Raw genomic sequence first — 57671 nt, 5'->3', positions numbered from 1 at the left:
GGCCGCGCAGCGTCTTGTGCGTGGTCGAGGTCACGACATGTGCGTGTCCTACAGGCGAGGGGTGCAGGCCGGTCGCCACCAATCCGGCAATATGAGCCATATCGGCCAGCAGCCATGCGCCAACCTCGTCCGCGATTTCACGGAATCTGGCAAAGTCGATCTTTTGTGAGTAGGCGGACGCACCTGCGATGATCAGCCTGGGCTTTTCCGCCCGCGCCAATTCGGCGACCTGATCATAATCGATCAGCCCTGCATCGGTCAGGCCGTACTGCACGGGCCGGAACCATTTACCGGACTGCGCCGGTTTCGCACCGTGGGTCAGATGGCCACCTGCGTCCAGCGACATGCCAAGAATGGTATCGCCCGGGTTCAGCAGCGCTAGCTTGACGGCCCCGTTGGCTTGTGCGCCGGAATGGGGCTGAACGTTGGCATATTCACAGCCAAACAGCTTCTTGAGGCGTTCGATCGCCTCGACTTCGACCTCGTCAACATATTCGCAGCCGCCATAATAGCGGCGGCCCGGATAGCCTTCGGCGTATTTGTTGGTCAAGACCGAACCCTGCGCTTCGATCACGGCCTTCGAGACAATGTTCTCCGAGGCGATCAACTCGATCTGTTCCGCCTGGCGTTCACCCTCGCGCGAAATGGACGCAGCAATGACGGGATCTGCCTCAATCAGCGACGTTTTGAACATAGTCTCCTCCTTTTGCCCCGAATCCTCAGTACGAAACTTTGTTTCCTATAGGGGAAATAGCGCGCCTTAGGCAACAAAAATCTCTTATTCAAGAAGTTGCGTATATATTGGGAGGCATGTAACCTTTGATAAAACAGGGGGAATTCAATGGGCGACGAAAGCCGAAATGATGTTTCCGGACAGGAATTTCAGGATGAAGGAGAGGCTCTGGGCCGCTCCATCCGCGATGCGCGGCGCGCGAAAGGGTGGACTCTGGAAGAAGCCGGCCGCGCTGCGGGTATCGGGCGCTCGACGCTGTCCAAGATCGAAAACAACCAGACGAAGCCAAGCTTTGACATTGTACGGCGTCTGACACAGGCCCTGGATATGAGCACCCCGCAGTTGTTTCTTCAGTCGGGTCAATCCGGCATTTCAGGCCGCCGTGATTTCACTCCGAAGGGGGAGGGAGAATTCAAGGATACGCCCACTTACCTGCATGAACTGCTTTGCCCCGAACTGACCAGCAAGCGAATGCTGCCCTATATCGCGACAATCAAGGCGCGCGACCTGTCGGAGTTCGAGACGTGGATCCGACATTCCGGAGAAGAATTCATGTATGTGCTCAGCGGTGAACTCATCTTCGTTTCTGAACATTACCGCCCTTTGCCAATGAAGGCCGGTGACTCGCTTTATTATGACAGCGGAATGGGGCATGGGTGTATTTCGACCAGCGAAGAAGACGCCAAGGTGCTGTGGGTTTCGCTGGAATAGCCCCCAGGGTTCTGTGGTTTTCCAGAAAAGCGGGCATCGCCATGCGCACCCGTTTCAGCCGTCAGACAGGCTTCGGTGGCGAAACGCCGTCGGTGTCTGGCCGAATTCTGCCTTGAATGCCCGCGTCATAGCGCTGGCGTTTTCATATCCGCATCGACCGGCGATTTCGGCGATGGACTGCTCGGTATCTTCTGCCAGATTGCGTGCAAGGTTCAGTCTCATTCGGCGGTACAGCGCCTGCGGCGTGGTCTTGAGCTCCGCCTGAACGCGCATTTCGATCCGCTTTTGCGAACACCCGATCTTGCGGGCCAGTTCCCTGATCGAAAGAGGTGTTTCAAGGTTCGCCTGCATGACGGCCAGTGCGCGATTGACCAAAGTGTCTTCGGACTTCAGAGGCAAAGGGTAATGATCCTGCCCATTTCGGCTCATCAGAAGATGCCCGACTTCCATGGACAGAAGAGGGCCGTGATCCCTGCGGATAAGGGCCGAGGCCAGATCGAACGCGGCCATGGCCCCGGAACAGGTCAGCCTGTTGCCATCGATGACAAAACGTTCCTGCACCGCATCCACGGCCGGAAAGCTTTCTTCGAACCGGGAAAGTTCGTCCCAGTGAATGGTTGCCCGGTGCTCATCCAGCAAACCGGCCCGGGCCAGCAGCCAGCTGCCGGTATCCAACCCTGCCACTTGCCGGTGTTTTCGGGCCGCAGCCAGCACGATGCGTGTGGTCGATCGCGTGTCCAGCTTGCGATATCCATAAGACGGCATGACCACCAGAACGTCGCCTTGCTGGTCAGAGATTGAACCATTCGGTGTAACGACAAGGCCACTGGAACTTTGCACGGGGTCTCCGTCCATGGAACAGAAACGCCATGAATACAAAACCTGCCTCGACAGGTTGTTCGCAGCCCTGAGCGGTTCGACCATGTTTGCAAGGCAATGGTTCGAAAACCCGTTGAAGAGCAGGATGTTGTAGTGTCGCGTCAAAATTTTCGAATTTGGCATGATTTGATATCAACTCTGCATGTCGCGACCATGAGCGATGGCGTTTGGTTGGTCAACCACCGATCCAGGGAACACGCGCCATGCAGTTTGGTCTGACAGAAGAACAGGACATGATCGTCTCGACGGTCCGAAGCTTTGTTGAAAACGAAATCTACCCGCATGAAGACGCGGTCGAGCGCTCGGGAACCGTGCCTCCTGAGCTGGGCGAGCAGATCAAGCAGAAATGTATCGATCTGGGCTTTTATGCCTGCAACTTCCCCGAGGAAGTCGGCGGCGCAGGTCTGTCTCATCTGGATTTCACCTTGGTCGAGCGCGAGCTTGGCCGCGGGTCAATGGCGCTGACGCATTTCTTTGGGCGCCCGCAGAACATCCTTATGGCCTGCAACGACGAGCAGCGCGAACGGTATCTTCTGCCTGCCGTACGTGGCGACAAGATGGACGCTCTGGCGATGACCGAACCGGATGCGGGTTCGGATGTGCGTGGTATGAAATGCCAGGCGGTGCGCGATGGCGGTGACTGGGTTGTCAACGGATCGAAACATTTCATCTCGGGCGCGGAACATGCGGATTTCTTCATCGTTTTCATCGCGACCGGCGTGGACGAAACTCCCAAGGGCCCGAAGAAACGCATCACCACTTTCCTGGTGGATCGCGGTACTCCGGGGTTTGAAGTGCGCGAGGGCTACAACTCGGTCAGCCACAAGGGCTACAAGAACTATATCCTGTATTTCGACAACTGCCGTCTGCCTGACGCACAGATCCTGGGCGAGGTTGATGGCGGTTTTGCCGTGATGAACGAATGGCTTTACGCAACCCGCCTGACGGTTGCGGCGTTCTCGGTCGGTCGCGCGCGGCGCTGCTTTGACTATGCGCTGAACTATGCGGCCGTGCGCAAACAGTTCGGCCAGCCCATCGGCAAGTTTCAGGGCGTCGGCTTCCAGATCGCCGACATGATCACCGAGATCGATGCCGCCGATTGGCTGACACTCGCGGCCGCGTGGCGTCTGGATCAAAACCTGCCATCAAACCGCGAGATTGCCTCGGCCAAGCTCTATGCCTCGGAAACGCTGGCGCGGGTGACGGATACCACACTTCAGATATTCGGGGGTATGGGTTTAATGGACGATTTCCCGATTGAACGGTTCTGGCGCGATGCCCGGGTCGAGCGCATCTGGGACGGCACCAGCGAAATTCAGCGCCACATCATCAGCCGCGATCTTCTACGTCCCTTGGGCGCCTGACCATGAACAAAGACCTGACCCAGCTGCTGCGCCCGAAAACCATCGCCGTCATCGGTGGCGGCGCGTGGTGTCAGCAGGTTGTTCTGCAATCCGAACGCATGGGCTATGCCGGTCAAATCTGGCCGGTGCATCCCAAAGCGTCGGAAATTGCGGGTCACAGGGTTTTCGGCCACATCGAGGACCTGCCCGCAGCCCCGGATGCGGTTTTCATCGGTATCAACCGCCACGCCACCATCGAGGCCGTTCGTGTCCTGTCCAGTACGGGCGCAGGTGGGGCGGTGTGCTTTGCATCGGGCTTTTCCGAGGCCGTTGCCGAAGATGACACCGGCGGGGACTTGCAGGATCAACTGATTGCAGCAGCCGGTGACATGCCCATTCTTGGCCCGAACTGCTATGGGTTAATCAACGCGCTGGATGGGGCGCTGTTGTGGCCGGACCAGCACGGGGCCACCCCTGTGGGCAAGGGCGTGGCGATCCTGACGCAAAGCTCGAACATCTCGATCAACCTGACCATGCAGAAACGTGGGTTGCCGATTGCCTACATGATGGCATGCGGAAACATGGCCCAAACCAGCCAGGCCGAAATCGCCTCGGCCTTGATCGATGATCCGCGCGTAACCGCAGTGGGTCTGCATATCGAAGGGTTCAAGGACATCCGGGAATGGGAGGCGCTGGCCGCCAAGGCTTATTCAAAGGGCATCCCGCTGGTCGCCTTGAAAGTGGGTGCGTCGGAACAGGCACAGGCCGCGACGGTCTCGCACACTGCGTCTCTTGCAGGCAGCGATGCGGGCGCGCAGGCCCTTCTGGACCGGCTGGGCATTCCGCGTCTGTCCGCGTTGCCGGACTTTCTTGAGACGCTGAAACTGTTGCACTGCTATGGGCCGCTGCCGGGTGGCCGCATCGCTTCGATCAGTTGTTCAGGGGGTGAGGCGAGCCTGATCGCGGATATGGCGGTTGGTACGGGCCTGAGTTTTCCGCAGTTGAGCGATGACAAAAGGGCGCGCTTGCGTGACGCGCTTGGCCCTATGGTCGCGGTGAACAACCCGCTGGATTATCACACGTATATCTGGCGCGACGAAGAGGCGATGGCACAGGCCTGGTCGGGCATGACGGGTGACGACATCGACCTGACGTTCTCGATCGTCGACTATCCGACGACGGATCCGACCGACTGGAGTTGCGCGACCCGAGCTGCGTTGAAAGTGCGTGCTGAAACCGGCGCCCGGTTTGCGATTGTTGCGACGCTGCCTGAACTTCTGCCTGAAGACGTCGCGCAAGACCTGATGGCCGGTGGTGTTGTTCCATTCATGGGATTGCGCGAAGCGCTGGCGGCCACGCGCGCCGCGGGTCAGATTTCGCCACCGTCCGCACATCCTGTCTGGTTGCCTGGAAAGGCTGAGGCGACCCAAACCCTGACCGAAGGCGAATCGAAACGGGCGCTGGCCGAATGCGGCCTGCACGTTCCGCAAAGCCGCACGGTTTGCGGCCCGGCAGAGGCCCACTCGGCCGTGCAGGACATGGAAGCCCCCTTTGCCGTGAAAGGTGTTGGGCTTGCGCATAAATCCGAACACGGCGCTGTTCGGCTGGGCATCAAGGCCGAGGATGTGGCCGATGTCGCAGCCGAAATTGGCACAGATAGCATCCTGATCGAAGAGATGATCACCGGAACCGTTGCTGAATTGCTGGTCGGTGTCGTCCGTGACCCGGCGCATGGGTTTGTCCTGACATTGGGGGCGGGGGGCGTGCTGACCGAAATCCTGCGCGACACGGCGTCAGTGCTGGTGCCAAGCACGCCCGAGGACATCCGTGCCGCGCTTGGCAAATTGAAAATTGCCCCGCTTTTGGCAGGCTATCGCGGCCAACGGGCGGCTGATATGGATGCAATCATCGCCGCAGTAGACGCCGTTCAGGCCTATGTCATGCAAAATGCCGACACGCTTGGCGAGGTCGAGATTAACCCGCTCCTGTGCACGCTGGACAAGGCCGTTGCCGTGGATGCACTGATAAGAAAGGCCTGAGATATGGACCCGATCAAAACCCGCCGCGACGGAGCGATCCTTGAGGTGACGCTGGACCGGCCCAAGGCCAACGCCATCGATCTTGTCACCAGCCGCAGGATGGGTGAGGTATTCGGCGCGTTTCGCGACGATCCAGAACTGCGCGTGGCCATTCTGACGGGCGGCGGAGAGAAGTTCTTTTGCCCCGGCTGGGACCTGAAAGCAGCGGCCGACGGGGATGCGGTAGACGGGGACTATGGTGTCGGAGGGTTCGGCGGCTTGCAAGAGCTGCGCGACCTGAACAAGCCCGTGATCGCGGCCATCAACGGCATCGCCTGTGGCGGCGGGCTGGAGTTGGCCCTGTCAGCCGACATGATCCTTGCCGCCGATCACGCCACGTTCGCCCTGCCGGAAATCCGCTCGGGGACTGTCGCGGATGCGGCCAGCGTCAAACTGCCCAAGCGCATCCCTTACCACATCGCGATGGAGTTGCTGCTTACGGGCCGTTGGTTCGACGCCGAGGAAGCCAATCGCTGGGGGTTGGTGAACGAGATCGTCACCTCGGATCAACTGATGGACCGCGCCTGGGAACTGGCCCGGCTGTTGGCCTCGGGACCGCCCCTGGTTTATGCCGCGATCAAGGAAATCGTACGCGATGCTGAAGATGCCAAGTTTCAGGATGCCATGAACCGCATCACCAAGCGTCAGCTCAGAACCGTGGACGTTCTCTATGCCAGCGAAGATCAGCTGGAAGGCGCGCGCGCCTTTGCCGAGAAAAGAGATCCGGTCTGGAAAGGGAAATAGGCAGACGTTTCCCGTGATCGCAGAGCGTGAATTTACCATTTACTGATCCGCGCGGCACGTGCACAGTTAGGCATGCCGTATTTCGAACGAAAACCATATGTTAGTGCGTCTCGGGCGGTCAGCCCGATTGCTCCGCAGCCCGACGATCAACCGATTTCCGATATAGCGCGCCGCGTGCTCGAAACAGAGCGGGGCCCACGGCGACATCTGGATGGTCCGTTCAGGTGTCGCAAATCCTGCCATCCCGGCAGCACCGCCTCCATTCTATTGTCCTTTGAAGCACCCGAAGGCGCGGCCCCTGTTCAGATGCAGTTCGAACCGGGCGATCTGACCAATCCGAACGGCGACATTCTGCCGGCGAACCGCATCAGTGTGATCCCGCCACAAATCCAGCTTGAGCCGGGGGAAGCAACGGATGTTGCTGTTGCGGTGACTATACCCGACCTCTCCGAACCCGGTGAATATCACGGTCGGATCGCCTGTACCGGAACGGACCAGACCTCGGTTGTGGTGATTTTCGAGGTGGCGGGCGCTCAGACCTGACGGGTCACCAGATAGTCCATGAACTGCCCCAGAAACGCGCGCGGCCCGTCTTCTGTGCCCGCGAACACCCGCGCGAACTCATTACGGGCCGCGGCCAGCAGATCATTCGCTGCGTCCTGCGCATAGCGGATGCTGCCGTAATGGCTCATGCGCTCCAGCACCCAGGCGACATCTTGCGTCGACCGGGCATCGCGTGGGTTTGACAACATCTCGGCCAACCGTGCCTGTTCAGGCTCTTCCGCCTTCAGGCCAAGCTGGCCCAGCATCAGCGTGCGTTTGCCTTCATAGATGTCGCCGCCGATTTCCTTGCCGTAACTGTCCTGTGAGCCGACGAGATTCAAGACGTCGTCCTGAATCTGAAACGCTGCACCTAGGAAAAAGCCGAAGGCGTTGAAATCATCCAGATTCAGCGCGCCGGACGCGACATCATGTGGCCGCGCAATCAGGGCCCCGATGCGCATCGGGTGAATGAAACTATACCAGCAGGTCTTTTTCAGACACATCCTCAGATAATCTGATGCATCGACGTTCAAACGGTTGTCGCGGATCCAGCCAAGCTCCAGCGCCTGACCTTCGATGGATTGCTGCAACAGATGGTCGAACTCATCCACCACGCGCATACCGGTTTCCGGGCCCAACGGACCCAGGTTCTGACGCAGCAGACGCAGGGCAAGCGATTGCATCCCGTCGCCGGTATTGATCGCCAGGGGTACCCCAAGCCGCTTGTGCATACATTCGCGCCCGCGCCGGAAATCGCTTTGATCTTCGATGTCGTCGTGGATCAGAAAAGCGTTGTGCAGCAGCTCTAGAACCGCGGCCGAGACCCTTGCATTCTCGCTGTTTCCGCCGAAGGCTTCGCATGTTGCCAACAGCAGGGCGGGCCTCAGGCCCTTGCCCGAGGTTTCGATGTAATCGCGCATCGGACCATACAGATAGGCCTGAGGCTCACCCGTCGGCAACAGGCCCAAAAGCGTTTCGCGCGCCTGATCCCCGTAGAAGGTCAGGGTTTTCAGAAAATCCTGTTTCGCCGCAGGATCCAAATGCGCGGTTCCGGATTTCACAGGCTCAGCCCTTCTGGGTGATGATCACGCGACTTTTGTCTTCCCGCGCGCCGGATCGTTCCGGACCGCCGCCAAACGCAGAAAGCGGTTCGTCAGAAATTGGCAACGCCCCGGACAAGGCACCTGATTGACCACTGTCCCGACCCAGATCATACGCGACATCTTCCGCCAGCTCATCCCCCGGGATCGGCAGATCCGCGGTGGGCTCGTAATTCGCGATGAGGTCGAACAGCTCTTTCGGGGGGCAGATCATTCGAAGCGCTTCGGCAACGGCTGGCTCCTCGGTGATGCCGCCGGGTTTTGAATATTCCGCCGCCGGTTCCCCTATGGCGGCAAGAGGGCCATCACCGCCACGATCAACTCCTGCCGTGTCCTGACCCATTTTCAGCGCGGCTTCGACCGCAACCGCGAACCGATTGTCCCACGGAAGGCCAGCTTGATAGCGGGCATAATCATAGGCGCGCAGCGGTTTCAGGATGTCGGGTTCATGCAGGTCCCAGATCTGGCAGGGCTCGGCATCCGATCCACTGCGTTGAAGAATGGCGTTGACGGCCCGACGCGCGGCCTCGTTCGCCCCTTCCATCGTGGCAAGGTCGGTAAAAGTGCGGACGTAATCCGATGCCAGGAAGAAATTCGGGATGAGCGTGGCCGCATCCGGGCGCAAGCGCCAGCTGTTGATACGGTTGACCAACAAGGGTTCGACATTGCTTTGACGCTTGGGGTCGTTCGGGTCTTGAACGATATCAGGATCGAGGAACCAGTAGTTCATATCCTCGTCCCGCAGAATGGTCTGGCCATCCACGTTGATGCTGCGCTTGAGCTGTTCCCAAACCTCTTTTGCGATCTCTTCCCGGCTGCAATCGCGCGCGGTTTTTCCGTTCAGCCCCGGCTTGTCCCATTCGGAGATATCGATTGACAGCAGGCCTTTGGTCTTCCCTTCGGCCCAGTTTTCGAAGTTGATCCCCGGCCAGAACTGTTTTTGCGACACAGCCGTCAAAGCCCATGGGCTGTCGATGAAAATGACGTGGCCGTGGGTCAGCTCGACATCCTTGGTCAGATAGAACTGAATGCCGTTCATCCATTGCACGTCATCGGCCAGCAAAGGCAATTTGGCAAGTGCGGGGTCAACCGCCATCATTTCCGGGGTCACAAGCGGTGCCATGCGTTCAATCGGCATGGCGCTGATGAACCAATCCCCCGTGACCTGCTTTTCTTCGCCATCCTGTTCGACCGTTGCGCCGACGATCTTGCCGTTCCGGCACTCGATTCCGGTGACTTTGGAGTCAAAATTGTACACGACCCCCTTGCTAGTCAGGTAATCCAGCCACGGTTGAATCCAGACAAGATTGGTGGGCCCGTTCAGCAGCCTGTTGCAGTGGGGTTCGGGCGTGGCGATACCCAGCTGAAGCTGAACAGCAATGTCCCCCACTGTCTTCGTGCTTGCCGTCGTGGCCTTGGCGGCCACCAACGAACGGGTCAGGCCGATGGCAAGGAACTTCTGATAGGCTTCCGAACGGTCCTGCGCGCCGATGAAATCCCACCAACCGATCCGTTCATATTCGTCAAACCGGCGTTCCTTGCAGGACGTCGCGATCCGCCACATGCAGGCGACAAAATGTTCGACATCCTCATACGCGATCTGGTCCCTCGGCGAAAGCGCGAAGGCAATGGTCTTGAAGGCATCCGCAACATCCTTGAGCGTGCGGGGGAACCGTTCCGGGACAATGATGCCGGGCTTGTCGAACTGGCTGACCAGAACTTGCGTGGTCGGGACCAGATTGTCAAAGCATGTGCCCTTGTCGTAATACGGCGTGCGGGCCATCGTGTCGGTGATATGCCGATAAAAGTTCGGAAAGAACCTGAACCCATGTTCACCGGGCAGCCAGGGCCGTTTCACGCCGGGCGGATAATTGGCCCCATCCATCTCGGCCCATTTTTCCAGCGCCTTGATGTGTTTCGCTTTCGAGCCATGATCCCCTTCACCCTTCATCACGGGAATGCTGCGGGCCTTGCCGCCGGGGATCAGCTGGCGTTCGTGGACTTCTACCTCGAACCCGCGTTCAATCAGTTCGTGCGCGGCGCTCATGCCAGCCACGCCTCCCCCAAGAATGACAACCTTGTCAGGCATCGGAAATTCCTTTCGCGGAATAGACGTCAAAGCGCAGGGTTATGTCTGACAGGCTGGCTTCGCCAATGCCAAAACCCTGCACCCGATTCATCCAGCTGAAATGCGGATTCGAGGTCAGGTAACGCGGTGCAAGCCGTACCGGAGCCGAAGCGGGCAGATTGCCCTTGGACAATGCCGCATATCCGTCCGGGCCGAAGTCACACACACCCGTATCTTCGAACAGGATCGGAGCTTGTCCGATGGACGGTCTTATAAGTGCCTTTGCATGAAGCAGCCCCACACCATCCGGCCGAACGCGCATCCAGTCTCCTCCGATCGGTTCGATCACCCCTTTCAGATGCGGGCCTTCGACGGTGCCCCCTTCTTTGATGGCGAAATGCAGCCAAATCCCGTCCGGCGTCTCGCCCGAGGGGTGAAAGCTGCTTTCGAACGGCACCACAAATTTGGCGACATGTTCCAGTACCGGCGGCGCCACTGCGGTTTTTGCCGGTTCCGGTGCGGCAGGTTCAATTTCTTTTTCGGGCCCGGGGTCAAACTCGCGCCCTCCCGACGTCAGCACCGGACGCCAGGACAAGGTTTTTTCCTGTTTGACCGACGGAAGAATGGCTGCGAATTGTTGAAACCCTGTTTGCGGGTCCCGCAACAAGGGCCACCCGCGAATGGCACGCTCGGGGCCGCCATCTTCCGAACAGATCAGACGTAGCGTGTCATGCGACGACACGGATGGGCCGGCTTCCACCAACACCCGACTGAGACCGTCTGCGTTGATCGCCTCGGACCAACGCAGCGTCACGCCCCGATCTGAAAACTCGCGCACGACCCGATCTCCGGTCAACAGGTTATGGTGCGGACGGCCTTAGCTTCCTTGATCCTGAGATGGAACTTCTGCTGCACGCGGAAGACGTGCTCGCCCTCGGCAGAGGTTTGCAGATACTTCACGGCGATATCCGAGGGCACGACGATTTCAACCGGTGCACCCAGCAGGGACACAAGCACTGCCTTGTCCGGGGGCAGGGTGCTGGAACGCAGCAACGGCCCGTCCAGGAACGGGAGAATGCTGTCACGTGGCAGCACCATCGAATTCGGCAGCGGGGTCGTGACCGCACGGAACAGACCGTTGCCCATCACACAGGCATAGGGGCCCAGATAGCCATGCGTTTCCAGCGCGCTGATGCCCTCGACGACGGCCTCGAAAACATCGGTTCCGCTATAGTTCTTTTTGGACGTGGATTTGGTTTTGCCTTCGCCCGCTTCAAGCAATCCCGGATATTTGCCACCGCCGCTGATCGTATAGATCTGCGGCAATGAGTCGGGCGCGCCGCCGGCGTGTTTGGGGGCCTGTCCGGTGCCGGGTTGACCGTTGAAAACGATGTCATCCTCTACCCGTGCCACAACGGCGGCCGCTCGGCGGAACATGATCTGAGCCGCCGTCAGTTCCGGATCAGCCACCTGTGCGCCTTTCAGGTACACGTTCACCGATACGGTGGTAAGGCGCAGTGTATCATAATCGTTCACGTCAAGACGTTGCTTGGATGCACCAGATGAATTGTCCACCAGATCCAGCTTGTTCAGCGGGACGGATTGCGTGTCAGCGGGCAGCGGTCCGTACAGGGGCAGGAAACTGGCGGCCACCCGGGCGCGAAGCGCCTCATCATGGACGGCCTTTTTCACGGCGCTCCACTGATCTTCATTCCAATCCAATGCATCGGTCATTGCAAATCCCTCTCGGTGCTGCTGCCCAATTCGGCGGGGCAGTCAATCTTGTTCATTTTTCTTCTTTCAATCTGTCCAGCAGATCGCGGGCCCGCTGCTCCTGAACAACTCCACGGCAATCCCGTGCAAGCGAAAGCGCTTGTTCCGCCTCGCTGATTGCAGCGTCCAAGTCCCCCTTTGCGGCATAAGCCTTTGCTCGCACACGGTGATATTCAGGTTTGTTCAACGTCTCGCCGCGTTCCCAGCCGGGAATGCAGACGGTTTCCAGCCGGTCCAAAGCCTGATCAACATCTCCGTGATCAATCATCAACTCAGACAGAACAATCTGATTCTGAGGAAAAGTAAAGTTTCCACCAGATTTGGAAATCAGGTTCATGCATGTCTCGATGCGTTCCGGAACACCTGCGATGTCGCCCTTTCCAGCCTGCGCGAGGCCCATATAGATGTCCTGCATCGCATGAAGGTAAAGAAACCCTTCCTCATCCGCGACTTTTCTGGCTTCTTTCATCGTCACGTCAAGCCGGTCCCATTCCCCCGCATAGGGTAGGAACATGCTGCAAGCGCCCATGACGTAGACAAGGTTGGGTGCGTGGTTCAGCGCCCTGCTGACCTCGATGGATTCCACACGCGCGGCCTCGGCTTTTTCGAACTTTCCTTGCTGCCACAGCAGGCATCCCTGAATGGCCAGCAATGACGCGGCCGTGGAAGACTGGGTCATGGGCATCATGGCCATATCCAGCTCGGGTGTGATCAGGGCGAATGCGCGCTCCAGCTGTTGTTCGCATTCCGCAAATTCCCCGCGGAAGTAATGCGTAAAGCTCAGCGCCCGCGCCGCCAGCACATTGGCGACGGGGTCTTCGGACATGCTGGCCATCATGTCCAGCGCCTGCCCCATTTCCATCGCTCGGTTCATCTGACCGGCAACAAAGAAATGGGTCCAACGGCAGAAGGTTGCGGCAAAAAGCGTCTCGCCGTCGCCCAAAGACTGGGCCAGTTCCATCGCCCGGGCGGCAGTTTCGCCGACCTGATCGGACGACCACCCGTAGATCGCCATATAGGCGGGCAGAATGTTCATCTGAACCCGAAGCTCGAAACCGTCGCGATCCGCGTTGGCCTTCATGGTTCCGATGTTGCGCAGGGCGGCCCGGAAAGCGGAGATCGCGGGCAGGTTCGCCAGTCGGGACAACGCCACTTCACCTGCCGTGACCCAATTGGCGACGGCTTCATCCTTCAATCCGCCAAGATCGCAGTGATGCGCGACGGTATCGGGGGCCGGGGTTCCGAATGCCTTGTGACCGTCCAGCAGTGCTTGGGCGATTTTCAGATGAACCTTCTGCCGGTCTTCCCGCAGCAAGGAATTATAGGCCGTATCCTGAACCAGCGCGTGGTTGAACGTGTATGTGGCCGACCCTGAATCGCTGGTGATCAGCACGACGCCAGCCGCCATAAGCTGCATGAGGGCGCTTTCCACATCCATGTCTTCATGCGCCACCGCGTGGATCATCTGAGCGGTGAAACTGCGCCCGATGACCGATCCGAGCTGGGCGACTGGTTTGGCATGTTCCATCCGGTCAAGACGCGACATCAGCGAGTCCTGAAGGGTGGCCGGGACGCTCAGTGCATCCAGAACCTCGGCGTTGATCGGGGCATCCTGGGGCAGCTGGTCCAGAACCGCCTTTGTCATTTCTTCGATATACAGCGGCACGCCATCCGCCTTTTCGATGATCTGCCTGATCAGGATGACAGGCAGGCTGTACGGCTCGGCCACGCGCCGGACCAGTTCGGATGCCTCGGTAGTGCCAAGCGGAGACAGATCAATGCGCGCGGCTCGGCTTTCCAAATGTTCCGGAGGTTCGTATTCAGGTCGGTGCGACAGAACCACCAGTACCGGAAAGTTGCTCAAGGCGGATGCAAGTGCATCCAGTACATCCAACGTGGTCGCATCGGCCCAATGAACGTCTTCGACCACCAACAACAACGTGCCGCGTCTGTCACACAGGCTGCCCAGACTGCGCAGCATCACGTCAAGAGATTTGCGCGCCTTCTTCAACGGGTCGGATTCTGACGGGGCGCCGGTCTCGATGCCTGCCAGATCCAGAAGAACGGGCAAGTCCGCGTCACTCAGCCGTGAGGCCGATTGCACGAAGTCCGAAATCGCCGCCCGGATACTTTCATTTGATTTGTCGCCCGAAACGCGCCTCAATTCTCCGACAATCGGGTGCAGCGGAAGACTGGTCAGGTGCGGGATGCACTGCAATGTAAAGGGTTTGACCCCGATTGTTTCAGACAGTGACTTGATCAGCCTCGACTTGCCGATTCCCGCAGCCCCCCCGACAAGCGCCAGCCGGCCCGAGCCTTCCTGCGCTTCGTTCCAAAGCCGGGTCAGGGTGGAAAGATCATCATGCCGGGCGACAAGATCAACCGCAGATTGACCCACCCGCGCGTCGAACCGGCTGGTGGACATGATTTCCGACACCACGCGATACACTTTGCGCTGATTGTCAAAGCCTTTCAGCTCGTGGCTGCCACGTGGTTCGAATTCAAAGGCACCCTGGGTCAGCCTCCAGGTTTCTGAAGAAATGATCACTTCACCTGGTTCGGCCAGCCCCTGAAGGCGGGATGCAAGATTCGCCGTTTCACCCACCAGAAAGTCCTGGGATCCCAGGCTTTTCGAAGAAACAACGCCCACGACAACCATCCCGGTCGCAATGCCTGCGCGCAGGTCGAGCTTTTCTCCAAACTCGTTTTCAAGGTTCTGAACGGCCTCGATGGTCTCCAATACGGCTCGTACGGCCCGTTCGGCATCATCTTCCATGGCCTTGGGGTATCCGAAATACACCATTATGCCGTCGCCCTGCCGATAGGCCAGATGGCAGCCGTGCTGCTTCAGGGTGCCGATCGCCGTATCCAGATACAGGTTCATGATCTGCATCAGGTCTTCCGGATCATATCGCTGAGCCAGCCGGGTCGACCCCACAAGATCGCAGAAAACCAAAGTCAGCTGCCGCCGCTCGGCCTTGGACTGGACTTCGGGCCGCTTCGACGCTTCCTGCGATTTCAGCCTGGCCTGCGCCTTTCGAAAGCGCTTCCTTTCACCAACCGTCAACCCGAGATCACGCAGTTCCGGATCCGTCAATTCGTCCAGAATCTCGTCGTCTACGCCTTCTCTCTGAAACAGAGTGGCATAGTCATTCAGATCTGCCAGATGAAGGACTTTTGAAATGCGTGGTGATGCCTCAAGGACTCGCGTCATTGTCTTGCGACTCCTTCCATAACTGTCCCCCTGTTTTCCCCTTAATACATATACATAATGTATATGTATAATCCAAAAGTAGAGAGGTATTCATGCTGAATCCATAGCAGGAACAGGCGGCACTGTTAACTTGTTACATTGATTGACCGGTTTACTTCAGAATTTCCACGTCGTCACGCGCATTTCCTTGGAAATCATAAGGTTCAAGTCTCAAGTTGACTTTGCTGGCAAGGTTTCAGGGCGGCCGAACGACCAGATATGCCGGTCTGCGCCTGACGTCACGTCAAGGCTGACAGACGTGCAAAAGTGCCGTGGCCGACATGAGATACCGGGCAGAAAGGCAGACTCAACCCGAGCGCCAGCAAGAAGCCGACGCCCGAACGTGCTTCGAATGGAAACATCTAAGCTCCAGGCGCATCCCGTATTTTGCCCGGCCCGTTCTTCTCGGGCATCCCGGCTCCATGGAAAGCGGCTCAAAGATCTGAGACGAGGCAGAAAACATCCGGTATCCAGGGCGGATCCGGCCGTGGATGAAACCCTATTCCTCGGCCACGGCTTTCACATGGGCCGCAAAGGACGGAGCCAGCATCAGGGACTTGCACCGCTCGAACCGGTTGGTGGCATAGGCCCAGAAGTCTTCGGCGGGGTTTTCATCCGCATGCTGGATCAATCCCCACAGCGTCCACAGCAGGTCGCACATGGCTTTATAGATCACCATGCGCCCGATCTGAGCCTCGCTCGGCGGGTTTCCGAAATAGGCGGTCAACATTTCCTGTTCCTGTTCGTCGTTCAGCCCGGCTTCGACCGACAGATCACCCAGATCCCAAAGGGCATCGTTCATGCCTGAATACTCGTAATCCACGATCCACATGCGCTGGCCGTCATCCAGAAAATTCTCGCACAGAGGGTCGCAGTGGCTCGGGACCAATGTCCCGGGTTTGTCCCGCAGCACCTCGCGGATCGGGGCCGCCTCGGCCACGACGTCCGCGTAACCCTCTGGCAGGGTAGCGTTTTTGTCCGCAAGCACCTTCATGTAGTCGTTGATCATCGAAAACAGCTCGAACCGAAACTTGAACGGCTCGGGGGCATCGTGCAACTGCCTCAGCGCCTTTCCCGCTCGGGCGGCAGACCCGGGGCGCGTCGCAAACATCTCGGGTGTCATCGTGACGATGTCGGGTACGCAATCACTGATCATCACGCCGGATGCCGCGTCTGCCCACAGAACTTCGGGGCCGACCACGGTTTTCGCCGCCACCCGTGCGTTGTGGATTTCAACTGCGCGGTCGATATAGGCTTCGGTGCCTTCACCGGGGATGCGCACGATCACCGTCCTTGGCCCGCCTTCGACGCGATAGACCAGATTGGTCAACCCGCCCAGCCGCTGGGTGTGAATGTCCGCCTCGGCAAGGGTTTCGAACCCCGCCACGTTGCGAAGGGCCTGAATAATCTCATTTGTTGGTTCATTCTGCATCGCTCTCTCCCTCAGGCTTTCAACCGGCTGTTTGCCGGGTCGTAAAGCGGCCCGTCCACGCGGCGGATAGCGTGGCGTTCGCCGAACACCTCCACTTCGAAATCTGACCCACCAGCCAGTCCCGCAGGCAGATAACCGTAGAGGATGCTCTTGCCGACGGTAAACCCATAGCCACCGCTGCATGCCAGCGAGACTGTTTTGCCGGAATGCAATATGGTCTCCCCTCCGGTGATCGGCAGCCGCTCATCGGTGATGAACGTACAGAGCTGCCGCTCGGGGCCGGTCGCTTTCTGCGCCTCCAGCACCGGGCGCCCGATGAAGCCCTGTTTGGATTTCAGATGGACCCGCGCGCCAAGGCCCGCTTCGATTGGTGAATAGTCGGGGGTGATGTCGGCGCTCCAGTAGAGATAGCCTTTTTCCAGCCGCAAGGACTCGATCGTGCGGTAGCCGATGTCGCGGATGCCATGGCTCTGACCGGCCTGCCAAAGCAAGTCATAGACATGCAGGGCGAACTCGGTCGGGATATGTAACTCCCATCCCAGCTCTCCGATGTAACCTATGCGGATCGCGCGAACCTTTGCCGTTCCCAAGGTGATCTCTCGGGCCGTTGCAAAGGGAAACGCATGGTTCGAGACGTCTTCTTCCGCGATGGCCTGCATCACATCCCGTGCCTTGGGGCCGCAAATGTTGATGACGGCGCGTGCCGACGTCATTTCGATCAGCTGCGCGCGCCCATCGCGGGGCAGGTGACGTCGGATCCAATCCGCGTCATGCACGCCGAATCCGGACCCGGTGACGATGTAAAAATGGTCCCGCCCCAATCGGGTGACGGTGATATCGGCTTCAACGCCCCCGCGATCATTGCACAATTGGGTGTAGATCACCGTGCCATCCGGCTTGTCCATATTTGAAACGGCAAGGTTTTGAAGGGCTTCCAGTGCGCCGGGGCCGATCAGTTCGAACTTTGAGAAACTGGTTTGATCGATCAGAACGACCCCGTCGCGCGCGGCCTTATGTTCCTGTTCGGCATAGGTTTTCCAACCCGGCGACAGGAAATCCAACGGATCCACCGGCTCTACACCGGCCGGAGCGAACCAGAGCGGTCGCTCCCAGCCATTTTTTGACCCGAACACCGCGCCATGTTGTTTCAGCCGCTCATGCAGGGGCGACAGGCGCAGGTTTCTGGCCGTTTCCGCCTCCTGCCCCGGATATCGCATCTTGTAGTGATGCGCGTAATGCTCGACCGCGCGAGGATACATGAAGGCGCGCGTGGCGTGATGCGGGCTGAACCGGCGCACGTCCAGAGGCCACAGATCAAGGCTCGGGCGGCCTTCTACAATCCACTCCGCGATCATCTCTCCTGCGCCACCACCTGCCGCGATGCCGTACAGAAATCCGGTCGCCAGCATCAGGTTTCGCAGTTCAGGCGCCCATCCCATGACAAAATCGCCATCCGCGGAATAAGGGATGGGGCCGTTGATCACCTGCCGGATTCCAACCGTGTTGACGACCGGCGTAACCTGACCTGCCAGTTCGGCAAGGGGGGCAAACCGCTCCAGGTTGTCCGGCAAAAGCTGCCGGACAAACGCGCCCGGAATACCCCTGTCGCCGAATGGCAGCGTGTTGTCCTCGTACCCGCCGATCACAAGCCTCCCGCCTGCATCCGGTTTGTAATACACCAGCCGCTCGGGATCCCGCAGGGTTGGCAAGCGTTTTACAAGATCGGGGTCGGGCAGGGGTTCAGTTACGATGTATTGATGCTCGACAGCGCAGGCCGGGACAACAACCCCGAGTTTCGCTGCCAGTTCGCGGCTCCACATTCCGGCGGCCAGAACGACGGTGTCCGCTTCATAATCCCCTTCCGATGTCATCACTTTGGTGATGCGATCGTTATGGATTTCAAAATCGGTGACCTCTACGGATTGGCGGATCCGGGCTCCGTGCATCCGGGCACCGGATGCGATTGCCTGACACAAGCCTGCGGGATCGACATGACCGTCTGAGGGGATGAAGGCCGCGCCTTCCAACCCTTTCGCGTCGACATAGGGGAAAAGCGCCTTGGCCTCGGCGGCCGAGATTATTTCCATCTCCAGATCAAAGCTGCGGGCCATTGTCGCCAGGCGCTTTGCTTCCAGAAGCCGCTCTTTGCTTGCCGCCAGGCGCAGGCTTCCGACTTTCTTCCAGTCGAATTCCATCCCGGTTTCTTCGGCCAGACGATCATACAGCGCCACGGACCGTTTCAGCATCCGCGTCGTGTTGCGCGATGACCGCAACTGCCCGACAAGCCCCGCCGCATGCCAGGTGGCCCCCTCGGTCAGGGACGCCCTTTCCAGAAGAACAACATCCGTCTCACCGGACCGTGCGAGGTGATACGCGATGGAGCATCCGATGATGCCCCCGCCAATGATGAGATGTTTGACCGAATGCGTTGTCATGCGTTCACCTACTTCAAATGACATGTCGTCATCAAAAGTCGCAAAACAACAAAAAGCAACAAAAATGTTTGAAACATGTTGAAAATGGTCGCTTGAACAGCGTCAACCTTGCAAGTAACCTGATGAAATCAACAAATATCGCGGCGCTTCATGTCGAAATACGAGCAAGACATCCTCAGCACGGTAAACCTGCATGGGCGAATTTCGGTCATGGAACTGGCGCGCATTCTCAACGTGTCGGACCAGACCGTAAGGCGAATCGTGAAGCCGATGGTCGCCAAGGGCAGCCTGTCCAAGGTGCATGGTGCATTGGTCAGCACTCAAAATGTGCTGGATCCTCCGTTTCTGGCCCGCATGGCGCAGAACCGCGCCGCCAAAGTCGCGATTGCCGACGCCGTTGCGGCGCGGATACCGGACGGTTCGGCCATTGCCATCGACACGGGTTCGACCTCGGGCTTCATTGCTCAGGCACTTCGCGCGCGCAAAAACCTCACGGTGGTGACAAACTCGGCCTTCATCGCCGCCACGTTGTCGATGGAAGAGGGCAACAGGGTCTTCATGGCGGGGACGCAGTTGCGCAACCACGACGGCGCCGCTTTCGACCGCGCCGCCTATGACGTCATTGCAGGCTTCTCGGCCCGGACGGCCATATTGTCGGCGTCACTGGTGCATCCCAGCAAGGGCTTCATGGTCTATGATCAATGCGAAGCTGATATGGCCCGGGCGATGTCTGATATTGCTGACCAGACCTTCATGGCGGTTGATTCCACAAAATTCAACGAGGCCCAGACCAGCCCGGCGTTGCGCCTGCCCAGATTGACCGAAAAGGACGTGCTCATCACCGATCGCACATTGCCCGCATCCTTTCAGTCCTTACCCGGAGATGCGGAATTGGTGATCGCGGGCGTGAAATCACATGAAGACAGTCATTGACTTGGTGACGACACTGCCCGGCCCGACGTAACAAGCCGGTTCCACCGAAACGGTGAAACCGGCTGTGTTTCAGGCTGTTGCGCCTTTGATGCGAATGGCAGTGCCGAGGCTTCCTGCACAGACTCCGACCACAATAGCTATGATCAGTTCCAGTGGCTCTACATGCGCAAACTGGAAGCCTGCGAAAACCAGCGTCTCGAATACGCCGACTGCGCCGCCCAATGCCGCGCCCAGCCACAGCTTGCGGGTCATCATGCCCAGCGCCAGACCGAGTATGCCCGGCAAGCTCAGGACGTTGCCACCGATGGTTCCAAGTAACTCTAACATCTCTGCCCCCACATCACTTCGAGCTGTTGTTCAGGAAATCGCGGATGTCGTCACCCGCGGCAGCGTGCTCCTGCACAACTTCATCTTCCAATGCAGCAGTCACCTTTTCGTATGTTTCCAGATAGTTGGGTGGCAGGCTGTGGGCGATGCCCTGGTGGCAATCGATACAGGTCATACCGTTGTCGATGGCACGTTGGTGTTCAGACGCGGCGCGGGTTTCCTGAATGGTGAAGTCCATGTAGTCAAAGTTGTGACAGTTGCGGCACTCGCGGCTGTCAGACGCCTTCATTTTCTTCCAGACGGCCGAGGCCATCGCCAGGCGGTGATCCTCGTATTTCTCGGGTGTGCTGATGGTGCCCACCAGTTCATGATAGACGTCCTTCACGGCCATGATCTTGGCTTTGATCTTGTGGTTCCATTCATCCGGAACGTGGCAGTCTGAGCAGATCGCACGCACGCCGGAGTGGTTGTTGTAGTGGATCGTCTCGCGATACTCACCCAGGTTCGTTTCCATCGTGTGACACGAGACGCAGAACTCTTCGGTGTTGGTCAGTTCCAGGGTCCAGTGAAATCCGCCCCAGAACAGGATACCGGCCAGAAATCCGGCAAGGATCAGAAAGCCCGAGCTGAACATTACCGCCGGCGTCCAGATCGCGTTCCAAAGGCGACCCAGAAAGCCGCGTTTTTCGGGGGAGTCTGCCATGTCGGTGCTCCTTTCAGTCTTGTTTTGGATCAGTTGCCGGTCGAGGGCTGGAACACGTTTTCAACAAGCGGCGGCGCGTCCGCCTGCGGAACGTGACATTGGTTGCAGAAATAACGGGTCCCGGCGACGCGGTCCAATTCGCGGCCTTCGCGATCCAGATAGTGTGTCATTGAAAGGGTCGGTGCGTTACGCTCACCTGCCTTGGACCAGTCATGGCAGGACAGGCACTGATTGGTGCGCACATCAATCTGATATTGCTCGATCGAATGCGGAATCAGCGGTGGCTGCTGGCGATAATTACGTTGCATCCGTCCTTCGACATTTTTGTGAATCTGATCCAAAGGGATCGGCTCGTCTACGTCCGCGCCCCGCAGGGTTTCGACTTGAGCGGACTGGGCAAAGGCCCATCCGCTCAGCAACACTACGGGTAGAAGGGCAATTCCGCCTGTAACGATTGATCTTTTCATCTTGGCACTCCCCTAGATAGGTCTGGCAGCGCGCGGCTCAGGCGCGGCAACTGGATCGGAAGGTTGAACGACATGGTCGTCGAACCGGTGAGTAAAGTTGAAGACGTCGACTGCGCAGACATCGATGCAGCGTCCGCAGTTTGTGCAGTCGGGTGACAGGATCAGGGGCGAGCTTCCCGGCTTGCCTTTCAGCGCGGGTGAGATCACCTGATTTTCAGGACAGACCGCATAACAATCCATACAGTCATCACAGGCCGTGCGATTGGCGGCACTGACCCGCAGCAGGCTTTTCGACCCGATCAGCCCGTAGAACGCGCCCACCGGGCACAAATGACCGCACCAGCCATGGCGTGAGACGAAAACGTCAAACACGAAGATGGCCGCGATCATGGCCCAGACAAAGCCCATGCCGAATACCAGCCCGCGATGCAGCATGGTGATCGGGTTGACCAGCTCCCAAGCGATCACGCCGCTCAGGCCCGAGGCCAGCAGCACGGTTGCCAGAATCCACAGCCGGGTGCCGCGCTTGGGTTGCCAGCCTTTCGGCAGGTCCAGTTTGCGATGCACCCAGTTGGCCGCGTCTGTCACCGGGTTTATTGGGCAGACCCAGGAACAATAGACACGGCCGCCAATCAGGGCATAGACCACCAGAACGATCAGCCCACCGATCAGCGCGGTCATTTCGGGCCAATGACCTGCAACGAAGCTTTGCAACAGGATTAACGGATCGGTCAACGGCAGCACACCCAGCGTCAGTGACCCTGCCAAATTGCCCTCGACAATCCAGATGCCGAACCACGGGCCCAGCAGAAACAGAACCAGAAAGAACAGCTGGCTTGCGCGGCGCACCAGCAAAAAGCGATGCGCCCCGATCCACCCTTTGCCTTCAACGGCCTCCTGACCGACGGGCATGTGCGTGCGAGTACTCATTGCCCCACCCCCGGCAGATCATATTCAGGGGCAAAACCGCCGGGCGCGGCAAGATTGTCGGTTCCCGGTCCGGGCAAACGATCCGGCAGATCGATGATCCCCTCGACCACCGGCGCGCCTTTGGCGGCCTTTTCCTCCCAACCCTTGCGGTAATGCTCGGCCGAACTGCCGCGCGCCAGCCGGGCCGGCAGAACCTTGATCGCGGCCTCGGGCAGAACACAGCTTTTCTCGCACATGCCGCAGCCGGTACAGCGTTCGGCATGAACGGTTGGAATGAACAAGGCATGATGACCCGACCGGGTATTGTGCGCCGTCTCCAAAGTGATCGCCTCGTCAATGACGGGGCAGACGCGATAGCAGACGTCGCAGCGCAGACCGAGGAAGTTCAGGCAGTTTTCCTGATCGACCAGAACGGCAACACCCATCTCGGCATCGTCGATATTATCCAGCCCGGGGTCCAGCGCCCCTGTTGGACATGCGGCGACACACGGAATGTCGTCGCACATTTCGCAGGGAACATCCCGGGCGGTGAAGAATGGTGTTCCCGTCGCCACCGCATCCGAGCCGAGCTCGGCCAGTTTCAGGGTATCGTACGGGCAGTCCCGCACGCATAAACCGCAACGGATACAGGCCGACAGGAACTCCTTCTCGGGCAATGCGCCGGGTGGGCGCAATGCATCGGCGGGCAGGGCGCGGGCGTCGCGGGCCAGATAGGCCAGCAATGATCCGGCGACCACGCAGCCGCCCGCCGCCCGCGCCGAGTCCTGCAGGAACCGGCGCCGCTGCGGCGAAAGGGGTTTATCGACAAGAGACATGGGAACGCCCCGTATGATCCTTGCTGGTTACGCGCGCTCAACCTTGCAGGCGCACTTCTTGAAGTCGGTCTCTTTCGACAGCGGGCAGGTTGCGTCCAGCGTCAGCTTGTTGGTCAGCTGGTGCTCATCGAACCACGGCATAAAGACCAAACCGCGTGGCACCTTGTTCCGACCCCGGGTTTCGACACGGCTGGTGACCTCGCCGCGGCGGGTCGACAGAACAATCTCTTGACCCCGGCGCAATCCCCGATCCTTTGCGTCCTGCGGATGCATGTAGACCACGGCAGCGGGATAGGCGCGGTGCAGTTCCGGCACCCGGCGTGTCATCGACCCTGAATGCCAGTGTTCCAGCACGCGACCGGTGCACAGCCACAGATCGAATTCCGCATCCGGCTCCTCTGCTGCGGGCTCGTATGGCGCAAAGATGATTTTGGCCTTGCCATCCTTGTGGCCATAGAACTCCACGCCGGCACCCTCGGACACGTAGGGGTCATAGCCTTCGCGGAAACGATAGAGCGTTTCCTTGCCATCCACGACCGGCCAGCGCAGACCGCGGGCCTGGTGGTAGGTTTCGAATGGTGCCAGATCATGCGCATGGCCGCGCCCGAAGTTGGCGTACTCTTCGAACAGACCTTTCTGCACGTAAAAGCCGAAATGCTCGGATTCGTCGTTGTCAAAGCCTTTGGCGGTTTCCGACAGCGGGAACTTGTCGACGCTGCCATTGGCAAAAAGAACGTCATACATGGTCTTGCCGCGATGCTCGGGCATGGTGGCCAGCAATTCTTCGCCCCAGACCTCTTCGACGGTGAAGCGTTTCGAGAACTCCATCACCTGCCACAGGTCCGATTTGGCCTCGCCCGGGGCCTTGACCTGCTGCCGCCAGAACTGGGTGCGGCGCTCGGCGTTGCCATAGGCGCCTTCCTTCTCGACCCACATGGCGGTGGGCAGGATCAGGTCAGCGGAAACCGCAGTGACCGTCGGGTAGGGGTCTGAAACAGTGATGAAGTTTTCCGGGTTGCGGTAGCCGGGATAGCCTTCCTCGTTGATGTTCGGCGCAGCCTGCATGTTGTTGGTGCACTGAACCCAATAAGCGTTCAGATCGCCATCCTTCAGCTTGCGGTGTTGCAGCACGGCGTGGAAACCGGGCTTGTCAGGAATGGTGCCGGCGGGCACGTTCCAGGCGGATTCGCAGATCTCGCGGTGCTTTTCGTTCATCACCACCATGTCGGCGGGCAGGCGGTGCGCAAAGGTGCCTACCTCGCGCGCGGTACCGCAGGCCGACGGCTGACCGGTCAGCGAGAAGGGCGAGTTGCCGGGTTCCGAAATCTTGCCCACCAGCAGGTGCACGTTGTACATCAGCGAGTTCACCCAGGACCCGCGGGTATGTTGGTTGAAGCCCATGGTCCACAGGCTCATCACCTTGCGGTTGGGGTCGGCATATTGCTTGGCCAGACGCTCCAGCTTGTCAGCCGGAACACCGGACAGTTCCGAGGTGTATTCCAGCGTGTATTTCAAAACGGCTTCGGCATATTCCTCGAAGCTGATCGGCTCCAACTTGCCCGAGTTCGGGTTTTCAGCCTCTTGTTGCAGGGGGTTGTTGTCCCGCAGGCCGTAACCGATATCGGTGGCGGTTTTGGTGATGTTGACGTGGTTTTTGACGAACTCTTCGTTCACCGCGCCATTCTGGATGATGTAGTTCGCGATATAGTTCAGGATCGCCAGATCGGTTTGCGGCGCAAAGACCATGCCGTTGTCGGCCAGCTCGAACGAGCGGTGCTCGAAAGTCGAAAGCACATGCACTTCGCAACCCGGCTTCGTCAGGCGGGTGTCGGTCAGGCGCGACCACAGGATCGGGTGCATCTCGGCCATGTTCGATCCCCACAGCACGAAGGTATCGGCGTGCTCAAGGTCGTCATAGCACCCCATCGGCTCATCAATGCCGAAAGTGCGCATGAAACCAACCACGGCCGAGGCCATGCAGTGACGCGCATTGGGATCAATGTTGTTCGACCGGAACCCGGCCTTCATCATCTTGGCGGCGGCATAGCCTTCCCAGACCGTCCACTGCCCCGAACCAAACATCCCCACGCTGGTCGGGCCCTTCTTGGCAAGGGCCTCTTTCCATTTGGCGGCCATCACATCAAAGGCTTCATCCCAGCTGACCGGTTCGAACTCGCCATTCTTGTCATACTGACCGTTGGTCTTGCGCAAAAGCGGTGTGGTCAGGCGGTCTTTGCCGTACATGATCTTGGACAGGAAATAGCCCTTGATACAGTTCAGGCCCCGGTTCACCGGTGCGTCCGGGTCACCTTGCGTGGCCACCACGCGGCCGTCCTTGGTACCCACCAGAACCGAACAGCCTGTACCGCAGAACCGGCAGGCAGCCTTGTCCCAGCGAATATCGGGCGCGCCGACCTGAGCGTTGGCCTGACCTGTGGCCATGGGAATGCCCGCAGCCGAGGCAGTGGCTGCCGCTGCGGACGCTTTCAGAAATGTACGACGGGATTCAGAGATGGTCATTGCATGGGCCTCCTGGTGGACGGTTGGCTTGGAGCATCAGGACGCGGAGCCGTCTCCGCGAGATCTTCGAAATGGTGATAAGTCAGTGACAGTGAGATCACTCCTGGGATCTGGTGCAGATCCATGATGGTGTCCGAGGCCAACCTGTCGGCCGTATCCTCGACAACAACTACGAAACGGCCGTCCTCGGCTTCGGCATGAAGCTCGACGCCCTGGGTTTCGGCCATCGCCGCGCGTGCGGCATCGGTGTAATCGGGGGCGATGTGGACCAGACAGCCACAGATGTTCATTGGGTCACCTCCGGGTGTTGTGGGGCGGGGCGGTGCATCACGATCGCCCCGGCGGGGCAGGCGGCGGAACAGCTGCCGCAGCCGATGCAGGTTTCTGTTTCAAGCGCCGGTTCCGCGCGTCCGCCCAGTTGCAGGCGAAAGCGGATGGCATCCTGATCGCAATTGTCCTGACACAGGCGACAGCTTACGCCGTTCGTCGACAGGCAGCTTGAGTCATCTATTCGTGCGCGCCATGGCCATTCGGCAACACGTTCCGACAGCAACGCCGGGGTCGGACAAATGTCAGCGCAGTCACCACACAAGGTGCAACCGCCTGCGGACAGGTCCAGAACGGGGAAACCGGCATCGTCGAATGTGATGATGTCTTCAGGACAAGCCGCAGCGCAGTCTTCGCAACGTGTGCATAGATCGCTGAAGCCAGTTGCAACTGCACCCGGCGGACGGATCGCATCTGGGTCCTCCCGCAGGGCACGCGCGCTTAGAAAAGCGCGTCTGCTGGTCATCTGGCTCATAGCTGGCGACTCGAAATTGGATTGATAGGTTCGCGTCCTTACTTCCTAGCTGCCTTAAGCAGCGCACGAATTGACCTATATCATACTTTAATATTTTTTTTGTTCGGTCTGAGATTTGTAATTCTTCATTAAACGTTCAATTCGATACGGGCGTCGGGGAAGAACTCCAGGATCTCTTTGGCTCTGCCGGCGGATGCCGCGCAAAGTGCAGTGGACAACCCATCCGCAATTGCCGCTTTCGGGGCAGAAACCGAAACGGTCCTGTCGCGGCTTGAAGGCCCATCCAAGGTAATGATGTGTCCGACTCCCTGGCTGATCTGAGTCGCCAGCGTTGAAGATGTCGCCACTGCCCGATCGTTCAATTCAATCCGCTTCAGAACCGTTTGGTCCGGCGCCGCCAATCCCACTTTCCATGGCGCACCGTCACCACGCGCACCCAGGGCGGCAACCTCTCCCATATTGACCAGAACATCACGCAGACCATGAGCACGCAGCAGGTCGGCGATCCGGTCGGTGATCGCGCCCTGCGCTATACCGTTCAACGTCAGCGCCGATTTTCCGGGCACCGGAAGGCGAATGGCCGAGGCGTCATAAATTACCTTTTCCCAGCCTATCGCCTGCTGAACTTCAACCAGATCATCCGGGCGCGTGCCCGCAGCCAATGCCGTCCACACGGGTTGAATGCTCGGATCAAATGCGCCACCCGATGCCTGATGCAGCGCTGAGCTGAGGCTTAGCACCTTCAACAATTCAGGAGCGGGCGCCGTCAGCACACCATCGCGATTCAACCGGCTGAGCTGCGATTGCGGACGATACAGGCTGAAGGTGTTTTCCAGCCGGGCAATCTCGGTCTCCATGGCGGCCATGATGGGTGCAGCTTCGGCGTCCGTCAGGCCCACAAGGCGCAGGCTGGCGGTAGCACCCAACGCGGTCCCGTGCCAGCGCGCGTCCGAGGCCGCAAGTGGTGTGGCCGCAGCACAAGCGGCTGAGATGATCAGAAATCGGCGGCGCGACAAGGCGGTCATACGGGGGTCTCCAACGACAGTTCAAGATCGACAGGGCCAAGCACTTCGGTGTCCGGAATGTCCGGCAGGCCCAGTGCCGTTCCGCCGTAGATCTCAATGAATGCCTGAGCATCGGCAGGATCGGCAAAAGGCACCACTTCGCGGGCGCCCATGCCACCTGCCACATTGGCGCCGACAACAAAGGTCGCGCCATCCGCGGCGATCCAGTTCGAGATACCCGGCTGCCGCCAACTTGGCGCAATACCCATGTCGCTGACATAGACGGCTGTGATGTCGGCATCACGTTCAGGGCTTTTGAGGTATGCCACCATGTCGCGCACCTGCGCAAAAAACAACGGTGCGGGATATCCTTCCAGATGGATCTGCCCCTTGGGCCCGCCATGTTCGGCGATGTTCATCTGGCAGAAATAGCTCAGCGCGTCCGGGGTCAGATCCACCGGATCGGGGGCCTCGGCCAAGTCTTCCTTGCAGGCCGCCAACGCGATCAAGGCAATCAGGACGAGGGGTTTCATGGCTCGACCCTCCGGAATGCAAGCCGCGCCAGGGCAAAGCCGATCACCGGCCAGATCAGCAGCGATGCAGGCGCGGCCCAGATGGGCAAGGCCTGTGCCGCCCCGGTCATGCCGGATGCCATGGCCACGCCTTCCGTTGCGGCGATGTTCCACAGACGGAATGCGTCGGCCGGGTTGGCCACCATCACCCATGGAAAGACGGATTGGGTAAAGGTGCCGCCCTTGTCCATGACGACGGCCCCCAACAGGCCCAGATCATAGAGGACGACAAAAACCAGCCAGAGCCCGGCCGACAGACCTGCCGCCGCCGTAGCCCCCTTAGCCAGGGCAGACAGCAGGTATCCCAGCGCCAGAAACACGGCGCCCAGAAGGATGGATGTGAGGATGAGACGGACCAACGCCATCAGGCTTTCCGACCCGGCACCGCCAAAGAAGGCCGCCACCGCGCCGGCGGTACCGAAACCGACCGTCATGGCAAAGGCCAGCGCTGCAAGATGTGCGGTGAACTTGCCCAACAGGATTTCTCCGCGCCCCGCAGGGTAGGACAACAGCAGCGACAGGCTGCCCCGGTCCACGTCTCCGGCGATGGCGTCGAACGAGATCATCAGCGCCAGAAGGGGCGCGAGGTAAACCGACAGCGTGGTCATCGACGCAACCGAAACGGTCAGCATGTCAACGCCCAGCGTTCCGGTTGGCGCACTGCCCGCAAAGGTCAGCGCCAAGGCGAACAGCACCATGATCAGCGTCGCCACCAGCAGCCAGCGATTGCGGCGCAGGATCAGCATTTCGGTACGGGTGATGGCGAGGAAGCGGGTCATGGCCTCTCCTCCTGTGCATAATGGCGATAGAGGTCTTCCAGCTTGGGCGGGGTCATTTCCACATCCGCCACGGCATCGCCCAATCCGGCGATCCGGCGCAGGGCTTCCATCTTGTCGGCGGGGGAACACAGCAGCTCGACCGAAGCGCCGTTGATCCGGTTGCCGCCCAGTTCGGCGGCCAGCACGTCGGCGTTGGCGCTTGCACGCACTTTCAGACGGATCGGCAGGCCTGCAAGGGCCGACAGGTTGGCCAGTGTGTCATCCGCGACCATCCGGCCCTTGCGCATGATGGCGATGCGGTCGGTGCGGGCCTCGACCTCGGTCAAGGCATGGCTGGCGATCAGCACGGCGGTGCCCTGCGCGGCAAGCTCGTCGATGATGGCATAGAGGTCCTGGCGCGAGATCGGGTCCAACCCACTGGTGGGTTCATCCAGCAAAGCCACTTTCGGCTGGCCCAGCAGAACCTGTGCCAGACCCATACGTTGCCGCATTCCTTTGGAATAGGTGCCGATCCGGCGGTCCAGGGCATCGCTCAGACCTACGCGCTCCAGCAGACCGGCCACATCCGCCCTGGTGCCGGACAATTTTGCAAACAGGGTCAGTTGCTCGCGCCCGGTCAGGGCCGGGTGGAAGGATACCGCCTCGGGCAGATAGGCCGTTTCCCGCCGCGCCTTGGCGCTGCCGGGGGTGGCGTCTCCGATCCGGATGGCTCCGCCTTGGATCGGCGTCAGGCCAAGGATGGATTTGATCAGGGTCGACTTGCCAGCGCCGTTATGGCCCAGCAGCGCAACGCGCTGACCGGGGGCAAGTGACAGGGTTATATCGTCAAGAACGCGGGTTTTGCCACGGTCCTTGCTGACATGGTCAATAATCAGGGCCTTATCCGTCATGAGGCACCTTTTCCATAGCTGGGGGTTCAAGGGGTTGCATCAATGGATTGCTGTCCATCACGCCACCGGGCAACAGTGCCGGAAAGGCGGATTGTGACCAGCGCACCAGCTGCACGGCAGGAGAGCCGAGCAGCAGTTTGGCTGCGGGTTGGGTCCACAGCACATGGTCCATCGAGTCATTGGGGCGATAGGGGGCATCGGCAATGCCGTTGCCATCCACATCATAGGCGGCAAAATCGGACCAGTAGTTGCCGCGCCCGTCTTCGGACCACTCGACCCATTTGGTCGAGACGTATTTCACCTGCGTCCGGTTCCCGACAAAGGCGTTGCCGACGATCCGGTTGCGTTCGCTGCCGGCGGTGAAATGGATTCCGATGCCGCATCCCTGGAACCAGTTGTCGGTGAACTCGTTCTTGTTGGAGTTGTAAAGGAAAGTGCACTTTTCCTTGGCACCGATCACCACGTTTCCGGTGATCTCACTCTTGTTGGCGTAGTTCAGCATCACGCCGTGTTCACGGTCACCGATCGAGACGTTGTCTGCGACCTTCACATTTGTCGTGAACATGACCGCATAGCCCAGATCGTTACCGATCGAGACATTGTCGCTGACCACTGAATTGTCGGCATACATGTAGTGCACTGCGAACCGGAGGTCGCGGAACAGGTTGCCTGTAAAGGTGTTCTTCTTGGACGAGTTCACGAAGATTCCGTCGCGCCCATAGCGGATATCATTGTCCTCAACCCGCGCACCGGGTGCATTCCAGACATAAACGCCATTGCCACGGTCATTCATCCGCTGGTCCTGACGTCCTTCGATCCGGTTGCCACGCACGATGCTGTCCTTGGCACCATGAATGTCGATGCCGTAAAGATTGCCCAGCAGCACATTGTCTTCGACCACCGGCGCGCGGGCCGTCTTGGTCAGCTGGATTCCGCTGTCGATCCCGTCATGGCTTGAGCCCGACCCGATCACAGTCAGACCGCGCACGGTCACGCCCGGGCCGGTTACGGTGATGACGCTGCCGGTGCCTTGCCCGTCAATGGTGGCCTGTCCCAGCCCGTCGATGGTGACGGGCCGGTCCAGAACCAGATGTTCGGCATAAACACCGGGGCTCAGGCGGAGGGTGTCTCCATCCGCCGCCTGAGCCAGTATTTCATTGATGGCCCCCGCCCGGTTGGGCACATCCCAATCCGCCGCCCAAAGGGGCGAGCCGAGCAGGAGCGGTATGAGCAGGGGCCAGCGCATGGGTCAGGCTCCTTGCGGTTCGACCAGCATCCGGCCGCGCATTTCCATGTGCAGCGCATGGCAGAACCATTGGCAATAGAACCAGTGCACGCCCGGACGGTCGGCGGTGAAGGTGACCGAGGCGGTTGCCATCGGTGCGACTTCCATCGCGATGCCGTAGTTGCCCAGGCAGAAGCCGTGGGTCACGTCGTCCACGTCATCGAGGTTGGTGATGTAAACCGTCACCTCGTCACCTTGTTTGACGGTGAACTTCTCGAGACTGAAAGTCGGCGCCTGCGAGGTCATGTAGACCCGCACCTTGTTGCCGTCCCGGATCGGTTCTTCCGCACCTTCTTCCAGATCGATGCCATCGGCTTCGGCCTGTTTGCGGGCGTCTTCCCAGGTAACATCGTTGCGATCCCAGACGTTGACCGGGTTCACGATGTCGCTGCGAACGATGATCGAGTCGTGCGGCTCGGCAAAGGTCGGGCCGTCATGCACCACTTTCATCTCATCCGACGAAATGTCGATCAGCTGTTCGTTCTCAGGTTTCAGAGGACCAACGTTCAGGAACCGGTCTTTCGAGAACTTGTTCATCGAAATCAGCCACTTGCCGTCGGCTTCCTTGGTTTCCCCCATGGAGGTGGAGTTGTGACCCGGCTGATAATGCACGTCGACCTTCGAGATGATCGGGTCCACGTCCTCGCCATTGTAGGCGCGGATGGCCTTGTCGATGTTCCACTTCACGATCTGGCTGTCCAGGAACAGCGTGGTGAAGGCGTTGCCCTGACCATCATAGGCGGTGTGAAGCGGGCCAAGACCCAACTGCGGTTCACCTACGATGCAGGACCGCGGGTCGGCGTCGCTTTCGAACAGGGCGTCCAGCTTGGTGACGTCCATGATCGAGACGGTCGGCGACAGCTTGCCGTTGATGCAGACGTGCTTGCCGTCTGGCGCGGTGTTGATGCCGTGCGGAGAGTTCGGGATCGGAATGTAACGGGTGTATTTCTTGTTCTGACCCTTGCGCCCGTCCAGAACCTTGACGCCTTTCAACTCCTGATAATCGCCGGCTTCGATACCTTTTTCGATCTCGGCGATGTTGAAGACGACGACGTGGTCCAGCTCGTTCTCGGTCATCTCGGCCAGGTTCATGCCCATTTCTGAGTTGTACGAGGTCGAGAAGGCGTATTTGCCCTGATAGTCGCAATCGGTGTTGTCGAGGTTGCCCGACACGATCACCTGCCATGCCACTTCCATGGTGTCGCCGTCCAGCGCGGTGAAGATGTTCACGTATTGCGACGGATCGTCCAGCACGCTGCCATCGTTGACCAGCGGTGTTTCATCTTCACCATTGGCAAAGACATAGCCGGTGCGCGGGAATTTCTGCGGACGCAGGCCGTGGATCGCCTTGGCGTTCGGGATCTCGGTGATCTTGTCGCATTTCATCACGTCACAGCGCACACGCGCGACGCGGGTGTTGGCCTTGTCGTTCATGAACAGATAACGGCCGTCATAGGTGCCGTCGGTGAACGACATGTGCGGGTGGTGAAGGTCGCCGTTGTCATAGGTCTTCATGCCGCGCTTGGCGAGAAACTCCTTGGTTTCAGGCAGCAACCCTTCGGTCATGATCTTCAGTGACTCGTTGGTCTGACCCCAGCCCGTGGCCGAGCAGCGATTGAACACCGGCACCCGCATCAGCTCGCGCATGGACGGAAAGCCCAGAATGCGCAGCTCGCCGGTCTGACCCGAGGACCAGAAACCGTAATACTCGTCCAGTTCGCCCGGTTCGAGATTGGCATTGGCCGCGGCGCTCGCCTGTTTCGCGGTCATCAGGGTCGAGCCCAGACCGGTCCCGGCCAGCACGGCACCGGTTGCTGTTGCACCCAGCATCCCACGGCGTGTGACGGTTAGTTTGTTGTCATGTTCCGACATGTTCGTTCCTCCTTTTAGGAAACGGATTGCGGTTTGGCGTTCGGATGGTTCGCCGGTGGTTGTCCGAGCGGGGTCTTCATCTGGACCGATCCTGTCTTGGCCCGCCGTTTCAGCTGGCGGATAACGACGGGACATTTGTCCTCGGACTGGTAGAGCACCTGACAATGCAGGCAGGTGACGCACTCGTTCGGATTGATCTCACCGGTGGGGTGGATCGCCTGAACGGGGCATTCATTGGCGCAGGTCTGACAGGGCGTGCCGCAATCCTTGTAGCGGCGCAGCCAGTCGAACATGCGAATACGGGCAGGGATCGCCAGTGCTCCGCCCAGCGGGCAGAGATAGCGGCAATAGAACCGTTCGATGAACAGCCCGATCCCCAGCAGGACCAGCGCAAAGACTACGAAAGGCCAATCGCGCATGAATTTCAGAATGATCGCCGTTTTGAACGGCTCGACTTCGGCATATTTCTCGGCCAACGGGATCGAGATGAAGCTGAGCCCGAAAAGACCCAGAAAGATCATGTATTTCGCGGGCCACAGGCGTTCGTTCAGACCCCAGGGCAGCGTCCATTGCGGCACTTTCAGCGCGCGCGCGATCTTGTTGGTCAATTCCTGCAACGCGCCGAACGGGCACAGCCATCCGCAATAGGCCCCGCGACCCCAGAACAACAGTGCGGCGGCAACGGCGAACCATTGGATGAACACCAGCGGGTCCAGCAGGAACGCATCCCACGAGAATCCTGTGCGCAGGCTGCCCGCCAGTGCCATCAGGTTCACCACGCTCAGCTGCGCGTTGGCGTACCAGCCGATGAAAAACAGGGTCATTGTCAGGTAGCCGATGCGGAACCAGTAGAAGACCCGCGCATTCATCGTCGCGTGGAACTGGAAGAAGAACGTCGCGGTCAGGACCAGCAGCATGACGCCAAGAACGGCGATTTCGACGGTGCGATCCTTCCAGATGCGCTGCCACAGGGCAGCCTTGGCGGCGGCTTCGCCGGTCGCATCGTCGACAATCTTTGGGGCTGCGACGGGCAGCAGGTAACGGTCGGGCAGTTTGTAGCCCAGATCGAATGTCAGAAAGGTTTTCTCAACAGCACCCACGGCACGCTGTACCAGCAGTTGCAGGCGGAACGGCTCGGTCGGGTCGAACTCGGCATCGGCGGGGATCTTGAAGATGTCCAGCTCCGTGAAACTGGGTGCATCCGGGGCTGCAACCTTGCCAAGGCGTACTTGCTGTTTGTCGTAGAACCGGACCGAATTGTCGCCCTGGATCAACTGGATCCGATCGAAAATCCCGCCGCGCACATAGCCTGACCCCTTGAAGCTGTAGGCACCGCGCCCCAGCACCAGAATGGCCTGTTCGCCCTCGTCCAACCAGTTCACGAGGTTCTGGTACTCGGCGTCGCCCAGCAGTGACTTGCCGATCGACGGAACCGAGACAAGCGCCATATGCATGTCGATGAAAGTGTCATCCGGTTCGCCCGGTTCGGGGCGCTTGATCGCGCGCTGGTCTCCGGTGGCCTCGAAGGCGGCATTGACCTGCCCGACATCCAGCGTCAGCCGCCGGATCGAGCCGTCACCCGAGAGGGTCGACCAGTCATAGACCGCATTCTGCGCCATATCGACTTCGCGCCTTGGCCCGTCGGCCTGCAACGGCGACAGGCCGCCCAGACCCAATGCACGCGCCACCTTGATACCGCCACGCACAAGGCTGTCGTCGATCACCATGATCGTGACCGTCGCCCCCGAGATGATGTCGAGGTCGTGCCCCTCACCCCCGGTTTCGGCTTCAACCTTCAGGTCAAGGCCCGCATAGCCTTCGGTCAATTCAACCATGCGGGAATTGGGGATGCCGATCAGCACGATGGGTTCCGAGTGCTTGACCAGTTGCACTCCGGTCAACACAGCGTCGTTATCGATGGCGGCAACGACGTGGATCGGTTTGCCGGAATAACCCGTCGTGCCAACAAAGTCCGAGGTCAGGAATGCCCAAGCAACGGTCTCGCCGCCCTTCAGGACAGGGGCGACCCTGACGTTATCGCGCACCGGGCCAAAGGCATCGGCGCCAGGGGCCAGATCGGCAGGTTCGATGTCAGGCAGGAAACTGGCCAGGCTGTCGGCATGGGCGCTGGTCGCCATCAGGCAGGACAGAGTGAAAGCCAGCAGGAAATGGATTGCGCGACTTACGACCACGGCGCACCTCCGATTGCTAGGGTGGACGCCACGGACGCGCGCAGGGCGCGTTCAAATTCTTCTTGGGTCGCGAACGGGGGCCCTCGGGTTTCGGGCCACAGTCGCCTTGAGTTGTACAAAATGCACAGATCCCCGATTGCAGCGGGTACTATCCGTGCATTCTCGGACTGCATCAGCAGCGGCAGATCCGGCAGCGGGGCTGCCGTTGTCACCGCGCACAGCGCGCAATCGGCGCATTTCGGGCAAGGCGCGGTCGGGTCATCAGTGCCTTCCTCAAGGTCCACTTCAACCCAGACCGCCCCTGCCTCCGAGCAGATCTCGATCCACATGCTGTCCCCGGGACTCGCCAGCACCGGGCCAAGCATCTGCAAAAGCAACAGGAAAATACCCACCAAACCGCACACCGCGCGGGACACGCGATCAAACAGGCTATGCGGGGGGCGGACGGTAGGCATTGAGAATCCAGCTCGGCGTTCTTTTCAAAAACTTAGGGGAATCTTCCAGGCGAAGACTTGACTTAGGTCAGGTGCCTGAAAATTTGCACCTACCCGTCGGCCTCGTCCATCAATCCGCGCAGCCACCGACCGGCCAGCCATGCCGCAGGAATGCCCAGCGGAATCGACCAGAGGATCGCCGGCACCGGTTCAATTGCGCCGAACCCGACGCTGTGCAGGATAAGCCCGAGCAAAAACAGGTTGATGGCCACGGTCAACGCCGTGGCCGGATACAGCAGAATGGCCAGTTTCCAAACTGGCCATTTCCCCTCAGTGGCTGGTTCCTTCCGAGAAGGTAATCTTGTTCCAGACATTGTATTTCCCCGAAGGTTTGCGCATCGGCAGGCGGCGGATTTCCTCCAGCGTCTGCGCGTCGTAGACGATCACCGCGCCGTCATCTTCCCAGATCGAAACCAGTGCGTGGCTGCCATCTCTGGTGAACTCGACATGGGCCACGGTCTTGCCCGGCGCAGGGCGCAGTGTTTTCACGATTTCAAGGCTTTGCTTGTCGATGACGTGCATCGCGTCCTTGTTGGGGCCAAAGAAAACGTCTGCCCAGACATAAGGCGAATTCTCATGGCTGCGCATGAAAAACCCAGGGCCTTCGGTCTTGATCCGTTTGATGGTTTCCCAGCTTTCCATGTCGATCACCGACACGGCGCCGTCTGTCAGGTGCGGCGTGGCCATTACGGTCGTATCGCCGTGTTTCCATGTGATCCCCGAGCCCAGATGCGGCATTCCAGGCAAATCCAGATCGGCCACCTTGTGCCCGATCACCAGATCAATCACTTGCCCGCCCTTGCCATCGCGGGACGCCCCCATGACATATTCATAACTCTGGTCGAAAAAGAAGTCGTCCAGATAGTCAGCCGTGGTGATCTTGCGCACAGGGAAAGGATCAGGGTTCTTGAACTGACCTTCGATGCGGAAATCATGACCAAGCCCGGATTGCGGGGGATTGGCGCCGTAGAACACTTCCCAAATTTCGGGTACATCCTTCAGTGCCAAAACAAAGCTTTCCCGCGGGGGGGCCTGGTAGACCGCAGAGACGCGGCTGGGCAGGCCCTTCTTGCTTTTGACCTCGATGACCTTTGCTACGGAAAGGTCTTCGGTGGACAGCACCGTCAGGCTGTTGGGCAGGTAATTCGCCACGGCCACCCATTTGCCATCGCCCGACATTGCGATGTTGCGGCTGTTCAGGCCGGCACGCACACGGCCCACCTGTTTCAGCGCCCAGATGTCGTACTTCTGGACCCACCCGTCGCGGGACATGATGAAGACATACCGCCCATCCGGGCTGAACTTGGGGCCGCCATGCACGGCGAAGGGGGTTTCGAACCGGTCCAGAACCTCGAACGTGTCACCGTCCAGAACGCTGACATGGTGATCTCCGGTTTCCACCACCAGCGTAATGTTCATCGGGTCGCTGTCCCAGACAGGCGCATCCACCGGTACATATTCCTCGTCCAGCGTCCGGCTGGCCAATATCTGGGCCTCGCCCCATTCGGGGTCGGATTCCAACGGCGATTTCAACCAACCGGCCAGCTCTTCGATTTGCAGAGCATCCAGCTCGTGCGAGAAGGCCGGCATTTGTGTCGCCGCGCGCCCTTCCGCGATTACCGCAGCAACCCGGGGACCCCGCATGCGTTTGAGCGTTTCAGGGATCAGCGCGGGGCCAACCCCGCCCAGACGGTTCTCGCCGTGGCATGAGGCGCAATGTTCGGCGTAATCCGAATGGGCATCTGCCCAGGCGGTGCCCGCCAGCAACACCGAGCACAACGTACCGAATGTGAGTGTCTTAAAAGAACTGATGCGCCGGATCATGGCTTTTCCCCCGAAACGGTGTGACCTGAAGGCGTTCCCCTGCATCATCCACACCGATTTCCTGGTTGGACAGGTAACAGGCCGGATCCTCGGCCCAGGGATCACCGGTCAATTGCAGGGCGCGGATGCGGGTATTGCCGCCGCACACGTCGTTGAGTTCGCAGGCTCCGCAGCGCCCCTTCAGCGGGCGTGGGCGGGTGCGGAGCATGGCAAGCATCGGATCATCGCCGGTCCAGAGTTCGGAAAACGATTTGGTCTTTACGTTGCCCACCGTGTAGTCAGACCAGTAAGTGTCCGGATGGACCCGGCCGAGATTGTCGATATTGGCGACGCCCAAACCACTTGAGTTTCCACCCCACGCGGCTAGGTGCGCGCGCACATGTGCAGCCTTTTCGGCGTCGAAATGCGTGCGAATCCAGTTCAGGAAATACCCGGCATCAGCGTCGTTGTTCCCCGTCACGATATCCAGCGGACGGCCGCCCGATGCGGCTTCCCAGGCGCGTTCCAGCAACAGATCCAAGCCTTTGCGCGTGCGCTGATGCGCGGCATCTTCGCCCCGGTTCTTGTCGCCGCGCCCCGCATAGACAAGATGCGACAGGTAGAACTTGTCGACACCTTCATCATCACAAAGGCTCAGCAAGTCAGGCAAGTGATGTTGCGTGCCTTCGGTCAGGCAGAACCGCAGGCCAACCTTGATGCCGCGCTTTTTACACTCTCGCACGCCGCGCAGTGCGTCCGCAAAAGCGCCCTCGACGCCGCGAAACCAGTCATTCGTCGCTCCGATCCCGTCCAGCGAGATGCCGACATAGTTGAAGCCCACATCCGCTATCATATCGGCGGTTTCGTCATAGATCCGGGTCCCGTTGGTCGACAAGGCCAGCATTGGCACCAGATCACGGGCGCGTTTTGCAATGTCGAAGAAATCGAACCGATCCAGCGGTTCCCCACCCGAGAGGATCAGGGCCGGGACGCGAAACTGGCCCAGATCCTCAAGGGTTACCATGGCTTGCTCATGGCTGAGCTCACCCGGGAACGCGACATCCGCCGAGACGGTGTAGCAATGGCGGCACTTCAGGTTGCAGCGCCGCGTCAGATTCCAGATCACAACCGGCTTTACCGGGCCGGGGCGCCGTTTGCGCACCGGTGTCGGCTTGACCAGCTGATGCATGTATTCGGTCAGGCGGAACATGTTTCAGCCTTTCTGTTTCAGGCGCAGCCCGGTCTTTTTCAGGATGCGCGTCGAATAGAGGATGTCGCTGCCGCGGCAGGCCGATCCCAGAATCGCGGCGATCTGGCCGCGTTTGTCCTCGACCTCGTCGCGCGAGCTGCCATGAACCATGGCGAACAGGTTGTAGGGCCAGTCTGGCAGGGCGCGGGGCCGTTCATAGCAATGGGTGACGAAAGGCAGTGCCCCGATATGAGCACCCAGTTCGGTGATCAGGTCATCCTGCACGTCCCAGACGGTCATGCCGTTAGATGTCATTCCCAGCTTGTAATGGTTGGGGGCTGCTGCGATCCGTCGGATCACCCCGCGCGCCTTCAGCGCGGCCAGCCGGTCCAGCAATGCGGCCTCGGTCAGGCCCAGATCGGCAGCGACCTGCGCATAGGGTGCGGCCACCAGCGGCAGTCCCCCTTGGAGCGACTCGATAATCTGTCTGTCTGTTGCGTCGATCATGCCGCCACCCGGAAGCCGATGAAAAATTCCTGAAGTTTGGGGAAACGGAGAACACTGATCCCCGTTTCCCGTTCGATGGCATCGGCGGTGGCCTCGATCCCCTCGGGTATTTCGGTGGCCAGCACGAACCACATGTTCAGCCGGTGCGTGCGTTCATAGTTATGTGCCACCTCGGGATGTGCATTGACTTTGGTCAGGACGGTTTCGAATTCTTCGTCTGGAACGGCCATTGCGCAAAGGCAGAAAGCCCCACCCATGGCCGCGGCGTCGAAAAACGGACCAAAGCGCGTAATGACGCGGCCATCTTTCATGCGGCTCAGACGCGACAGCAATTCCGCCTCGGACAGGCCAAGCTCTGCGGCGACGGTTGCGTAGGGGTGTGAAGTAAGCGGCAGATCCTCTTGCATACGATTCAGGATCGCGCGATCCGTTTGGTTCAGCGTCATGCGGCGACCTCCTTTGCCTGAATCAGCGCGCCGGTCTGTTTGAAACAGCGGGTTGAGAACAGGACCTTGTTCCGTGCTCCGGCCAATTCGGGCAATGCAATCGCACCGGCCAGAACATCCAAAGCCTCTTTGCGTGTGCGGGCGTGGATCATGGAATACAGGCGATATGGCCAGACATCGGGAACCGGATTACGCTCATAGCACAGGGTCACCCCCGGGAAGGCGGCCAAAGCCGGACCCGCGGTTTCAATCTGTTCTGCCGGCAGATCCCAGACCACCATCGCATTGGCCGACCAGCCAAGCGCCCGGTGACGCACAATGACGCCGAGCCGCGAGATTATTCCGGCGGCATGCAGGGCTTCGACCCGCTCCATCACGTCTGTCACATCCCGTTTCAGCGAACGAGCCAGAGCGGCGTAGGGTTCTGAGACCAAAAATAGCCCGGAACTCAGAGACTGTAGCAGGCAACGATCGCCCTTGCGCATGACGGATGCATCGACCTTTCGTGCCGTGGGTACGTTTTTGGCTCCGCCTGTCATGCGAAAACCAAGATCCACGTTGAAAGGGCGCACCAGCCGCAGGTCCAGCACCTGCAATCCGGTGGATCGACTGATCCGCGCCAGGGTATCGTTGACATGCGCGCGGTCCGGTCCGGTCGCGACAAACCACAGGTTCCAAGCGTCTTCGCGTTGATAATTGTGGTTCACCCCGGGCTCGGCATCGATCAGGGCGGCGACCTCCTCCAACCGATCTTCCGGAGCCGCCACGGCAGCCAGGGTGCTGGCCGTCACCGCGCCGGGCGTGATGGTGGCGCCAACCCTTGTAATACGGCCTGTGGCGCGCATTCGGGACAAGCGATGAATGACTTCGGCTTCGTCCAGCCCGAGTGCGCTACCCAACATCTGGAACGGTCTCTCGGTGATCGGGAAGTCGCGCTGAAATTCGTCCAGCAGGCGGCGGTCGATCGGGTCCGTGATATGTCGCATCGGTTACAGCCCCGTTCTGTGCGCACGGGCGGTGAAGAAGATGCCGGACGGGCTGTCCGCGTCGATCTCGCGCAGTTTTTCAAAACTGTGCGTGTCGTAGACCATGACCTTGTTGGCATCGCGCACGCTGATCCAGACTTCATGCCCGCGTGGCGTGAACTCCATGTGCAAGACCGCCGGGCCGGGCTTGAGTTCGTGGATGATCTGTTTGCTGACACTGTCGATCACCTGAATGGTGTCATTCAGCGGGTGGGCGAAATTCACCCAGACCTGCCGCCCATCGGGACGGGCCATGGCAAAGACCGGTTGCCCGTGGGTTTTGGTCCTCCCCGTTTCGGTCAGAGTGTCGGCGTCGATCCACAGAACCTCATGATGGCCGACAGCGGGCAAAACGAACTCGCGGCCCGTCAGCGCCCAGCCTTCCAGATGAGGCATCTTGTAGACCGGCATTTCTTCCTGACCACGCCCGTAATCGGGCAGAACGCGGATCGGTTCGGGGGTTTCGGCCCACAGATCCAGCGCGGTCAGGCCGTCCTCGCCGAACAGACCGGTGATATAGGTGCGGCCATTTGCAGTGATCAGCGCGTCATAGGGGTTCTTGCCCATGTCCGGGATCTTGGTGATCTCTGGTGCGCCTTTTGCGAAATCGGCAATCCAGGTTTCCCCAGTGTCCCACATCGTGAAAACGAACCGCCGACCCGGCGCATCGACCAGGCCGATGGTTTTGCTGTCGGTCGGGATGTCAGCGATCATCTCAAGCGTGTCCGCATCGAATACGCGCACGCCACCGGGTTCGTAATTCGACACGGCCACCAGCTTGCCATCGTCCGAAATCGCCCCGCCGATGGCGTTGCCGGCCTGCACGACGCGGTTCACGATCTGGCGGGTCACGATGTCGATCTTGGTCAGCCCGCCGTCGCGGCCAAACACATAGGCAAACCGTTCATCGGGCGAATAGACCAAAGACGCATGCGACAGATCACCCAATCCCTCGATCCGGGCCAGAGCTGCGCGGTCGGATTGATCCACAAGAAGCACCGAGCCCTTGGCGCGTTCGATGACCAGGCCAAGGTCGCCTGTCGCGGTCGGTTCAGCCTGCGCTGTGGTGATCATCAATGTGGCTGCAAGGCCAAGAATGAAGTGTTTCATTGTGCCTCCTGTTCCAGCAGGTAACGGGCGATCCATTCGGCCTCTTCTTCACTGATCAGGGGCCGCCACGGGGGCATTGCGGTGTCGGGGATGCCGTCAAGGATGACGCTGGTCAAAACATCCGCGTCGTAGTGTTCAAGTGTCTCACTGCGCAGATCGGGACCAAGACCGCCCTTCAGGGACAGGCCGTGACAGGAACCGCAATCCTGATGCACAAGTCTTTTCAGGGTGTCGGGATCGATGACATCCGCCGCGAAGGCGGAGGTCGCGGCCAGAACCGCAATGGTCAGACCGGTTCGCGCCGCCCACCCCGAGCGACCCGGCGATCTGTCGGTGCATGTTGGGACAGTCCCCTGATCTCGTCTTCCCAGCTTAGCCATGGGCCTGTTCCAGAAGCTCGGCCACAGGCCGTTCGGCATAAAGCGAAACCACCTTGCCAATGATAAACAGCGTCGGCGCCTTCAGGTCGGCTGCACGCACATCCGTGGCCAGTTGGTCAAGCCGTGACACTAGACGACGCTCATCAGGTGTCGTGGCCTTGCCCACCGCCAGAACCGGCGTCGAGCCCGGCAGGTTTTCGGTCATCAACCCCATGGCGATCTGACCGATATTAGCGACGCCCATATAGACCACCAGTGTCGAGTCCGGATCGGCAAGACGTTTCCAGTCCAGATCCAGCACTTTGTCGGCCTGCCGATGTCCGGTGACATATTGAACCGAAGTCGCCAGCCCGCGATGGGTCAGCGGCACACCCGTCGAACAAGACGCCCCCTGGGCCGCCGTGATGCCCGGTGCGTATTCGACAGCGACACCGCGGGCCATCAGATAGGCAGCCTCTTCCGAACCGCGACCAAAGATCATGGGGTCGCCGCCTTTCAGCCGGGCGACCGTGTGACCTGCGCTGGCTTCTTCAAGCAGTATTTCGTTGATGCGGTCCTGCGGAACGGTGTGGCATTTGGGGGCCTTGCCGACAGGGATCAGCCTGGCGCTTTCCGCGTGCAAGTTCAGAATGTCGGCGGACACCAGCCGGTCATAAACCACGACATCCGCTTCTTGCAGCATCCGCAGTGCGCGCAGGGTCATCAGCTCGGGGTCGCCGGGGCCTGCGCCAATCAGAAAAACCTTACCGCTCATGTGCAAACTCGCTTGGTCTGAAAGTCTTCGAGACCCGGTATCCCATGCAGATCCGTTGCGTTTGCAAGACGTTGCTGGGTGAGCCGGGCGTGTCATGGGGGAAGATTGGCCCAATCGAAAACCAACCTCCTTGACATAAGTTAAGGAGCGCGGGATTTGCGCCCGCGCTCCTTCATCCTGCCTGTATTGTGCCTTGTTTCAGGGTTCGACGGTGATCATTCCGATCATGTTCTGTGTCTCCCAATGCGGGCCGCACAGATAGTCCTGTGAGCCGGGCGTGAGAAAGGTCAGTTCAACAGATTCCTCGGGGAACAGGCGATCACTTTCAGGTTGGCTGCCATCCTTCAACAGGACGGAATGGCTGGTGCGTTTGTCGACATTCACCCATCGGACAGTTGTACCTGCCTTCACGGTCAATTCGGATGGGCAAAAATTGTATTTGTACATCAGCACCACTTCGGCGTCTTCGACGGCCGACGAAGGCTGACCGAACAACTCGACATAGCGCTCTTCGGCCTCGGCGCAGATTTCGGCGGTTTCGTCCGCCCAGGCGGGCGCGGCCAGAAGCAGCAGCGCGGGAAGAAGGCGTTGGGGTTTCATGGTCCATGTCTCCTTTCCAAAAGTGGCCGGGGCCGGTTGACCCGGCCCCGATCCGTCATTGTTTGACCACGTTGATGAACGCGCTGTCATCATCCAGCGCCAGGCTGGTATTCAGCGTCACGTGGTGGAACCTTGCGGCGGTAAAATCGTCGTGGATGGCAAAGCCAACGGTATAGGTCTTGCCCGCCTCCAATGGCACATCACCGGGCGCGCCCGAATTCAGGGGGCGCGTAAACACCACGGTCCACATGCCACCGGACAGCTCGGCCGATGCGGCGATTTCACCATCATTGACCACGCGCTGCTCCAACAGATAGCCATTGGTGGCGCTTCCGTCGGCGTAGACACGCATCAGGTCAAGATAGGTGCCGTCGGCCAGATACTGCTCGATCTGTTCCTCGGCCTTCAGTTTGTCCCAGCCTCCCAGGGCCTTGCCACGGCGACCCTTGACCTCAACATCCGTGCGGCTTTCGCTGATGTATTTGGTAACGGTGTCCGTGGCATTGAGGCGACCGGCAACATCCGCATTTGCCGCGATCGCATCCGCTTCGGGCGCAAAAGGCATATAGGTGTTGTCGGCGTGGCACGAAGCCCAGCATCCCACCTGATCGCCCAGCTCGATACCAGTGCCGGTAATCATCATGGCAACCTTGATCTGGTTGTCCGGGTCCATCTTGCCGCCATCGACGAACGGGGCAGGGTTGTGACCCGCGTCCGGCCATTGCAGGCGAATGTACAGGTTTTCGTCGTCATGCGCCGCCTGAACGGTTGCGTCGATGACACCGCGTTTGCCCGGAATCGGGGTCGGTTCCAGATCTCCACCCGCAACGATCTTGTTGCCGATGGTGTCCAGTTCCTTGGCGTGACAGGTGGTGCACTGATCCCCGCCTTTGGTCAGGGGGCGCGCGCCACCATGGAACTTGCCGTTCTGGACCCATTCAAACGAGGCCTGACCAGGGTAAAACAGTTTCAGATCCGCCGCGGCCACTGCGTTCCAGTCGATGTTGGACCCAACGTCGCTTGCTCCGCCAGAGGGCGCCGCGGCGTCTTCACCGGAGGTTTTTGCGCGTTCTTCATCCAAAGCAGCGTCAACAGCCGCTGCGATCTGGGCCTGAACGGCCTCTTGCTGAGCCTTTTTGGCGGCTTTTTCTGCTTCTGCTTCAGCGGCCTCTTTGGCTTCAATCTTTTCGAGACTGGCCAGATATTCCGGGGGGATGGGCCGGATGAAGTCCGGATTCGGTGCTTCAAGCTTTTCCAGATACTCTTCGTCCGCCCGGTCGCGTGCATCCGAGTGTGCAATCCCCTTGTGGCAGTCGATACAGGTCTGTCCGACAGTCATCGCATTGAGGTGCTGCTGACGGGCGCGTGGTTTCTGGAATTCGGGCATCATCGATTCGAAATCGTGACAGTTGCGGCATTCGCGCGAGTCTGTGGCCTTCATCCGCTCCCATTCGTTCATGGCCAGATGTACACGTTTGGCCTCGAACTTTTCACGGGTGTTGATGGTACCGACCATCTTGCCATACAGCTCTTTGGACGCCTTGATCTTACGGATCATCTTATGTGTCCAGTCTTTGGGAACATGGCAGTCGGAACAAACAGCCCCCACACCCGACCGGTTCACGTCATGGATCGTGCCGGTATATTCTTCGTAAACAAAATCTCGCATCTCGTGACATGAGATGCAGAATTCCTTGGTGTTCGTGGCTTCCATTGCGGTGTTGAACCCGCCCCAGAAGATGATGCCGGCGGCAAAGGCCGCGGCGATACCGGCCACAGGCATTCCCCATAGGAAATACCGGCGCCAGATCGGTTTTTTCTTTTCCGGTTCGGAGGTCATATCCGGGCTCCGTTTTGGCTGTATTGTCTGGCCCTTGGTGGCAGGCCGGTGAGTTTGGCTGATGACTCAAACAAGGAAAGGGCGGGCGAGGGGCCCGCCCTTTCCTGTGGTCGTCCTGACCTCGTCAGGTGACGTGGTTCGACCGGTTGTAGACGTTGAACTTGCCGGTCGGGGCATAAAGCCCATCGATGCGGCCGATTTCTTCCAGCGTTTTGGCGTCGAAGATCACGATCTGACCATTGGGTTCCTTCGAGTCCGACAGGTTCCACTTGGAAACCCATACCTCGGTACCGTCAGCGTTGAATTCGAAGTGAACAGCGGCGCTGCCTTCGTCTTCAGTGATCTGGATCGTCTTCACGATTTCGCCGGTTTCTTTCGAAATGACCTGCACGGATTGCTGCACTTCCGGTTCCGGATGCTTAGTCTGGTCAGCCCAGATGTAATCCGAGTTCGGGTGGGTGCGGACGAACAGGCCGGGGCCGTCGGTTTCCACTTCGTAGCAGACTTTCCAGGCGTCATCCGGACGGTTTTCAGGATCGTTGCCCCAAACGGTCACGGTACCGACACCAAGGTGGGTTGTGCCCGCCACAGGGCCACAGTTCGGGTCGACCCAGTTGGCGCCCGGACCAGGGTGCGGCAGCGCGGCTGTGTCGATCATCGCCTCAAGCTTGTGGGTTTCGGTATCGACAACCACCATCTTGTTCGACGCGTTTGCGGCGATCTGGAAATACCGGCCTGTCGGATCGAAGAACCCGTCATGCAGGAACTTGGCGCTGTCGATCTTGTCGATCCGAAGGTTGTCCAGATCGGTGTAATCGACCTGCCACAACTGTCCCAGCTCTTTCACGGCAACGATCCAGGTGGGTTCATTCGGAGTGGTGTAGATGGCTGCCACACGGGCTTCTTCCACATACTCACCATCAACGTTCACGCCGCGGGTCGATACGACCTTGACCGGTTCCATGGTCTTCGCGTCAACGATTGCAAAGTGCGGCGGCCAGTAGCCACCACCGATGACGTATTTACCATCGCCGGAAACGGCGACGTCACGGGCGTCATATGCAATCTTGACTTCGGATACCAACATCTTGTCCGGCGTCTGCCAAAGGTCGATCTTGGTCATCTTGCCGTCGCGACCCATTGTGTACCAGAAGCGACCGGGGTGTTCCGGCTCGGTCAGGCTGTGGTGTTCGGACGCTTTCAGAACGTGCACGGCGTAGCCAGTGGGGATGTGGGTCAGCACCTCTTTGGTGTCGCCGTCGATCACGGCCACCTTGCCTACGTCACGTTCGATGACGACAAAGAAGTTTTCCCAGTTGCGGCCGTGCAGCGGCTCGGTCGGATAGTCCTCTTCTTCGACATAGACCTTACGCGTCGCCATCATCTGTTCCAGCGACATTTCAGGTGGTTTTGGCGGCTCCATCATGATGTAGGTCGCCATATCCTTGATTTCCTGCTCGGTCATGATGTCCGAGAAGTTGTTCATGCCGCCTTCGGTTCCCCAGGCGATAATCTTTTCAAGGCGTTCCTGTCCCAGTTGCAAGGTGCCGCCTTCGGTTACAGTGCCGTCGGCTGCGGTCTTCTTCCAATGCGGTTCCAGGGTTTTACCCGTGGCCCCTTTGCGCAATACGCCGTGGCAGCCTGCGCATTGTTCGAAATAGAGCTGTTTAGACGATTCAAAGGCTTCTTCGCTCAAAGTTGGCTCTTCGGCGAAGGTCGGAGCAGCGACGCTGCCCAACAACATTGCCAATCCGACCCCTAAGGCGCGGCCGGGTTTGTTGTAGCTGATTCCAAGTGACATGATCACTCTCCATATGCGTGGTGAGGCGGTGTCGAGAGTGAAACATCACGTGGATGTCATCCTTGACCAAAGTCAACGGCAAGGGTGCAGACAAAGCACTTTGGAAAGAAAACACAGATCAAAACCGCCAATAAATCTTGTGTTTCTCACACATGTTTAAGCCCAGTCTTGATTTTGGTTAAGGGCGCCGGGTCATGCGGGCACTACACATTGTTCAACGGCGGGAAAAGCTATGGAGAGCAGGCATGACAGCTGTAATCGCGCGTGTTTTCAGTGAAGGGTTCCGGGTCTTTTTTCTTTCGGCGGGTCTTTACGGTATGTTTGCAGGAGTCGCGTGGGGCGTATGGTTGGCGTCGCTCGACGGGCTGATGCCCTACATGGAACAGAGTTACGCGATGCCGCCGGTGATGTGGCACGCGCATGAGATGATTTTCGGGTATGCAACGGCCGCCTTGGGGGGGTTTTTTCTGACCGCCGTGCCGAACTGGACCGGTGCGCCCGAGGCGCGGGCCCGCTTTATCACGCTTGTCGCATTGATCTGGATGGCCGGGCGTCTGGCGGTCTGGTTTTCCGGAGTGTTGCCACCTCTGTTCGTCGCACTCGTGGACCTGAGCTTTGTTCCCATTCTGGCGCTGAAGATTGCCAGTCAACTGGTTCGTCGGCCCAAGCCCCAGAATATGGTGTTTCTGTATCTTCTGGTTCTGATGTTGGCCTCGAACGTTATGGTTCATTTGGAATGGATGGGGGTCACGGTGGATACGCTGAACACCGGTATCCGGGCCGGGCTTTTGACCTTGTGTTCGATGATCGCGATCCTGGGTGGCCGGATTACGCCGGCTTTTACACGCAATGCCATGAAAAGAGCGGGTCAACCCGAAGCATCGTGGCCGGTATCCGTGGCCTGGCTGGACAGGGCGACGATGATTCTGGCGCTGTTGCTGCCCCTGCTTGTGCTTGCACTTGATGTCGGGCCTGTTGCGGGGGCCGTTGCTTTGGTGATGGGCAGTGTTCAACTGATGCGCATGGCGCGTTGGAGAACAGGCTGGGCCTTGCGTCAACCGATCCTGATCGCGCTGCATCTGGGTCTGGGGATGCTGGCGCTGGGTCTGATTCTCTGGGGGGTGGCGGCCATCGGGATGGGAAATGAGATCGGCGCGCTCCACGTTCTGGGCATTGGTTGCGTTGGTGGCATGACCCTTGCCGTAATGAGCCGCGCCGCCTTGGGCCACAGCGGTCGCCCCCTTGTCGCGCCAAAGCCCATGGCGATTGCCTATGGTTTGATGGCGGTTGCAGCGCTTGTGCGTTGGCTGGGATCCGACATGACAGGAGGGTACATGACGGCGATGCTGACAGCGGATGGATTTTGGATCGCGGCAATGGGGCTGTATCTGTTTGCCATGTGGCCTGCCCTGACCGGCCCCCGCGCCGTGCAACAGCCCTGACGCCTGTTCGGGCGGCGCTTATCGTTCAGCGACCAGTGGCCGCGCGTTCTTGATATGACGATGGACCAAAGCCCGAGCGCGTTTCCCTTTTTCCGGTATCCGTCGTGCGGCCAGCGGAACGTAATTGCGCTGATCCAATTCAGGGAACAATTCAAGAATTTCCGCCCGTGCGTTCGGGTGAACACTGGACAAGGCCTGCGCACCGGTGAGCAGGCTTTCGGAAGGTGCGCCTTCCGCATAGATGATCTCGTGACGGTCGAACAAAAGATGGACATAGGTCACAGCACGGGTGTCATCAGCGATTGAAATGCCGGGCACGCCGACAAGAATGTGAGCAGGAACAAGAACCTCTTCGGCGTCGAACATTCTGACGGCAATCGGCGACCGGACCAGCATACGGTGTTGCGGTGACACGAAAAGATCACGCTGGGGCAAGTGATCGCCCAGTGACCCGGCCTCGATCCGGATGGGCTTCAGCCTGGGACGGGCGCGAAGCGCCGCTTGGTCCAGATGTCGCGTGCCGATCCAGCGTATGTGTTGCGGTCCGTTGTCGGCGGTGACGACCACGTCACCCACCTTCAAATCCTCGATGGGCCTCGGACCTTCTGGAGTCATTATCAACGTTCCGGCTACGAAGCACGGCACGTCAATGATAGTGGTCGGATCAGTTGTGTCAGGAGCATTGGTCGGCGTAACATTCACGATGTTCATCGAGTATGTCGTGCCGGGCACAAGGGGTTCAGAGGTTATGTAACCACCCAAAGTTCCGTCAACTTCCACACGATAAACTGTAATAGTACCCCCGCCTGGTTTGGACAGAATATAGGATTCTTCCAGGTAAATTGGGCCACTAAGAAAGGTGGTCGAGCCATCAAGGGTGGTGATGGTGCCGGTTTGCGTCAGATCATCGCCGTCTTCGTTGTCGAAGCGGTCGCCGTTGAAAACATCGCCAGTATCGACAATGGGTGGTCCGCCGCCGTTTTGAATAAACCCACCGGCTGCGTCTGTCACGCTGAACAAACGACGATCCGTGTCAGGATCAAAATTGACATCCAATGTAACCGTATCCGGCCCAATCGTATTCACCGTGATTACGCCGGGCGTATAACCGATATAGGAATAGTTTGCCATTTTAACCCATCACTCTCTGACACGGAATTTACACTTGTTCTCTCAAGCGCTTGGATAACTCCGCTATACTAAAATGTCGACGCGACATTCCTCACGATTGGTTCAGATATCAAGGCGAACCCCAGGCTTTTTCGTGGTCCTTGCTGTTTGTCAGGCATCCGACCTCGTTCCAGAGCATACTTGAGAAGTCTTGACTTTCGTTAAGGCACTCCCGCGTCCCGCCCGTCATGTTGCAGACACTAGCTAATCTGCGCAAAGGAGAGCGCAATGCGAGACGTCATGACAAAGAGCATGGCCCGCAATATTTTTTATGGCGGGTCACTGTTCTTCATTCTCATCTTTCTGGCCCTTTCGGCCCATTCCCACTGGTATATCGTCAATTCCGAAAATGCCGCAAAGCTGGATGACAGTGTGGTCCGGGGCAAGCATGTCTGGGAAAAACACGCCTGTGTGAACTGTCATTCGATTCTGGGTGAAGGGGCCTACTTTGCTCCGGAAGTCGGCAACGTGATGACCCGCTGGGGCGTGCTGGACGACCCGGAATCAGCCTTTGAATCCCTCAAGGGCTGGATGGAAGCACAACCGACCGGCATTCCCGGTCGTCGGCAAATGCCCAATTTCAACCTCAGCGACGAAGAACTCCGTGACCTGACCAACTTCCTGATCTGGACGGACAACATCGACGCGCAGGGCTGGCCGCCCAACGAGGCAGGCTGAGAAAGGGAACGAAACAATGAAATACGAATCCCAAAAAATCGCCTATGCCTACTTTGCGGTAGCCATGGCGTTGTTCGCGATACAGGTGATCGGCGGCCTTCTGGCCGGTTTCATCTATGTATTCCCCAATTTCCTGAGTGAGCTTCTGCCGTTCAACATCGTGCGGATGCTGCACACCAACTCTCTGATCGTCTGGCTGATCCTGGGTTTCTTTGGTGCGGCCTACTTCCTGATCCCGGAAGAAGCCGAGCGCGAGATCCACTCGCCCAAGCTTGCCTATCTACAACTGATCATCCTTGTTGTCGGCACGTTGGGCGTGGTCGTCACCTATGTCTTCAACCTGTTCGAAGGCAACTGGCTGCTGGGCAAAGAGGGGCGCGAGTTCCTGGAACAGCCCAAATGGGTCAAGGCCGGTATCGTCGTGGCTGCATTGATCTTCCTTTACAACGTGTCGATGACCGTTCTGAAAGGCAAGAAGACAGCCATTACCAACATCCTGCTTCTGGGCCTTTGGGGTCTGGCGCTGCTGTTCCTGTTCGCCTTCTACAACCCGGGCAACCTGTCGCTGGACAAGCAATACTGGTGGTATGTCGTCCACCTGTGGGTCGAAGGTGTGTGGGAACTGATCATGGCCTCGATCCTGGCCTATCTGATGCTCAAGCTGACCGGTGTTGACCGTGAGGTGGTCGAAAAATGGCTATACGTCATCGTCGCCGCCGCACTGTTCTCGGGCATCCTTGGCACAGGTCACCACTATTACTGGATCGGCACGCCTGCATACTGGCAGTGGATCGGTTCGATCTTCTCGAGCCTCGAGGTGATCCCGTTCTTTGCGATGATGGCCTTTGCCTTCGTCATGGTCTGGAAGGGCCGTCGTGACCACCCCAACAAGGCCGCGCTGCTGTGGTCGCTGGGCTGTGCCACGCTGGCTTTCTTCGGTGCCGGTGTCTGGGGCTTCCTGCACACGCTGCACGGGGTGAACTATTACACCCACGGCACGCAGATCACCGCAGCCCACGGCCACCTGGCCTTCTACGGCGCCTATGTCTGCCTCAATCTGGCGATCTTCAGCTATGCGATGCCGATCCTGAAGAACCGTGATCCCTATAATCAGGTTCTGAACATGGGCTCGTTCTGGCTGATGACCAGCGGCATGGTCTTTATGACCTTCGTGTTGACCTTCGGAGGCACCGTGCAGACACACATGCAGCGCGTGGTCGGAGACTACTTCATGGACGTACAGGACCAGATCGCGATCTTCTACTGGATGCGTCTTGGCTCTGGTCTGGTCGTTGTCCTTGGGGCGCTGCTGTTCATCTATTCGATCTGGGTTCCCCGCAAAGAGGTCATTGAACCCGGCGCAGCTGAAACCCCTGCGGAGTGATGGATATGGATGGCTCCATGAACCTGAAAGAGGGGGCGGCAAACGCCCCCTTCTACCTGCCCCAGGGCGATGAATGCGATGTCTTCACCGCCGCTTACAAAAACGACCTGCCGGTTCTGCTGAAAGGCCCGACGGGCTGCGGCAAGACCCGGTTTGTGGCCCATATGGCTGCGAAACTTGGCCGCCCGCTTTATACAGTGGCCTGCCACGACGATCTGGCCGCCGCCGACCTGATCGGGCGCTACTTGCTGAAGGGCGGCGAAACCGTCTGGGTCGATGGCCCTCTGACCCGCGCGGTGCGCGAAGGTGCGATCTGCTATCTCGACGAGGTGGTCGAGGCGCGCAAGGACGTCACCGTCGTGCTGCACCCGCTGACCGACGATCGGCGCATCCTGCCGATCGACCGCACCGGAGAAGAGCTTGAGGCCGCGCCCGGCTTCATGCTGGTGGCCTCGTACAACCCCGGCTATCAGAACATCCTGAAAACCCTCAAACCCTCGACCCGGCAGCGGTTCATCTCGCTGGAATTCGACTTTCCCTCACCTCAGATGGAAGCCGAAGTGGTCGCGCAGGAAAGCGGCCTGCCGCTGGAACGCTGCAAGCCGCTGGTGCGGCTGGCGGGCAAGCTGCGCGGGCTCAAGGGTCAGGACCTCGAGGAGGGCGTGTCCACCCGGTTGGTCGTCTATGCCGCGACGCTGATCGCGCAGGGCATGTCCACCGACCGCGCCATCCTTGCCGCCATGATCGAACCTCTGACCGATGACGAGGATATCAAACGCGGGCTCCTCGATCTTGTCACCGCCGTCTTTGGGTGAGGCCGGCGATGGTCAGGATCGACTTTGAGCCATGGGAACCCGAAGAAACGATCGGGAAACTGTGGCACACCCTTGCCAGCCGCCTCGATGCACCCCAGGTGCATGTTGGAGCCGCGGTCGACCTTTCCGAGGTCGCGGGGCGGCTGGCAGTCCTCTTTCGGGGGCTTGGGGGTAGTCCGGGCGTTGAATTGCGCCCGGTCTCACCCGAGGTTTCGCGCCACCGCCTGAGTTGGCGCCGCAAACTTGCAACCGAAGTGGAATTGATGCCGCGCGCCTCGTTCGACGGAGAGGTTTTGCGTCTGCCCGACCGTCTGGCAGTATTTCCCGCACGCGAGGCAAACGGCGCGCTCTTTGTCTGGTTGGCCGCCGCCGCCGCCCATGCCGGAACCCGAATTGACGAAGATGATCCACTGCGTGCCGACCTGCGTGCCTTGATCGCCGCCCGGCATATGGTCGAGGCGACTCTGGACGATGCGCCTGGCTTGCGTCCGCTGTATACCGAGCTGTGCAAGGGCGTGCTGTATCAGCGCGACATCCCCAGCCTGCCGCCTGCCGAGGCCGCGGTTGAAGAACTGATCCGTCATATGCTGGGCGATCCCAAGCCCCTGTCGGATCAGGCCGAGCACCTTCTGGCACTTGACGACGACCTGATCGCACCGCGCGGCTATCAGCCGATGCGTCCGGTTCCCCTGTGGCCGGAGTTGCGGGCAGTTGGGTTCTCGGAACACAACGAGGTTGAAAACCCCGATACCGAAGGCCCGCCAGAGGAATCCGGCGAAAAGACACACCGTGCCCGGCGCCGCAAATCGGATCAGGCCGAGCGCAGCGACAGTTTCATTCTGCACAAGTTCGAAGCCATCCTCAGTTGGGCCGAGTTTCTGAATATCAACCGTCGCATCGATGACGACGATCCCGACAACGCCAAGAAGGCGGCTGACGATCAGGAAGAGATCGGTCTTGGCCAGATTTCCAAGGCGCCGCCTACCAAGTTGAAGCTTCACCTTGATCTGGCGCCCGAAGACGTCAACCGCGAACGCCTGTCAGGCCGTATTCTATATCCCGAATGGGACGTGCGGACGGGTCAATACCTGCCGGATCATGTGAACGTTCTGCTTTCGGAAGCCGATATCCGCGACGATGCCGCCGAGTTCGGCAAGGATCCGGCCACTGCGCGCCGCATTCGCGCCGTCAAGCGCCAATTCGAGGCGCTGCGCCCGGGGCGCGTGATGACCCGGGGCCATCTGGACGGTGACCAGCTGGATATGGAAGCCGCCGTTCGGGCGCAGGTTGACCGCTGCGCAAATGGTGAAGGGACGGAACGCGTCTGGATGCAATCCCGCCCCGAGGCCCGCGATCTGGCGGTGTCGATCCTGCTGGATGTCAGCCGATCCACCGAAAGCGCGGTCACGGGGCGTGCCGTGATCGATATCGAACGCGAGGCGCTGGCGGCCTTGGCGTGGGGCCTCAACGCTTGCGGTGACGATTTCGCCATTCATGCGTTCAGCTCCCTCAAGCGTCAGCGCGTCTATGTGCAGCGTTGCAAACGGTTTGACGAACCGATGGGAACCAAAGTTGAACAGCGCATCGCGTCGCTGCGCCCCGGACATTATACAAGGTTGGGCGCGGCAATCCGGCACTGTTCCTCAGATCTGGCCAGCCAGTCCCGCAAGCGCCGATTGCTGCTGGTTATCACCGACGGCAAGCCAAACGACCTGGACCATTACGAGGGGCGTCACGGCATCGAAGATACCTGCATGGCCATACGCGAGGCGCGCCGGGCCGGACAGTCGGTGTTCGGCGTTACCATCGATAAAACCGGCAAAAGCTGGTTTCCGCGCATGTTCGGGCAGGGCGGTTTCGCCGTCATCCCAGATCCGCATCGCCTGACCATGGCCCTGCCGCAGGTCTATCGCCAGTTGGTCGGCGCATGAGTGATGCCTCTCTGATCGACGAACTGCCGGGCGAGTTCCTGATGTGGGTTCTGATCATTTCGGAACTGCTGGTCTTTGGCGCGGGGATGATCGCCTTCATGGGGGTACGTCTGACCGATCCGGCGGGCTTTGCCGAGGCGCAGTCGCATCTGCATCGCACGGGTGCGGCCTTGAACACCGCGGTATTGGTGACATCCGGCTATCTGGCCGCACAGGCGCTGCATTGGCGGCGGAACATGCAACGTTTGCGGGCCCGATTGGCGTTGATCCTTGCGGCGCTTCTGGGTGTCGTGTTCCTGATCATCAAGGGTGCGGAATACGCCGACAAGGCGTCTCAGGGGATAGGATACGAAACGCATCCATTCTTTCTGTTCTACTATATGTTGACCGGCTTTCATGCCGCGCATGTCCTCGCCGGGGTTGGAATTCTGTTGCTGGTAGCCTGGCGCGACGACCCCAGTAGCGTCGAAGCGGGCGCACAGTTTTGGCACATGGTGGACCTGGTCTGGATCATGCTGTTTCCAGTGATCTATCTGTTGGGATAGTCAGATGGCCCAACCTTCATCTTTGACCAAAGAACCTCGCCAAGGGCCGCCGAACCCTCTGACCCAGGCCTGGCTTGCGCTCTTGGCCCTCAGCGTGGGATCCGCGCTGCTGACCTTGATTGGGGCACCAACCGCGATCATTGCTGGCGGTATCCTGTTGCTGGCGCTGATCAAGGCCCGCGTGATCCTGAAACACTATCTGGATTTGGAGAACAGCCAAAGCTGGCTGCGTGGGTTCACCATGGTATTGACGGGATTTTCAGTAGTGATCTTTGCGCTCTACCTGATCTGAGGCAAAAAAAATGCCGCCCCGAGAGGCGGCATAAGTCAAGCAAAGGGGGGCTGGTTACTGAGCGGCCTGTGGGATCCGCGCGATCTGACAACGCTGCCAGAGCGCCGACAAGGCACCAACCAGATGATCGATATCCTCATCTGTGTGGACCGGGGACGGCGTGATCCGCAAACGTTCGGTGCCCTTGGGGACAGTGGGATAGTTGATCGGCTGGATGTAGATGCCGAATTCTTCAAGAAGCGTATCCGAGATGAACTTGCACTTCACCGGGTCGCCCACCATCACCGGGATGATATGGCTGGGGTTCGGCAGATGCGGTATCCCTTCCGCATCCAGACGGGCGCGCACCTGATCCACACTGGCCTTTTGCAGATCACGCTCGGCGCTTGACTGCTTCAGATGCCGGATAGATGCGGCAGCACCGGCCGCGATCGAAGGCGGCAGGGCCGTGGTGAAGATGAAGCCGCTGGCAAAGCTGCGAACGAAATCGCACAGCGCTGCCGAGGCTGCGATGTACCCACCAACCACGCCGAAGGCCTTGCCCAGCGTGCCTTCGATCACGGTCAGGCGATCCATCAGGCCCTCACGCTCGGCAATACCACCGCCGCGCGGGCCATAGAGGCCGACGGCGTGAACCTCATCCAGATAGGTCATCGCGCCGTATTTGTCGGCCAAGTCGCAGATTTCCTTGATCGGCGCGATATCACCATCCATGGAATAAACGGACTCAAAGGCGATCATCTTGGGCGCGTCGGGGTCGGCAGCGGCCAGTTTGGCCTCCAGATCCGCAAGATCGTTATGTTTCCATATCACCTTCTGCGCCCGTGAGTGGCGGATGCCTTCGATCATCGAGGCATGGTTCAGCGCATCAGAGAAAACGATCAGACCGGGGATCTTCGCAGCCAGCGTTCCCAGAGCGGCCCAGTTTGATACATAGCCCGAGGTGAACAGCAAAGCGGCCTCTTTGCCATGGAGATCTGCCAACTCTGCCTCAAGCAGCACGTGGTCATGCGTCGTGCCCGAAATGTTGCGCGTTCCGCCCGCACCGGCGCCACAACGCTCCAGCGCATCGTGCATGGCGTTGATGACCGCAGGGTGTTGCCCCATTCCAAGGTAGTCATTCGAGCACCAGATGCGCACATCTCGCTGGATCGAACCATCGGTCTGGCGTGCGTTCGGGAAGGCTCCGCAACGTCGCTGCAAGTCGATGAAAACCCGATAATTCCCTTCATCTTTCAAAGCGTCGAGGCTCTGGCTGAAAAATCGCTCGAAATCCATCTGACATGCTCCCCGGATAACTGGCTGTGAACCGACCCTAGGGCAGCGACGGGCCCCGTGACATGACAATTGTCAAGTTGATCGTCAAGAAAAAGACTGGCACTGCCACGCCGGCTTTGGCATAGCAGGGCATTGGGGATGATATCCCGGGCCATCGCCCGGACTGGATGAAGAAGGGAGTGCCTTCATGTCACACGAGGCACAAAAGGCGATTGCGCGGCAGTCTCTGCTTCTGCGCAGCCTGCCGGATCAGCATGTGGATACTTTGCTGCGGCAAGCGATTTGGCGGCAATATGACCGTGGCGAGACGATCTTTCTGCAAGAGGAAGAAGCCAAGGCCGTGCACGTCGTGCTGGCGGGTTGGGTCAAGCTGTTCCGTATCTCTCCGACCGGGGCGGAAGCGGTGGTGAGCGTTTTCACCCGCGGAGAAAGCTTTGGTGAGGCCGTTGCGCTGCGCAACGTGCCGTATCCCGTGTCCGCCGAAGCCGTTTCAGCCTGTGAAGTGATGCACATTCCCAGCCCGGTGCTGCTGTCCCTTATGAAGGAAGACCCGGAAATCGGCGTTTCAATTCTGGCTGCGACATTCACGCATCTGCATGCTCTGGTGGCGCAGCTGGAACAATTGAAGGCGCAAACCGGGGCGCAACGCGTCGCAGAGTTTCTGTTGAACCTGTGCGATCGCGATTCCGGTCGCTGCGAGGTGGAACTGCCTTACGACAAGATGCTTATCGCCGGACGTCTTGGGATGAAGCCCGAAAGCCTGAGCCGCGCGTTTTCGCGGTTGAAACCCGTTGGCGTCAAGATCAACAGGAACCACGCGGATATCGCCGACATGGACGATTTGCGCAACTACGCCGAAAGCGACACCAGCGAGAGGTGATTGATCACCGGCGGCCGGACCGTTCGGCGCTGCAAATTCACGGAAAACCCGTTATCCGAAACTGGCCAGCTCCTACGGGGGCTTCAGTCGGGCGCTTTTGCGCGTGACCGGCTGTCTTCCACGC

Annotated in this window: 53 protein-coding genes (1 of these 53 cut by a window edge); 14 read left to right on the top strand and 39 right to left on the bottom strand. The window is 59.4% G+C overall.

What is annotated here, in order from left to right:
• Window positions 1-694, bottom strand: partial view of a serine hydroxymethyltransferase gene (glyA, locus tag GS614_RS13005; protein WP_171119388.1) — the 5' portion only. The gene continues 560 nt to the left of window position 1, outside the view; only the first 694 of its 1254 coding nucleotides appear in the window; it begins with the start codon at window positions 692-694; the stop codon falls past the left edge of the window.
• A 147-nt stretch (window positions 695-841) separates the two neighbouring features.
• Here glyA and GS614_RS13000 point away from each other — a divergent pair, with 147 nt between their 5' ends.
• Entirely contained in the window at window positions 842-1444 is a 603-nt protein-coding gene (locus GS614_RS13000) for a helix-turn-helix domain-containing protein (RefSeq protein WP_152460402.1), read from the top strand.
• Window positions 1445-1498: 54 nt separating this feature from the next.
• Here GS614_RS13000 and GS614_RS12995 read toward each other — a convergent pair whose 3' ends face one another.
• Window positions 1499-2446, bottom strand: a complete 948-nt coding sequence (locus GS614_RS12995; RefSeq protein WP_171119387.1) for a GlxA family transcriptional regulator — start codon at window positions 2444-2446, stop codon at window positions 1499-1501.
• An 80-nt stretch (window positions 2447-2526) separates the two neighbouring features.
• On the opposite strand from GS614_RS12995, the gene GS614_RS12990 reads away from it, so the two are divergent.
• From GS614_RS12990 to GS614_RS21990, 4 genes are all read left to right on the top strand, one after another.
• Entirely contained in the window at window positions 2527-3687 is a 1161-nt protein-coding gene (locus tag GS614_RS12990) for an acyl-CoA dehydrogenase family protein (RefSeq protein ID WP_171726516.1), read from the top strand.
• A 2-nt stretch (window positions 3688-3689) separates the two neighbouring features.
• Complete coding sequence (locus GS614_RS12985; RefSeq protein ID WP_171726515.1) at window positions 3690-5705, top strand: acetate--CoA ligase family protein; 2016 nt, start codon at window positions 3690-3692, stop codon at window positions 5703-5705.
• Window positions 5706-5708: 3 nt separating this feature from the next.
• Window positions 5709-6488 carry a carnitinyl-CoA dehydratase gene (locus GS614_RS12980; protein ID WP_171726514.1) on the top strand — a complete coding sequence of 260 codons (780 nt, stop codon included), beginning with the start codon at window positions 5709-5711 and terminating at the stop codon, window positions 6486-6488.
• A gap of 72 nt (window positions 6489-6560) precedes the next feature.
• Window positions 6561-7031, top strand: a complete 471-nt coding sequence (locus tag GS614_RS21990) for a hypothetical protein (RefSeq protein ID WP_216601174.1) — start codon at window positions 6561-6563, stop codon at window positions 7029-7031.
• Here GS614_RS21990 and GS614_RS12970 read toward each other — a convergent pair.
• From GS614_RS12970 to GS614_RS12940, 7 genes are all read right to left on the bottom strand, one after another.
• Window positions 7022-8092, bottom strand: a complete 1071-nt coding sequence (locus GS614_RS12970; RefSeq protein ID WP_216601173.1) for a polyprenyl synthetase family protein — start codon at window positions 8090-8092, stop codon at window positions 7022-7024. The genes GS614_RS21990 and GS614_RS12970 overlap by 10 nt on opposite strands.
• Window positions 8093-8096: 4 nt before the next feature.
• Window positions 8097-10220 carry an FAD-dependent oxidoreductase gene (locus GS614_RS12965; protein ID WP_171726512.1) on the bottom strand — a complete coding sequence of 708 codons (2124 nt, stop codon included), beginning with the start codon at window positions 10218-10220 and terminating at the stop codon, window positions 8097-8099.
• Window positions 10213-11037 carry a DUF3237 domain-containing protein gene (locus tag GS614_RS12960; RefSeq protein WP_171169797.1) on the bottom strand — a complete coding sequence of 275 codons (825 nt, stop codon included), beginning with the start codon at window positions 11035-11037 and terminating at the stop codon, window positions 10213-10215. Before GS614_RS12960 ends, GS614_RS12965 begins: the two co-directional genes overlap by 8 nt.
• Before the next feature lie 14 nt (window positions 11038-11051).
• Window positions 11052-11933, bottom strand: coding sequence for an encapsulin (locus tag GS614_RS12955; RefSeq protein WP_171617465.1), 882 nt, complete (start codon window positions 11931-11933; stop codon window positions 11052-11054).
• 52 nt (window positions 11934-11985) lie between these two features.
• The gene (locus GS614_RS12950; protein ID WP_171726511.1) at window positions 11986-15186 is read right to left on the bottom strand and encodes an adenylate/guanylate cyclase domain-containing protein; all 3201 of its coding nucleotides are present in this window, start codon (window positions 15184-15186) and stop codon (window positions 11986-11988) included.
• Window positions 15187-15724: 538 nt separating this feature from the next.
• A complete protein-coding gene (locus GS614_RS12945; RefSeq protein ID WP_171726510.1) occupies window positions 15725-16657 on the bottom strand; it encodes a choline/ethanolamine kinase family protein in 933 nt (310 codons plus the stop codon).
• A gap of 11 nt (window positions 16658-16668) precedes the next feature.
• Complete coding sequence (locus tag GS614_RS12940) at window positions 16669-19116, bottom strand: FAD-dependent oxidoreductase (protein WP_253285365.1); 2448 nt, start codon at window positions 19114-19116, stop codon at window positions 16669-16671.
• A gap of 126 nt (window positions 19117-19242) precedes the next feature.
• Here GS614_RS12940 and GS614_RS12935 point away from each other — a divergent pair, with 126 nt between their 5' ends.
• Entirely contained in the window at window positions 19243-20025 is a 783-nt protein-coding gene (locus GS614_RS12935; protein ID WP_171726508.1) for a DeoR/GlpR family DNA-binding transcription regulator, read from the top strand.
• Window positions 20026-20094: 69 nt separating this feature from the next.
• Here the strand turns inward: GS614_RS12935 and GS614_RS12930 are convergent, their stop codons facing one another.
• The 28 genes from GS614_RS12930 to GS614_RS12795 form a co-directional block, all read right to left on the bottom strand.
• A complete protein-coding gene (locus GS614_RS12930) occupies window positions 20095-20352 on the bottom strand; it encodes a hypothetical protein (protein ID WP_171726507.1) in 258 nt (85 codons plus the stop codon).
• 13 nt (window positions 20353-20365) lie between these two features.
• Window positions 20366-21055 carry a NapC/NirT family cytochrome c gene (locus GS614_RS12925; RefSeq protein ID WP_171726506.1) on the bottom strand — a complete coding sequence of 230 codons (690 nt, stop codon included), beginning with the start codon at window positions 21053-21055 and terminating at the stop codon, window positions 20366-20368.
• Window positions 21056-21084: 29 nt separating this feature from the next.
• The gene (locus GS614_RS12920) at window positions 21085-21522 is read right to left on the bottom strand and encodes a nitrate reductase cytochrome c-type subunit (protein WP_152460388.1); all 438 of its coding nucleotides are present in this window, start codon (window positions 21520-21522) and stop codon (window positions 21085-21087) included.
• A gap of 12 nt (window positions 21523-21534) precedes the next feature.
• Entirely contained in the window at window positions 21535-22452 is a 918-nt protein-coding gene (gene napH / locus GS614_RS12915) for a quinol dehydrogenase ferredoxin subunit NapH (protein WP_171726505.1), read from the bottom strand.
• Entirely contained in the window at window positions 22449-23267 is an 819-nt protein-coding gene (napG, locus tag GS614_RS12910) for a ferredoxin-type protein NapG (RefSeq protein ID WP_171330790.1), read from the bottom strand. The genes napH and napG overlap by 4 nt, the downstream gene beginning before the upstream one ends.
• A 27-nt stretch (window positions 23268-23294) precedes the next feature.
• Complete coding sequence (gene napA / locus GS614_RS12905) at window positions 23295-25787, bottom strand: nitrate reductase catalytic subunit NapA (RefSeq protein ID WP_171726504.1); 2493 nt, start codon at window positions 25785-25787, stop codon at window positions 23295-23297.
• Window positions 25784-26077 (bottom strand): chaperone NapD, encoded by a 294-nt coding sequence (locus tag GS614_RS12900; protein ID WP_171205207.1) that lies wholly within the window; start codon window positions 26075-26077, stop codon window positions 25784-25786. The genes napA and GS614_RS12900 overlap by 4 nt, the downstream gene beginning before the upstream one ends.
• A complete protein-coding gene (gene napF, locus GS614_RS12895; protein ID WP_171726503.1) occupies window positions 26074-26589 on the bottom strand; it encodes a ferredoxin-type protein NapF in 516 nt (171 codons plus the stop codon). Before napF ends, GS614_RS12900 begins: the two co-directional genes overlap by 4 nt.
• Before the next feature lie 128 nt (window positions 26590-26717).
• Entirely contained in the window at window positions 26718-27614 is an 897-nt protein-coding gene (locus tag GS614_RS12890; protein ID WP_171726502.1) for an FAD:protein FMN transferase, read from the bottom strand.
• On the bottom strand, window positions 27611-28126 hold the full coding sequence (locus GS614_RS12885; protein WP_171119369.1) for a nitrous oxide reductase accessory protein NosL: 516 nt from the start codon (window positions 28124-28126) through the stop codon (window positions 27611-27613). Before GS614_RS12885 ends, GS614_RS12890 begins: the two co-directional genes overlap by 4 nt.
• The gene (locus GS614_RS12880; RefSeq protein ID WP_171726501.1) at window positions 28123-28944 is read right to left on the bottom strand and encodes an ABC transporter permease; all 822 of its coding nucleotides are present in this window, start codon (window positions 28942-28944) and stop codon (window positions 28123-28125) included. Before GS614_RS12880 ends, GS614_RS12885 begins: the two co-directional genes overlap by 4 nt.
• Window positions 28941-29834 (bottom strand): ABC transporter ATP-binding protein, encoded by an 894-nt coding sequence (locus tag GS614_RS12875; protein ID WP_171726500.1) that lies wholly within the window; start codon window positions 29832-29834, stop codon window positions 28941-28943. Before GS614_RS12875 ends, GS614_RS12880 begins: the two co-directional genes overlap by 4 nt.
• Window positions 29824-31080, bottom strand: a complete 1257-nt coding sequence (locus GS614_RS12870; RefSeq protein WP_171726499.1) for a nitrous oxide reductase family maturation protein NosD — start codon at window positions 31078-31080, stop codon at window positions 29824-29826. Before GS614_RS12870 ends, GS614_RS12875 begins: the two co-directional genes overlap by 11 nt.
• Before the next feature lie 3 nt (window positions 31081-31083).
• Window positions 31084-32991 carry a TAT-dependent nitrous-oxide reductase gene (gene nosZ, locus GS614_RS12865; protein WP_152460377.1) on the bottom strand — a complete coding sequence of 636 codons (1908 nt, stop codon included), beginning with the start codon at window positions 32989-32991 and terminating at the stop codon, window positions 31084-31086.
• 14 nt (window positions 32992-33005) lie between these two features.
• Window positions 33006-35129 (bottom strand): NosR/NirI family protein, encoded by a 2124-nt coding sequence (locus GS614_RS12860; protein WP_216601177.1) that lies wholly within the window; start codon window positions 35127-35129, stop codon window positions 33006-33008.
• Window positions 35130-35173: 44 nt separating this feature from the next.
• The gene (locus GS614_RS12855; RefSeq protein WP_216601172.1) at window positions 35174-35638 is read right to left on the bottom strand and encodes a DUF2946 family protein; all 465 of its coding nucleotides are present in this window, start codon (window positions 35636-35638) and stop codon (window positions 35174-35176) included.
• A gap of 89 nt (window positions 35639-35727) precedes the next feature.
• Window positions 35728-35991, bottom strand: coding sequence for a hypothetical protein (locus GS614_RS12850; protein ID WP_152460375.1), 264 nt, complete (start codon window positions 35989-35991; stop codon window positions 35728-35730).
• Window positions 35948-37501 (bottom strand): nitrite reductase, encoded by a 1554-nt coding sequence (locus GS614_RS12845; protein ID WP_171726497.1) that lies wholly within the window; start codon window positions 37499-37501, stop codon window positions 35948-35950. Before GS614_RS12845 ends, GS614_RS12850 begins: the two co-directional genes overlap by 44 nt.
• A complete protein-coding gene (gene nirJ, locus GS614_RS12840) occupies window positions 37476-38690 on the bottom strand; it encodes a heme d1 biosynthesis radical SAM protein NirJ (protein ID WP_171726496.1) in 1215 nt (404 codons plus the stop codon). The genes GS614_RS12845 and nirJ overlap by 26 nt, the downstream gene beginning before the upstream one ends.
• A gap of 3 nt (window positions 38691-38693) precedes the next feature.
• Window positions 38694-39176: an AsnC family transcriptional regulator gene (locus GS614_RS12835; RefSeq protein WP_171205198.1), complete on the bottom strand. Its 483-nt coding sequence runs from the start codon at window positions 39174-39176 to the stop codon at window positions 38694-38696.
• Window positions 39173-39622: an Lrp/AsnC family transcriptional regulator gene (locus GS614_RS12830; RefSeq protein ID WP_171726495.1), complete on the bottom strand. Its 450-nt coding sequence runs from the start codon at window positions 39620-39622 to the stop codon at window positions 39173-39175. The genes GS614_RS12835 and GS614_RS12830 overlap by 4 nt, the downstream gene beginning before the upstream one ends.
• Window positions 39619-40608, bottom strand: coding sequence for an AsnC family transcriptional regulator (locus tag GS614_RS12825; RefSeq protein ID WP_171726494.1), 990 nt, complete (start codon window positions 40606-40608; stop codon window positions 39619-39621). Before GS614_RS12825 ends, GS614_RS12830 begins: the two co-directional genes overlap by 4 nt.
• A gap of 3 nt (window positions 40609-40611) precedes the next feature.
• A complete protein-coding gene (locus GS614_RS12820) occupies window positions 40612-41757 on the bottom strand; it encodes a cytochrome D1 domain-containing protein (RefSeq protein ID WP_171726493.1) in 1146 nt (381 codons plus the stop codon).
• Window positions 41754-42137 carry a cytochrome c gene (locus GS614_RS12815; protein ID WP_171726492.1) on the bottom strand — a complete coding sequence of 128 codons (384 nt, stop codon included), beginning with the start codon at window positions 42135-42137 and terminating at the stop codon, window positions 41754-41756. Before GS614_RS12815 ends, GS614_RS12820 begins: the two co-directional genes overlap by 4 nt.
• Window positions 42130-42891, bottom strand: coding sequence for a uroporphyrinogen-III C-methyltransferase (cobA, locus tag GS614_RS12810; protein WP_152460367.1), 762 nt, complete (start codon window positions 42889-42891; stop codon window positions 42130-42132). The genes GS614_RS12815 and cobA overlap by 8 nt, the downstream gene beginning before the upstream one ends.
• 198 nt (window positions 42892-43089) lie before the next feature.
• Window positions 43090-43491, bottom strand: a complete 402-nt coding sequence (locus tag GS614_RS12805) for a plastocyanin/azurin family copper-binding protein (RefSeq protein ID WP_171119356.1) — start codon at window positions 43489-43491, stop codon at window positions 43090-43092.
• A gap of 55 nt (window positions 43492-43546) precedes the next feature.
• Complete coding sequence (locus GS614_RS12800) at window positions 43547-45331, bottom strand: NapC/NirT family cytochrome c (protein WP_171330814.1); 1785 nt, start codon at window positions 45329-45331, stop codon at window positions 43547-43549.
• A 124-nt stretch (window positions 45332-45455) separates the two neighbouring features.
• On the bottom strand, window positions 45456-47132 hold the full coding sequence (locus tag GS614_RS12795; RefSeq protein ID WP_171726491.1) for a cytochrome D1 domain-containing protein: 1677 nt from the start codon (window positions 47130-47132) through the stop codon (window positions 45456-45458).
• 245 nt (window positions 47133-47377) lie between these two features.
• Here GS614_RS12795 and GS614_RS12790 point away from each other — a divergent pair, with 245 nt between their 5' ends.
• The gene (locus GS614_RS12790) at window positions 47378-48574 is read left to right on the top strand and encodes an NnrS family protein (RefSeq protein ID WP_171726490.1); all 1197 of its coding nucleotides are present in this window, start codon (window positions 47378-47380) and stop codon (window positions 48572-48574) included.
• Between the two features lie 18 nt (window positions 48575-48592).
• On the opposite strand, the gene GS614_RS22175 is transcribed toward GS614_RS12790, so the two are convergent.
• Window positions 48593-49705, bottom strand: a complete 1113-nt coding sequence (locus GS614_RS22175) for a Hint domain-containing protein (RefSeq protein ID WP_253285363.1) — start codon at window positions 49703-49705, stop codon at window positions 48593-48595.
• A gap of 267 nt (window positions 49706-49972) precedes the next feature.
• Between GS614_RS22175 and GS614_RS12780 the strand changes: the two genes are divergently transcribed.
• The 6 genes from GS614_RS12780 to GS614_RS12755 are packed head-to-tail and all read left to right on the top strand — an operon-like array spanning window position 49973 to window position 55389.
• Window positions 49973-50422: a cytochrome c gene (locus GS614_RS12780; RefSeq protein ID WP_152460362.1), complete on the top strand. Its 450-nt coding sequence runs from the start codon at window positions 49973-49975 to the stop codon at window positions 50420-50422.
• A gap of 16 nt (window positions 50423-50438) precedes the next feature.
• The gene (locus tag GS614_RS12775) at window positions 50439-51806 is read left to right on the top strand and encodes a cbb3-type cytochrome c oxidase subunit I (protein ID WP_152460361.1); all 1368 of its coding nucleotides are present in this window, start codon (window positions 50439-50441) and stop codon (window positions 51804-51806) included.
• Between the two features lie 5 nt (window positions 51807-51811).
• Window positions 51812-52621, top strand: a complete 810-nt coding sequence (locus GS614_RS12770) for a CbbQ/NirQ/NorQ/GpvN family protein (protein WP_371419757.1) — start codon at window positions 51812-51814, stop codon at window positions 52619-52621.
• Between the two features lie 8 nt (window positions 52622-52629).
• A complete protein-coding gene (locus GS614_RS12765) occupies window positions 52630-54552 on the top strand; it encodes a nitric oxide reductase activation protein NorD (protein ID WP_171726489.1) in 1923 nt (640 codons plus the stop codon).
• On the top strand, window positions 54549-55097 hold the full coding sequence (locus GS614_RS12760) for a cytochrome c oxidase subunit 3 (RefSeq protein WP_171638691.1): 549 nt from the start codon (window positions 54549-54551) through the stop codon (window positions 55095-55097). The genes GS614_RS12765 and GS614_RS12760 overlap by 4 nt, the downstream gene beginning before the upstream one ends.
• A 4-nt stretch (window positions 55098-55101) precedes the next feature.
• Window positions 55102-55389: a cytochrome C oxidase subunit IV family protein gene (locus tag GS614_RS12755; RefSeq protein ID WP_171666325.1), complete on the top strand. Its 288-nt coding sequence runs from the start codon at window positions 55102-55104 to the stop codon at window positions 55387-55389.
• A gap of 54 nt (window positions 55390-55443) precedes the next feature.
• Here GS614_RS12755 and hemA read toward each other — a convergent pair whose 3' ends face one another.
• The gene (hemA, locus tag GS614_RS12750) at window positions 55444-56667 is read right to left on the bottom strand and encodes a 5-aminolevulinate synthase (protein WP_171726488.1); all 1224 of its coding nucleotides are present in this window, start codon (window positions 56665-56667) and stop codon (window positions 55444-55446) included.
• Between the two features lie 187 nt (window positions 56668-56854).
• On the opposite strand from hemA, the gene GS614_RS12745 reads away from it, so the two are divergent.
• The gene (locus GS614_RS12745; RefSeq protein ID WP_152460355.1) at window positions 56855-57547 is read left to right on the top strand and encodes a Crp/Fnr family transcriptional regulator; all 693 of its coding nucleotides are present in this window, start codon (window positions 56855-56857) and stop codon (window positions 57545-57547) included.
• Window positions 57548-57671: the final 124 nt, after the last annotated feature.

Origin of the sequence: Ruegeria sp. HKCCD6604, assembly GCF_013110635.1 — a bacterium.
GTDB lineage: Bacteria > Pseudomonadota > Alphaproteobacteria > Rhodobacterales > Rhodobacteraceae > Ruegeria.
This window is presented reverse-complemented; position numbering and strand designations above follow the sequence as displayed.

Coding starts and splice junctions, on each gene's coding strand:
- GS614_RS12885 (WP_171119369.1), bottom strand. CDS start 28,126: ATGAAACCCCTCGTCCTGATTGCCTTGATCGCGTTGGCGGCCTGCAAG.
- GS614_RS12820 (WP_171726493.1), bottom strand. CDS start 41,757: ATGAAACACTTCATTCTTGGCCTTGCAGCCACATTGATGATCACCACA.
- hemA (WP_171726488.1), bottom strand. CDS start 56,667: ATGGATTTCGAGCGATTTTTCAGCCAGAGCCTCGACGCTTTGAAAGAT.
- GS614_RS12835 (WP_171205198.1), bottom strand. CDS start 39,176: ATGATCGACGCAACAGACAGACAGATTATCGAGTCGCTCCAAGGGGGA.
- GS614_RS21990 (WP_216601174.1), top strand. CDS start 6,561: ATGCCGTATTTCGAACGAAAACCATATGTTAGTGCGTCTCGGGCGGTC.
- GS614_RS12855 (WP_216601172.1), bottom strand. CDS start 35,638: ATGCCTACCGTCCGCCCCCCGCATAGCCTGTTTGATCGCGTGTCCCGC.
- GS614_RS12745 (WP_152460355.1), top strand. CDS start 56,855: ATGTCACACGAGGCACAAAAGGCGATTGCGCGGCAGTCTCTGCTTCTG.
- GS614_RS12825 (WP_171726494.1), bottom strand. CDS start 40,608: ATGCGACATATCACGGACCCGATCGACCGCCGCCTGCTGGACGAATTT.
- GS614_RS12900 (WP_171205207.1), bottom strand. CDS start 26,077: ATGAACATCTGTGGCTGTCTGGTCCACATCGCCCCCGATTACACCGAT.
- GS614_RS12780 (WP_152460362.1), top strand. CDS start 49,973: ATGCGAGACGTCATGACAAAGAGCATGGCCCGCAATATTTTTTATGGC.
- napA (WP_171726504.1), bottom strand. CDS start 25,787: ATGACCATCTCTGAATCCCGTCGTACATTTCTGAAAGCGTCCGCAGCG.
- GS614_RS12985 (WP_171726515.1), top strand. CDS start 3,690: ATGAACAAAGACCTGACCCAGCTGCTGCGCCCGAAAACCATCGCCGTC.
- GS614_RS12890 (WP_171726502.1), bottom strand. CDS start 27,614: ATGACCGCCTTGTCGCGCCGCCGATTTCTGATCATCTCAGCCGCTTGT.
- GS614_RS12995 (WP_171119387.1), bottom strand. CDS start 2,446: ATGCCAAATTCGAAAATTTTGACGCGACACTACAACATCCTGCTCTTC.
- GS614_RS12770 (WP_371419757.1), top strand. CDS start 51,812: ATGGATGGCTCCATGAACCTGAAAGAGGGGGCGGCAAACGCCCCCTTC.
- GS614_RS12955 (WP_171617465.1), bottom strand. CDS start 11,933: ATGACCGATGCATTGGATTGGAATGAAGATCAGTGGAGCGCCGTGAAA.
- GS614_RS12860 (WP_216601177.1), bottom strand. CDS start 35,129: ATGGCGACCAGCGCCCATGCCGACAGCCTGGCCAGTTTCCTGCCTGAC.
- napG (WP_171330790.1), bottom strand. CDS start 23,267: ATGTCTCTTGTCGATAAACCCCTTTCGCCGCAGCGGCGCCGGTTCCTG.
- GS614_RS12950 (WP_171726511.1), bottom strand. CDS start 15,186: ATGACGCGAGTCCTTGAGGCATCACCACGCATTTCAAAAGTCCTTCAT.
- GS614_RS12870 (WP_171726499.1), bottom strand. CDS start 31,080: ATGCGCTGGCCCCTGCTCATACCGCTCCTGCTCGGCTCGCCCCTTTGG.
- GS614_RS12830 (WP_171726495.1), bottom strand. CDS start 39,622: ATGACGCTGAACCAAACGGATCGCGCGATCCTGAATCGTATGCAAGAG.
- GS614_RS12755 (WP_171666325.1), top strand. CDS start 55,102: ATGGCCCAACCTTCATCTTTGACCAAAGAACCTCGCCAAGGGCCGCCG.
- napH (WP_171726505.1), bottom strand. CDS start 22,452: ATGAGTACTCGCACGCACATGCCCGTCGGTCAGGAGGCCGTTGAAGGC.
- GS614_RS12815 (WP_171726492.1), bottom strand. CDS start 42,137: ATGGCTAAGCTGGGAAGACGAGATCAGGGGACTGTCCCAACATGCACC.
- GS614_RS12800 (WP_171330814.1), bottom strand. CDS start 45,331: ATGACCTCCGAACCGGAAAAGAAAAAACCGATCTGGCGCCGGTATTTC.
- GS614_RS12775 (WP_152460361.1), top strand. CDS start 50,439: ATGAAATACGAATCCCAAAAAATCGCCTATGCCTACTTTGCGGTAGCC.
- GS614_RS12760 (WP_171638691.1), top strand. CDS start 54,549: ATGAGTGATGCCTCTCTGATCGACGAACTGCCGGGCGAGTTCCTGATG.
- GS614_RS12935 (WP_171726508.1), top strand. CDS start 19,243: ATGTCGAAATACGAGCAAGACATCCTCAGCACGGTAAACCTGCATGGG.
- GS614_RS12805 (WP_171119356.1), bottom strand. CDS start 43,491: ATGAAACCCCAACGCCTTCTTCCCGCGCTGCTGCTTCTGGCCGCGCCC.
- GS614_RS12765 (WP_171726489.1), top strand. CDS start 52,630: ATGGTCAGGATCGACTTTGAGCCATGGGAACCCGAAGAAACGATCGGG.
- GS614_RS12930 (WP_171726507.1), bottom strand. CDS start 20,352: ATGTTAGAGTTACTTGGAACCATCGGTGGCAACGTCCTGAGCTTGCCG.
- GS614_RS12920 (WP_152460388.1), bottom strand. CDS start 21,522: ATGAAAAGATCAATCGTTACAGGCGGAATTGCCCTTCTACCCGTAGTG.
- GS614_RS12990 (WP_171726516.1), top strand. CDS start 2,527: ATGCAGTTTGGTCTGACAGAAGAACAGGACATGATCGTCTCGACGGTC.
- nosZ (WP_152460377.1), bottom strand. CDS start 32,991: ATGTCGGAACATGACAACAAACTAACCGTCACACGCCGTGGGATGCTG.
- GS614_RS22175 (WP_253285363.1), bottom strand. CDS start 49,705: ATGGCAAACTATTCCTATATCGGTTATACGCCCGGCGTAATCACGGTG.
- GS614_RS12940 (WP_253285365.1), bottom strand. CDS start 19,116: ATGTCATTTGAAGTAGGTGAACGCATGACAACGCATTCGGTCAAACAT.
- GS614_RS12795 (WP_171726491.1), bottom strand. CDS start 47,132: ATGTCACTTGGAATCAGCTACAACAAACCCGGCCGCGCCTTAGGGGTC.
- GS614_RS12850 (WP_152460375.1), bottom strand. CDS start 35,991: ATGTCTGGAACAAGATTACCTTCTCGGAAGGAACCAGCCACTGAGGGG.
- nirJ (WP_171726496.1), bottom strand. CDS start 38,690: ATGTTCCGCCTGACCGAATACATGCATCAGCTGGTCAAGCCGACACCG.
- GS614_RS12945 (WP_171726510.1), bottom strand. CDS start 16,657: ATGCAGAATGAACCAACAAATGAGATTATTCAGGCCCTTCGCAACGTG.
- GS614_RS12880 (WP_171726501.1), bottom strand. CDS start 28,944: ATGACCCGCTTCCTCGCCATCACCCGTACCGAAATGCTGATCCTGCGC.
- napF (WP_171726503.1), bottom strand. CDS start 26,589: ATGAGCCAGATGACCAGCAGACGCGCTTTTCTAAGCGCGCGTGCCCTG.
- GS614_RS12845 (WP_171726497.1), bottom strand. CDS start 37,501: ATGATCCGGCGCATCAGTTCTTTTAAGACACTCACATTCGGTACGTTG.
- cobA (WP_152460367.1), bottom strand. CDS start 42,891: ATGAGCGGTAAGGTTTTTCTGATTGGCGCAGGCCCCGGCGACCCCGAG.
- GS614_RS13000 (WP_152460402.1), top strand. CDS start 842: ATGGGCGACGAAAGCCGAAATGATGTTTCCGGACAGGAATTTCAGGAT.
- GS614_RS12875 (WP_171726500.1), bottom strand. CDS start 29,834: ATGACGGATAAGGCCCTGATTATTGACCATGTCAGCAAGGACCGTGGC.
- GS614_RS12790 (WP_171726490.1), top strand. CDS start 47,378: ATGACAGCTGTAATCGCGCGTGTTTTCAGTGAAGGGTTCCGGGTCTTT.
- GS614_RS12925 (WP_171726506.1), bottom strand. CDS start 21,055: ATGGCAGACTCCCCCGAAAAACGCGGCTTTCTGGGTCGCCTTTGGAAC.
- GS614_RS12980 (WP_171726514.1), top strand. CDS start 5,709: ATGGACCCGATCAAAACCCGCCGCGACGGAGCGATCCTTGAGGTGACG.
- GS614_RS12965 (WP_171726512.1), bottom strand. CDS start 10,220: ATGCCTGACAAGGTTGTCATTCTTGGGGGAGGCGTGGCTGGCATGAGC.